The sequence below is a fragment of the Pseudomonas sp. IT-P74 genome (assembly GCF_949768175.1).
In the GTDB taxonomy this organism is placed as follows: Bacteria; Pseudomonadota; Gammaproteobacteria; order Pseudomonadales; family Pseudomonadaceae; genus Aquipseudomonas.
The window spans coordinates 227,082-284,199 of record NZ_CATKQD010000001.1; the positions used below are offsets into that span (position 1 = coordinate 227,082).

At 57.8% G+C, this 57,118-nt stretch carries 51 protein-coding genes and 1 tRNA gene (2 of these 52 only partly in view); 26 read left to right on the plus strand and 26 right to left on the minus strand.

Annotated features, from left to right (window positions below):
- The 6 genes from fdxH to ACM6J5_RS01080 all read left to right on the plus strand — a co-directional run.
- Positions 1-884: the 3' portion of a formate dehydrogenase subunit beta gene (gene fdxH, locus ACM6J5_RS01055; RefSeq protein ID WP_414927607.1), read on the plus strand. 52 nt of this gene lie to the left of the window's left edge; the window shows 884 of its 936 coding nt (coding positions 53-936); the start codon falls outside the window, past its left edge; the stop codon is at positions 882-884.
- Entirely contained in the window at positions 881-1,546 is a 666-nt protein-coding gene (locus ACM6J5_RS01060; protein WP_095942168.1) for a formate dehydrogenase subunit gamma, read from the plus strand. Before fdxH ends, ACM6J5_RS01060 begins: the two co-directional genes overlap by 4 nt.
- 3 nt (positions 1,547-1,549) lie before the next feature.
- Positions 1,550-2,476, plus strand: coding sequence for a formate dehydrogenase accessory protein FdhE (fdhE, locus tag ACM6J5_RS01065; protein WP_414927608.1), 927 nt, complete (start codon positions 1,550-1,552; stop codon positions 2,474-2,476).
- 51 nt (positions 2,477-2,527) lie between these two features.
- Positions 2,528-3,958: an L-seryl-tRNA(Sec) selenium transferase gene (gene selA / locus ACM6J5_RS01070; protein WP_150672495.1), complete on the plus strand. Its 1,431-nt coding sequence runs from the start codon at positions 2,528-2,530 to the stop codon at positions 3,956-3,958.
- Positions 3,955-5,862 (plus strand): selenocysteine-specific translation elongation factor, encoded by a 1,908-nt coding sequence (gene selB, locus ACM6J5_RS01075; RefSeq protein ID WP_414927642.1) that lies wholly within the window; start codon positions 3,955-3,957, stop codon positions 5,860-5,862. The genes selA and selB overlap by 4 nt, the downstream gene beginning before the upstream one ends.
- A gap of 32 nt (positions 5,863-5,894) precedes the next feature.
- Positions 5,895-5,990, plus strand: a tRNA-Sec gene (locus ACM6J5_RS01080).
- Positions 5,991-5,998: 8 nt separating this feature from the next.
- Here ACM6J5_RS01080 and ACM6J5_RS01085 read toward each other — a convergent pair.
- From ACM6J5_RS01085 to ACM6J5_RS01130, 10 genes are all read right to left on the minus strand, one after another.
- Positions 5,999-7,327 (minus strand): OprD family porin, encoded by a 1,329-nt coding sequence (locus ACM6J5_RS01085; RefSeq protein WP_414927609.1) that lies wholly within the window; start codon positions 7,325-7,327, stop codon positions 5,999-6,001.
- Positions 7,328-7,504: 177 nt separating this feature from the next.
- Positions 7,505-8,158, minus strand: coding sequence for a hydrolase (locus ACM6J5_RS01090; RefSeq protein ID WP_150672497.1), 654 nt, complete (start codon positions 8,156-8,158; stop codon positions 7,505-7,507).
- 158 nt (positions 8,159-8,316) lie between these two features.
- Positions 8,317-9,807, minus strand: a complete 1,491-nt coding sequence (locus ACM6J5_RS01095; RefSeq protein WP_095942162.1) for a DUF1254 domain-containing protein — start codon at positions 9,805-9,807, stop codon at positions 8,317-8,319.
- Positions 9,808-9,916: 109 nt separating this feature from the next.
- A complete protein-coding gene (locus ACM6J5_RS01100; protein ID WP_414927610.1) occupies positions 9,917-10,984 on the minus strand; it encodes an alpha/beta fold hydrolase in 1,068 nt (355 codons plus the stop codon).
- 243 nt (positions 10,985-11,227) lie between these two features.
- On the minus strand, positions 11,228-12,379 hold the full coding sequence (locus ACM6J5_RS01105) for an MFS transporter (protein ID WP_095942160.1): 1,152 nt from the start codon (positions 12,377-12,379) through the stop codon (positions 11,228-11,230).
- A gap of 96 nt (positions 12,380-12,475) precedes the next feature.
- Complete coding sequence (locus ACM6J5_RS01110) at positions 12,476-13,510, minus strand: GlxA family transcriptional regulator (protein ID WP_095942159.1); 1,035 nt, start codon at positions 13,508-13,510, stop codon at positions 12,476-12,478.
- A 48-nt stretch (positions 13,511-13,558) separates the two neighbouring features.
- Complete coding sequence (locus tag ACM6J5_RS01115; RefSeq protein ID WP_414927611.1) at positions 13,559-14,908, minus strand: MmgE/PrpD family protein; 1,350 nt, start codon at positions 14,906-14,908, stop codon at positions 13,559-13,561.
- An 87-nt stretch (positions 14,909-14,995) separates the two neighbouring features.
- Positions 14,996-16,039, minus strand: coding sequence for a glycine betaine/L-proline ABC transporter substrate-binding protein ProX (gene proX / locus ACM6J5_RS01120; protein WP_172435297.1), 1,044 nt, complete (start codon positions 16,037-16,039; stop codon positions 14,996-14,998).
- A gap of 68 nt (positions 16,040-16,107) precedes the next feature.
- Positions 16,108-17,073 (minus strand): glycine betaine/L-proline ABC transporter permease ProW, encoded by a 966-nt coding sequence (gene proW / locus ACM6J5_RS01125; protein ID WP_095942157.1) that lies wholly within the window; start codon positions 17,071-17,073, stop codon positions 16,108-16,110.
- Between the two features lie 48 nt (positions 17,074-17,121).
- The gene (locus ACM6J5_RS01130; protein WP_095942156.1) at positions 17,122-18,159 is read right to left on the minus strand and encodes a quaternary amine ABC transporter ATP-binding protein; all 1,038 of its coding nucleotides are present in this window, start codon (positions 18,157-18,159) and stop codon (positions 17,122-17,124) included.
- Between the two features lie 449 nt (positions 18,160-18,608).
- On the opposite strand from ACM6J5_RS01130, the gene ACM6J5_RS01135 reads away from it, so the two are divergent.
- Positions 18,609-19,562, plus strand: a complete 954-nt coding sequence (locus tag ACM6J5_RS01135; protein WP_172435296.1) for a LysR family transcriptional regulator — start codon at positions 18,609-18,611, stop codon at positions 19,560-19,562.
- A 112-nt stretch (positions 19,563-19,674) separates the two neighbouring features.
- Here the strand turns inward: ACM6J5_RS01135 and ACM6J5_RS01140 are convergent, their stop codons facing one another.
- Positions 19,675-20,910 (minus strand): aromatic ring-hydroxylating oxygenase subunit alpha, encoded by a 1,236-nt coding sequence (locus tag ACM6J5_RS01140; RefSeq protein ID WP_095942231.1) that lies wholly within the window; start codon positions 20,908-20,910, stop codon positions 19,675-19,677.
- 483 nt (positions 20,911-21,393) lie between these two features.
- On the opposite strand from ACM6J5_RS01140, the gene ACM6J5_RS01145 reads away from it, so the two are divergent.
- The 5 genes from ACM6J5_RS01145 (at position 21,394) to ACM6J5_RS01165 (ending at position 27,345) form a co-directional block, all read left to right on the plus strand.
- On the plus strand, positions 21,394-22,305 hold the full coding sequence (locus tag ACM6J5_RS01145) for a dihydrodipicolinate synthase family protein (protein WP_414927612.1): 912 nt from the start codon (positions 21,394-21,396) through the stop codon (positions 22,303-22,305).
- Positions 22,298-23,815 carry an aldehyde dehydrogenase gene (locus tag ACM6J5_RS01150; RefSeq protein ID WP_095942154.1) on the plus strand — a complete coding sequence of 506 codons (1,518 nt, stop codon included), beginning with the start codon at positions 22,298-22,300 and terminating at the stop codon, positions 23,813-23,815. Before ACM6J5_RS01145 ends, ACM6J5_RS01150 begins: the two co-directional genes overlap by 8 nt.
- On the plus strand, positions 23,812-25,158 hold the full coding sequence (locus ACM6J5_RS01155) for an NAD(P)/FAD-dependent oxidoreductase (protein ID WP_095942153.1): 1,347 nt from the start codon (positions 23,812-23,814) through the stop codon (positions 25,156-25,158). The genes ACM6J5_RS01150 and ACM6J5_RS01155 overlap by 4 nt, the downstream gene beginning before the upstream one ends.
- 220 nt (positions 25,159-25,378) lie before the next feature.
- Positions 25,379-26,392, plus strand: coding sequence for a GlxA family transcriptional regulator (locus ACM6J5_RS01160; RefSeq protein ID WP_414927613.1), 1,014 nt, complete (start codon positions 25,379-25,381; stop codon positions 26,390-26,392).
- 35 nt (positions 26,393-26,427) lie between these two features.
- The gene (locus ACM6J5_RS01165) at positions 26,428-27,345 is read left to right on the plus strand and encodes a DMT family transporter (protein ID WP_414927614.1); all 918 of its coding nucleotides are present in this window, start codon (positions 26,428-26,430) and stop codon (positions 27,343-27,345) included.
- An 89-nt stretch (positions 27,346-27,434) separates the two neighbouring features.
- Here the strand turns inward: ACM6J5_RS01165 and ACM6J5_RS01170 are convergent, their stop codons facing one another.
- Both ACM6J5_RS01170 and ACM6J5_RS01175 read right to left on the minus strand, forming a co-directional pair.
- On the minus strand, positions 27,435-28,190 hold the full coding sequence (locus tag ACM6J5_RS01170) for an SDR family NAD(P)-dependent oxidoreductase (protein ID WP_095942150.1): 756 nt from the start codon (positions 28,188-28,190) through the stop codon (positions 27,435-27,437).
- Positions 28,191-28,202: 12 nt separating this feature from the next.
- On the minus strand, positions 28,203-28,970 hold the full coding sequence (locus ACM6J5_RS01175) for an SDR family NAD(P)-dependent oxidoreductase (protein WP_095942149.1): 768 nt from the start codon (positions 28,968-28,970) through the stop codon (positions 28,203-28,205).
- A gap of 317 nt (positions 28,971-29,287) precedes the next feature.
- On the opposite strand from ACM6J5_RS01175, the gene ACM6J5_RS01180 reads away from it, so the two are divergent.
- Both ACM6J5_RS01180 and ACM6J5_RS01185 read left to right on the plus strand, forming a co-directional pair.
- Positions 29,288-29,995 (plus strand): TetR/AcrR family transcriptional regulator, encoded by a 708-nt coding sequence (locus tag ACM6J5_RS01180; RefSeq protein ID WP_095942148.1) that lies wholly within the window; start codon positions 29,288-29,290, stop codon positions 29,993-29,995.
- Positions 29,985-30,761 carry a pyrroline-5-carboxylate reductase family protein gene (locus ACM6J5_RS01185; RefSeq protein WP_095942147.1) on the plus strand — a complete coding sequence of 259 codons (777 nt, stop codon included), beginning with the start codon at positions 29,985-29,987 and terminating at the stop codon, positions 30,759-30,761. Before ACM6J5_RS01180 ends, ACM6J5_RS01185 begins: the two co-directional genes overlap by 11 nt.
- Before the next feature lie 105 nt (positions 30,762-30,866).
- Here the strand turns inward: ACM6J5_RS01185 and ACM6J5_RS01190 are convergent, their stop codons facing one another.
- Positions 30,867-32,903: an NADH:flavin oxidoreductase gene (locus ACM6J5_RS01190; protein ID WP_150672559.1), complete on the minus strand. Its 2,037-nt coding sequence runs from the start codon at positions 32,901-32,903 to the stop codon at positions 30,867-30,869.
- Positions 32,904-33,094: 191 nt separating this feature from the next.
- Here ACM6J5_RS01190 and ACM6J5_RS01195 point away from each other — a divergent pair, with 191 nt between their 5' ends.
- The 3 genes from ACM6J5_RS01195 (at position 33,095) to ACM6J5_RS01205 (ending at position 35,691) form a co-directional block, all read left to right on the plus strand.
- Positions 33,095-34,075, plus strand: a complete 981-nt coding sequence (locus tag ACM6J5_RS01195) for an isopenicillin N synthase family dioxygenase (protein ID WP_095942145.1) — start codon at positions 33,095-33,097, stop codon at positions 34,073-34,075.
- Positions 34,076-34,085: 10 nt separating this feature from the next.
- Positions 34,086-35,012, plus strand: a complete 927-nt coding sequence (locus ACM6J5_RS01200) for a 2-hydroxyacid dehydrogenase (RefSeq protein WP_414927615.1) — start codon at positions 34,086-34,088, stop codon at positions 35,010-35,012.
- A gap of 331 nt (positions 35,013-35,343) precedes the next feature.
- Complete coding sequence (locus tag ACM6J5_RS01205; protein WP_414927616.1) at positions 35,344-35,691, plus strand: hypothetical protein; 348 nt, start codon at positions 35,344-35,346, stop codon at positions 35,689-35,691.
- A gap of 184 nt (positions 35,692-35,875) precedes the next feature.
- Here ACM6J5_RS01205 and ACM6J5_RS01210 read toward each other — a convergent pair whose 3' ends face one another.
- From ACM6J5_RS01210 to ACM6J5_RS01225, 4 genes are all read right to left on the minus strand, one after another.
- Entirely contained in the window at positions 35,876-36,550 is a 675-nt protein-coding gene (locus ACM6J5_RS01210) for a dTMP kinase (protein ID WP_414927617.1), read from the minus strand.
- Positions 36,551-36,752: 202 nt separating this feature from the next.
- Positions 36,753-38,024, minus strand: a complete 1,272-nt coding sequence (locus tag ACM6J5_RS01215) for a nucleoside permease (RefSeq protein WP_414927618.1) — start codon at positions 38,022-38,024, stop codon at positions 36,753-36,755.
- 56 nt (positions 38,025-38,080) lie between these two features.
- The gene (locus tag ACM6J5_RS01220; RefSeq protein ID WP_414927619.1) at positions 38,081-39,184 is read right to left on the minus strand and encodes a sugar phosphate isomerase/epimerase family protein; all 1,104 of its coding nucleotides are present in this window, start codon (positions 39,182-39,184) and stop codon (positions 38,081-38,083) included.
- Complete coding sequence (locus ACM6J5_RS01225; protein WP_414927620.1) at positions 39,181-40,347, minus strand: Gfo/Idh/MocA family protein; 1,167 nt, start codon at positions 40,345-40,347, stop codon at positions 39,181-39,183. The genes ACM6J5_RS01220 and ACM6J5_RS01225 overlap by 4 nt, the downstream gene beginning before the upstream one ends.
- 189 nt (positions 40,348-40,536) lie before the next feature.
- On the opposite strand from ACM6J5_RS01225, the gene ACM6J5_RS01230 reads away from it, so the two are divergent.
- Positions 40,537-41,541 (plus strand): LacI family DNA-binding transcriptional regulator, encoded by a 1,005-nt coding sequence (locus tag ACM6J5_RS01230; protein ID WP_414927621.1) that lies wholly within the window; start codon positions 40,537-40,539, stop codon positions 41,539-41,541.
- Positions 41,542-41,654: 113 nt separating this feature from the next.
- Here ACM6J5_RS01230 and ACM6J5_RS01235 read toward each other — a convergent pair whose 3' ends face one another.
- Positions 41,655-43,214, minus strand: coding sequence for a sensor domain-containing diguanylate cyclase (locus ACM6J5_RS01235; protein WP_191628381.1), 1,560 nt, complete (start codon positions 43,212-43,214; stop codon positions 41,655-41,657).
- A gap of 252 nt (positions 43,215-43,466) precedes the next feature.
- Between ACM6J5_RS01235 and ACM6J5_RS01240 the strand changes: the two genes are divergently transcribed.
- The 3 genes from ACM6J5_RS01240 (at position 43,467) to ACM6J5_RS01250 (ending at position 46,112) form a co-directional block, all read left to right on the plus strand.
- Entirely contained in the window at positions 43,467-43,922 is a 456-nt protein-coding gene (locus ACM6J5_RS01240) for a glycine zipper 2TM domain-containing protein (RefSeq protein ID WP_414927622.1), read from the plus strand.
- A gap of 201 nt (positions 43,923-44,123) precedes the next feature.
- On the plus strand, positions 44,124-44,939 hold the full coding sequence (locus tag ACM6J5_RS01245; RefSeq protein WP_414927623.1) for an AraC family transcriptional regulator: 816 nt from the start codon (positions 44,124-44,126) through the stop codon (positions 44,937-44,939).
- 102 nt (positions 44,940-45,041) lie between these two features.
- The gene (locus ACM6J5_RS01250; protein WP_414927624.1) at positions 45,042-46,112 is read left to right on the plus strand and encodes a threonine aldolase family protein; all 1,071 of its coding nucleotides are present in this window, start codon (positions 45,042-45,044) and stop codon (positions 46,110-46,112) included.
- Between the two features lie 78 nt (positions 46,113-46,190).
- Here the strand turns inward: ACM6J5_RS01250 and ACM6J5_RS01255 are convergent, their stop codons facing one another.
- Together ACM6J5_RS01255 and ACM6J5_RS01260 are read right to left on the minus strand one after the other, a co-directional pair.
- Complete coding sequence (locus ACM6J5_RS01255; RefSeq protein ID WP_414927625.1) at positions 46,191-47,114, minus strand: NADP-dependent oxidoreductase; 924 nt, start codon at positions 47,112-47,114, stop codon at positions 46,191-46,193.
- A gap of 76 nt (positions 47,115-47,190) precedes the next feature.
- Positions 47,191-47,631, minus strand: coding sequence for a DoxX family protein (locus tag ACM6J5_RS01260; protein ID WP_414927626.1), 441 nt, complete (start codon positions 47,629-47,631; stop codon positions 47,191-47,193).
- Between the two features lie 196 nt (positions 47,632-47,827).
- Here ACM6J5_RS01260 and ACM6J5_RS01265 point away from each other — a divergent pair, with 196 nt between their 5' ends.
- Together ACM6J5_RS01265 and ACM6J5_RS01270 are read left to right on the plus strand one after the other, a co-directional pair.
- Complete coding sequence (locus ACM6J5_RS01265; RefSeq protein ID WP_095942133.1) at positions 47,828-48,745, plus strand: LysR family transcriptional regulator; 918 nt, start codon at positions 47,828-47,830, stop codon at positions 48,743-48,745.
- 34 nt (positions 48,746-48,779) lie between these two features.
- Entirely contained in the window at positions 48,780-49,238 is a 459-nt protein-coding gene (locus ACM6J5_RS01270) for a metallophosphoesterase family protein (protein WP_414927643.1), read from the plus strand.
- 20 nt (positions 49,239-49,258) lie between these two features.
- On the opposite strand, the gene ACM6J5_RS01275 is transcribed toward ACM6J5_RS01270, so the two are convergent.
- Positions 49,259-49,717, minus strand: a complete 459-nt coding sequence (locus ACM6J5_RS01275; protein ID WP_095942132.1) for a winged helix-turn-helix transcriptional regulator — start codon at positions 49,715-49,717, stop codon at positions 49,259-49,261.
- 134 nt (positions 49,718-49,851) lie between these two features.
- Between ACM6J5_RS01275 and ACM6J5_RS01280 the strand changes: the two genes are divergently transcribed.
- On the plus strand, positions 49,852-51,111 hold the full coding sequence (locus ACM6J5_RS01280) for an MFS transporter (protein ID WP_414927627.1): 1,260 nt from the start codon (positions 49,852-49,854) through the stop codon (positions 51,109-51,111).
- On the opposite strand, the gene ACM6J5_RS01285 is transcribed toward ACM6J5_RS01280, so the two are convergent.
- Positions 51,042-53,948: an EAL domain-containing protein gene (locus ACM6J5_RS01285; protein WP_150672512.1), complete on the minus strand. Its 2,907-nt coding sequence runs from the start codon at positions 53,946-53,948 to the stop codon at positions 51,042-51,044. The genes ACM6J5_RS01280 and ACM6J5_RS01285 overlap by 70 nt on opposite strands.
- A 190-nt stretch (positions 53,949-54,138) precedes the next feature.
- Positions 54,139-54,369: a hypothetical protein gene (locus ACM6J5_RS01290; protein WP_095942129.1), complete on the minus strand. Its 231-nt coding sequence runs from the start codon at positions 54,367-54,369 to the stop codon at positions 54,139-54,141.
- A 292-nt stretch (positions 54,370-54,661) separates the two neighbouring features.
- Here ACM6J5_RS01290 and ACM6J5_RS01295 point away from each other — a divergent pair, with 292 nt between their 5' ends.
- Positions 54,662-55,984, plus strand: coding sequence for a DUF1329 domain-containing protein (locus ACM6J5_RS01295; protein ID WP_095942128.1), 1,323 nt, complete (start codon positions 54,662-54,664; stop codon positions 55,982-55,984).
- Positions 55,985-56,092: 108 nt separating this feature from the next.
- Here ACM6J5_RS01295 and ACM6J5_RS01300 read toward each other — a convergent pair whose 3' ends face one another.
- Positions 56,093-56,254 carry a DUF2986 domain-containing protein gene (locus ACM6J5_RS01300; RefSeq protein ID WP_150672514.1) on the minus strand — a complete coding sequence of 54 codons (162 nt, stop codon included), beginning with the start codon at positions 56,252-56,254 and terminating at the stop codon, positions 56,093-56,095.
- A 48-nt stretch (positions 56,255-56,302) separates the two neighbouring features.
- On the minus strand, positions 56,303-56,878 hold the full coding sequence (locus tag ACM6J5_RS01305; protein WP_414927628.1) for a nucleotidyltransferase family protein: 576 nt from the start codon (positions 56,876-56,878) through the stop codon (positions 56,303-56,305).
- A 229-nt stretch (positions 56,879-57,107) separates the two neighbouring features.
- Here ACM6J5_RS01305 and ACM6J5_RS01310 point away from each other — a divergent pair, with 229 nt between their 5' ends.
- A protein-coding gene (locus tag ACM6J5_RS01310) for an MFS transporter (protein ID WP_095942126.1) crosses the window boundary here: on the plus strand, positions 57,108-57,118 show its beginning. 1,327 nt of this gene lie beyond the right edge of the window; 11 of the gene's 1,338 nt are visible here — the first part of the coding sequence; it begins with the start codon at positions 57,108-57,110; its stop codon lies off the right edge, out of view.

Here is a 57,118-nt window from a genome sequence, read left to right on the forward strand (position 1 = left end):
CGGTGCGCGGCGTGGAGGAAGTCGCCAAGCTGATCGATACCACCAAATGCATCGGCTGCAAGGCCTGCCAGGTCGCCTGTTCGGAATGGAACGAGCTGCGCGATGAAGTCGGTCACAACCATGGCACCTACGACAACCCGCAGGACCTCACCGCAGAAACCTGGACCTTGATGCGTTTCACCGAGCACGAGACTGACGCTGGCAACCTGGAATGGCTGATCCGCAAGGACGGCTGCATGCACTGCGCCGAGCCCGGTTGCCTGGCGGCGTGCCCCAGCCCGGGGGCGATCATCAAGCACGCCAATGGCATCGTCGATTTCGATCAGGATCACTGCATCGGTTGCGGCTATTGCATCACCGGGTGCCCGTTCAACATTCCACGGATCTCGCAGAAGGATCACAAGGCCTACAAATGCACCTTGTGCTCGGACCGGGTGGCGGTAGGGCTGGAACCGGCCTGCGTGAAAACCTGCCCGACGGGTGCCATCATGTTCGGCTCCAAGGACGACATGAAGGAGCATGCGGCCGAGCGCATCGTCGACCTCAAGAGCCGTGGCTTTGAAAACGCCGGTCTGTACGACCCCGAAGGCGTCGGTGGCACCCATGTGATGTACGTGTTGCACCACGCCGATACGCCAAGGCTGTACGCCGGCTTGCCCGATCACCCGGCGATCAGTCCGTTGGTGGGGCTGTGGAAGGGCATCAGCAAACCCCTGGCGCTGCTGGCGATGGGCGCGGCGGTGCTGGCCGGGTTTTTCCACTACGTGCGCGTCGGCCCGCAAATCGTCGAGGAGGATGAGCATCCGCAGCCGCCGGACAACGCCGTGCATGAGGTCGATCCGTCGGTGCATACCTTCGATCCCCGTGGGGAGGGCAGGCCATGAGCGACAAGACGATCCTGCGCTATACCAGCAACCAGCGCACCCATCACTGGTTGGTGGCGATTCTGTTCCTGATGGCCGGGCTGTCCGGGCTGGCGCTGTTCCACCCGGCATTGTTCTGGCTGAGCAACCTGTTCGGCGGCGGGCCATGGACGCGCATCCTGCACCCGTTCATGGGCGTACTGATGTTCGTGCTGTTTCTAGGCCTGGTGTTTCGCTTCTGGCGCGCCAACTACTTCATCGCCAATGATCGCCTGTGGCTAAGGCGCATCGACCGGGTCATGAAGAATGAAGAGGAAGGCGTCCCGCCCATCGGCAAATACAACCCCGGGCAGAAGCTGCTGTTCTGGACTTTACTGCTGTGCATGCTGGTGCTGTTGTTCAGCGGGCTGGTGATCTGGCGTGCCTACTTCAGCGAGTATTTCGGCATCACCGCGATTCGCTGGGCGATGTTGTTGCATGCGTTGGCCGGTTTCGTGCTGATTCTGAGCATCATCGTGCACATCTATGCCGGCATCTGGATCAAGGGCTCGGTCAGCGCCATGTTGCACGGCACGGTCAGCCGCGCCTGGGCCAGGAAACACCACGAACTCTGGTATCGCCAAGTGACTCAAGATGAGACCCGCGACGAAGCGCCTGAGCGACCGATCACCAAAAAGGGCTGACATTTGCCAACTATCCTGGAACCTGGAGAAATCGAAGCGGCGGCCAGTTCGCCGCCGTTTCTGTACCTGCCACCGCATGAGCTTTTCAGCCTGCGTGCCCAGCGCCTGGAAAGCCTGGCCGAAGGGCACCCGCTGGCCGACTACCTGCGCCTGATCGCCGGGTTGTGCCGGGTGCAGCAGCAGGTACTGGACGATCCGCCGCAAAGTGAACCCCTCGACCGACAACGCATCGAATTGTGCCAGCAACACGGCTTGCCGCCGTTCGCGGCCGACAGCCTGGCGCGCGAAGACGATTGGCAGCTTTACCTCGATGCCTTGTTACAGCGCTATAGCGCACCGCCGCAATCCGCCGTGGCCGATGCCGTGGACACCTTGCGCCTGGCCGGCGCCGGGCAACGCCGCGCGTGGGCGGTGGCACTGGTCAGCGGCCAGTATTCACTGGTACCGGCCGCGCTGGTGCCGTTCCTCGGCGCGGCGCTGCAAACAGCCTGGAGCCATTGGCTGTTGAGCACGCCGAACTTGGCGCTGAGCGCAGGCGACAGTCTCAGCCAGTGTCCGGCCTGTGGCTCGCCGGCCATGGCCGGAGTGATCCGCCATCGCGGCAAGCACAACGGTTTGCGTTACCTGGTCTGTTCGTTGTGCGCCTGCGAGTGGCATGTGGTGCGGGTCAAGTGCGTGTATTGCGAGCAGAGCAAGGGCCTGGAATACCTCAGCCTTGAAGATGACCGTCATGCCGCCAACCAGGCACCGTTGCGCGCCGAAGTCTGCCCCGGTTGCAACAGCTATCTGAAGTTGCTCTATCTGGAGAACGATGCGGACGCTGAAGCGTTGTCGGCCGACTTGTCCAGCCTGATGCTCGACATGCGCCTGAGCCAGGACGGTTATCAGCGTCTGGCGCCGAATCTGTTGCTGGCGCCGGGAGACGAATAACCGCAGCGTCTACACTCTGGCGCGAGGGTCATTCGTTTTCAGGAGCGCCAGATGTCTGCTCGCAGTGCCAGCCAACCCCTGCGCCTACCTTCCATCGACAGTCTGTTGCGTCACCCGGCGTGCCGACCGTTGGCCGAGCGCTACGGGCGTGACGCCTTGCTGGGCGCCTTGCGGCTATTGCTGGATGAATTGCGCGAAGGGGTGCGGCAGGGTTTGCTCGAACCTGCAGAAGTCAGCACCGACGTGCTGGCGGGCAGGGTGGGCGAGCGATTGGCTAACGAGCATCGCAGCCATGTGCGCCGGGTGTTCAACCTCACCGGCACGGTCTTGCACACCAACCTCGGTCGGGCGCTGTTGCCCGAGGAAGCGATCGAGGCGGTGCAAATGGCCGCGCGCTATCCGCTCAACCTCGAATTCGACCTGCGTAGCGGCAAGCGTGGAGATCGCGACAACCTGATCGAAGGCTTGATCCGCGAGCTGACCGGTGCCGAAGCGGTGACCGTGGTCAACAACAATGCGGCGGCGGTGCTCTTGACCCTCAACAGCCTGGGCGCGCGCAAGGAAGGGATTATCTCCCGGGGTGAACTGATTGAAATCGGCGGCGCCTTCCGCATCCCCGACATCATGGCCCGCGCCGGGGTGAAGCTGCATGAAGTCGGCACCACCAACCGTACCCATGCCCGTGACTACGAGGCGGCCATCGGTCCACGCAGCGGTTTGATCATGCGCGTGCATGCGAGCAACTACAGCATTCAAGGCTTCACCACGAGCGTGCCGACCGCCGAACTGGCGCAACTGGCCCACCTGCACGGTTTGCCGCTGCTCGAAGACCTTGGCAGCGGCAGCCTGCTGGACCTGACCCGCTGGGGTTTACCGGCAGAGCCAACGGTGCGTCAGGCCCTGCTCGATGGCGCGGACATCGTCACCTTCAGTGGCGACAAACTGCTCGGCGGCCCGCAAGCGGGGTTGATTGTCGGACGCAAGGATTTGATTGCCAGGATCAAGAAAAACCCGCTCAAGCGTGCGCTGCGGGTCGACAAAATGACCCTGGCCGCCCTGGAAGCGGTGTTGGGTTTGTACCGCAACCCTGATCGCCTCGCCGAACGCTTGCCGAGCCTGCGCCTGCTGACCCGGCCACAGGCCGATATTCTCGCCCAGGCCGAGCGTTTGCAGCCGGTGCTGGTCCAAGTGCTGGGTGATGGCTGGAGCGTCAGCGCCATGCCGGCACTGGGCATGATCGGCAGCGGCAGCCAACCGGTGGCGCGGTTGGCCAGCGCAGCATTGTGTCTGCGCCCACTGACCTCCAAGCGCTTGCGCGGGCGCGCCCTGTTGAATCTGGAAGAGGCCTTTCGCGCCTTGCCGATTGCGGTCCTGGGGCGCATCGACGATGACGCCCTGTGGCTGGACCTGCGGCAACTGGACGACGAGCCGGCATGGCTGGCTCAACTGAATCAATTACAGGTGGAGGGCCGGGCAGGGTGATTGTCGGCACCGCGGGGCACATCGACCATGGCAAAACGGCGCTGCTCCAGGCGTTGACCGGTCAGGCGGGTGACCGGCGCCGCGAAGAGCGCGAGCGCGGCATGACCATCGACCTCGGCTATCTGTATGCCGCACTGGAGCCGGATGCGCAGTTGACCGGATTCATCGACGTTCCCGGCCATGAGCGCTTCACCCACAACATGCTGGCCGGAGCGCAGGGCATCGATTTGGTGTTGCTGGTGGTGGCCGCCGATGACGGGGTGATGCCGCAGACCCGCGAGCACCTGGCGATAGTCGAGTTGTTGGGCATCCCCCGGGCACTGGTAGCGATCAGCAAGTGCGATCGGGTCGACAGCGCCCGGGTACAGGACGTGCGCGAGCAGATCCATACCTTGCTGGCGCCCGGTCCCTATGCCGATGCGCCGCTGATTGCACTGTCGAGCGTCACCGGCGAGGGCATCGAAAACCTGCGTCAACAATTGCTGCAAGCCCAGCGTGACGTTCAGCAACGCAGCACCGAAGGTGGTTTTCGCCTGGCGATCGACCGGGCCTTCAGTGTGGCCGGCACCGGTATCGTGGTGACCGGCACGGCGTTGTCCGGCCAGGTCACGGTGGGCGATACCCTGCTGCTGGGGCCACAAGGCAAACCGGTGCGCATCCGTGGCCTGCACGCGCAAAACCAGGCCGCCGAGCATGCCTTTGCCGGCCAGCGCGTGGCGTTGAACCTGAGTGCCGAACGGCTGGCCCTGGAACACATCCATCGCGGCCACTGGCTACTCGCCGAAGGTCTGTATGCGCCCACCCAGCGCCTGGACATCGACATGCAACTGCTGGCCGGCGAACCCCGTGCCTTCGAACACTTTCAACCGGTGCACGTGCACCTCGGCACCCAGGACGTCACCGGGCGCGTCGCCTTGCTGGAAGGCACCAGCCTGGCCCCCGGTGGACGGATGTTTGCGCAGCTGTTGCTCAATACAGCGGTACATGCGGTGAAGGGCGATCCGCTGATCCTGCGTGACCAAAGTGCCCAACGAACCCTGGGTGGTGGCCGAGTGCTCGATCCGTTTGCACCCGCTCGGCAACGCCGCAGCCCTGAACGCCTGGCTCAACTGGGGGCGCTGGCGAACAGTGCCGGGCTGGAAGATGTTTTGCCGGCGTTGCTGACCCATAGCGACACCGGACTCGATCCGCAGCGCCTGGAGCGGCAGTTCAACCGACCGCGCAGCCGTTGGGTGTTGCCCGCTGACGTGCGCCTGATCGAAACCCGCCAAGGCCCATTGCTGTTCAGCGCCAGTCGCTGGGAATCCTTGAAAGCGCCTTTGGTGGAGCAACTCGCGCGTTTCCATGAACTCGAACCGGATCAGATGGGCCCGGACCGGGACCGCCTGCGTCGATTCAGCGGCAACATGCTGGAGCGTTCGACCTTTATCAGCCTGCTCGACGAGTTGTTGGCCAGCAGCGACATCGCCAGCAGCGGACCATGGTTGCATCTGCCCGGGCATCAGGTGCGCTTGAACGAAGAGGATGAAGCCCTGTGGCTACAATTGCAGCCGCTATTCGAACAGGCCGGATTCGACCCGCCCTGGGTGCGCAATCTGGGACATGACGAAGCAACTGTCCGTGCATTGCTGCGCAAAATGGCGCGCCTGGGCTTGATGCACCAGGTGGTGCGCGACCTGTTCTACACCGACAGCATGATTCGCCGATTGGCGGCTATGCTGTTGCAACTGGCGGACGCCAACCCGGTGATCCAGGTGACGGCGTTTCGAGATGCGGTGGGCCTGGGGCGAAAGCGCAGCATCCAGATACTGGAGTACTTCGACCGTATCGGCCTGACCCGGCGTTTTGGTGATCGACGCCAGATTCGCCTGGACAGTGCGTTTGCCCAACGCAATGAGCACTGATTAAAGGGCATGATTCAGAGGCAAGCATTCAAGGAAGGCAATCGCGCCCGGTGGCGCGGCCGGGCTTCAAACCCGGTTGGGGACGGCATCCGTTCCCGGGCAGGTTCGACTCCGGCTGCCTTCCGCCACTTTCCGTTCAGAACGGCCCGAAGTCCAACGGGTACTGAATGACCACGTACACCCGGTCGATGTCGTCGCCGGCCTGGGCGGCGTTGGCCCGGTGCGACACATGGGACAGTTGCAACGACAAGCCCTTGGCCGCTCCGGACTGCACGACGTAATGCAGGTCGATGTCCCGCTCCCAGTGCTTGCCCCCATCACCTTGTTGCGGCACGTAGGTGCCGGTCGCCGGGTCGAACGGGTTGTAGGCTCCGCCTTGTGGTGCATGGGTGCCGTCGATCTGGTCGCCGGTGACGTAGCGGGTCATGAACTTCAGGCCGGGTATCCCGAAGGTGGCCAGGTCCAGGTCATAACGAACCTGCCAGGAGCGTTCGTGGGCGCCGTTGAAGTCGGCGTACTTGATCGAGTTGGCGAGGTAGATGGAGTCGCCACCAACGAAATCGAATGGCGTGTCACCGTTGATTTTCTGATAGGCCAGGGTGAAACCATGGGCGCCGATCGTGTATCTGCCGGACAGGCTATACGCCGTATTGTCGATGGCACCGGCCAGCGCCTGGCCGGTGTCCCGGGTGTGATAGAGGTTGGCGTCGAGGAACACTTCGGACTGCTTGAAGTGCAAGTTGCCGTAGTACTGATGCCAGGTGTCGGTCAGATCCGAGGCATACAGGGCGCCGCCAACCGGGCTTTGGGTAAACAAGTCGGCGCCGACAAACGAAATGCCGCCGGCCTCGGTGTTGGCGCCATAACCGAAAAAGTTGCCCTTGCCTGAAGCACTGTCCTGATTCTTGAATGCCGTGAAGTGGCCGGCTTGCAGGTTCATGCCGTCGATTTCGCGGCTGTCGAGCAGAAAACCGGTGGCGTACTCCGGTTGCAGGCGTTTGTCTGCGGTGTCGAATACTGGGCTTTCGACCTCCATTTCACCAAACGCCAGGGTGGTGTTCGAGGCTTTGAGCTTAATCGCGCCGCCACCGCTGGAGTAGTTGCTTTCGCTACGACCTTCACTGTCCACCGGCAGCAGACCGGTCCCGGAGTGGCCTTTGCCGCCGTCGAGCTTCAGTCCCACAAAGGCATGGGCATTGAGACCGAAACCCACTGTGCCCGGCGTGAAACCGGATTCAAATGAGCTGATGAAACCTTGAGCCCATTCGGCCTTGTAGCTCTTGTCGGTCGGCGAGGGGGATCGATAGTCGCTGTTCAGATAGAAGTTTCGGCTGAGTACGCCAAGGGTCGCTCCGTCGAAAAATCCTTCTGCTCCTTGTGCCGGTTCATCGGCCAGTGAGTGGGTGGCGAACAGGCAGAAGCACAGGGCAATCGTCACCCTGAAGTCTTGCGGGAAGAGGGTCATCAATGGCTCACCACAGGGGGGAGCGACTGCGATGATTCACTGTAGGAGCGAGCTTGCTCGCGATGGTCTCAATAGCGCCGTGTTCAGCCGGTAAACACGCATTATCGTTAACGACCATCGCGAGCAAGCTCGCTCCTACAGGAGTCCGCCTGCAGTCACTGTTTTTTTTTACGGACCTTAATGGCCTTCCGAGGCACCAAACATAGTCTTGGCGTAGATCAGGCCCAGACCGTAGGCACCGCCGTTGGCAATCGAGGTTTTCACCGTTTCGTCATAGGTTTCGCCGCGGGCCCAGTCACGTTGCAGTTCCAGCAGGTATTGCAACGAGGTCATCGGCCGGGCACCGATCTGGATCATGCGCTGCATGGCCATTTCATGGGCTTCGGTGCTGACGTCGCCACAGGCGTCGGCAATCACATACACCTCAAAACCCTGGTCAATCGCCGACAATGCCGGGCCAACGATGCAAACCGAGGTCCACAGACCGGCGAGGACAATCTTCTGTTTGCCGATGGCGTTGACCTCCACGGCGATGCGCTCGTCTTCCCAGGTGTTCATGCTGGTGCGGTCGATCACGTTGTGTTCCGGGAACACGGCTTTGATTTCGTCGAAGATCGGCCCGGAAAAACTCTTCTCGGCAACGGTGGTGAGGATGGTCGAGACTTTGAAGCCGCGGGCTGCCTTGGCTACCAGTGCGGCGTTGTTGCGCAGGGTGACGGCATCGATCGACTTGGTCGCGAAGGACATCTGCGACTGGTGGTCGATCATGATCAGAGTGTGGTCAGTCGGAGTCAGCAGGGTTTTGCCGGGAACTGCTTTTGCAATGGCCATGACAGGGTCCTTACGGGAGTGGAGTGAGGACGTCATGGTTACGTAGATCGAACCGGGAATATTGAATCGGTGTGCTGTCTTTGATGCCTGGTACTCAACACCTCCGTTGATTGTCACACTGCTATCGCGAGCAAGGATTGGGTGTATGCCAATTCCACTCAGTTCATTTTCACCACCGCCGGTGGCGTCCAGTCGCCGTCGAGGGCATCGGCTTGCGGCCAGTAGGCGCGGATGTACAACGAGAACTCGGCGCCTTTGGGTGAGGGCAGCCAGTTGCTTTCCTTGTCCTTGCCCGGTGATTCGCTCTGCACGTAAAGGGTCAGCGAGCCGTCAGGGTTGGTTTGCAGGGATTTGTTCTTGGTGCCGATGGAGTAACGCTTGAGCTCGTTCGGCGAGAAGAAGTGCTGTTCGTTGTACAGCGTCAGCGACCAGAACCCCTTGACTGGCGGCAGCTTGCCTTTGGCGAACGTCACGCTGTAGCCGTACTGACCGTTGAGGCGCAGGCCGTTCTCATCCAGATCCTGGTAGAAGTATTTGGTCTCTTTCTGCTGATTGACGAATATGTTCGAGCGCGCGACGGCGGTACGGGTGAAATAGTCGGTGCCGAACGCGGCACCGTTGCTCACGGTGCTCCAGTGATTCGGCAATTGCAGGCCGTAGTTGCGGAACTGCAACAGCGGGTCGATCACTTCTTTGTCGGCCTTTTTCGCCTCGTCGATCATCGCAGCGCGCAGTTGCGGGTCGGCCTTGGCGATGGCCGCGAGGGTGGCCATTTGCGCGTAGCGGGCCTCTTCGCCCGGCAATGGCTTGGCGTCCTTGAGCAAGGCCGGCAGTTCGTCGAAGAATTTTTCCGGCACCACCCATTTGGTTTCGGCGCTGCTTTCAGAAGCCTGAGCCGGGAATTTCGGCAGCCTGGCCCAGTTGCGCTTTTTCATATTGCCGTCGTACTGCGACAGCGGGTACATGTCGATGCCCGACAATGCCGGCTGCACGGCCAGGCGGTCGGCGGCGGTGTCGTCCTGGAATACCCGAGGGATCACGAACCCGGTGTTCGTGCGTGCCCGGTATACCCGCTTGATGCCGGGCGGCACCTTGCCGTTCCAGTCCGGGCCCACCAGCAAATAGAAACCTGGCTGGGTGTTATACATTTTGCCCAGCTCGGCAAAGCTGTCGGAACGCAGGTCCACCACCTGATACACCCAGAAGCGGCCGTCGAAGTCTGGCACTTGCAGCACCACCGGCTCAAGGTCCAGAGCAATGCTGCCGGCGCCGTACACCACGTCCTGATTCGGACAGGCTACCAGGCGCTCGGCCGGGTCGATGTAGTCGCTGAGCATCGACAGCCGATTGATCGGTGCCACGGGTACGATGCCGCCCATCAAGCCAGGTTCGGGCAGGTTCTTGAACGCCTGGCGACGATTGAAGATGTTGGCCATCGGCCAGGCCCAGAAATACGCCTCGCGCGCCATCATGCGTACGTACGGCTCAGTGACTTTGGTACCGGCGACAGGACCCGAGACAGGGCTGGTGGCCGGTGCGGCGACAGTGGCTTGCGCCGCGTAACCCGGAGTACCCGACAGGGCTGCGGCGGTGAGCGTACTGGCAAAGGTCAAGGCGAAGAGGGCATGGCGCCGGGGCAAACGATTCATAAAGCGTCCTTACTTGTTCGCAGTCACCTGATGCAGGTGATTCATTCTCAAGATAGCTCATCTTTACCCCGGTGCTGCTCAACGCAGGCGTGAGGACGTCAGATCGACCTCAGAGGTGATCGGCATCAATCACCGCCTTGGCGAATGCCTGCGGATCTTCCTGCGGCAGGTTATGGCCGATGCCGCCATTGATCAGCCGGAATTCGTATTTACCGGTGAAGCGCTTGGCATAGTCTTCAGGCGCCGGGTGCGGTGCGCCGTTGGCATCGCCTTCAAGGGTAATGGTCGGCACGCTGATGGACGGCGCCGTGGCCAATTTCTGCTCCAGCGCTTCGTATCGGCTCTCGCCCTGGACCAGGCCCAGGCGCCAGCGGTAGTTGAACACGGTGATGTCGACATGGTCGGGGTTGTCCAGGGCCTTGGCACTGCGGTCGAAGGTGGCGTCATCGAACGCCCATTTCGGCGAAGCCAGTTGCCAGATCAATTTGGCGAAGTCGTGGGTGTTCTTCTCGTAACCGGCGCGACCACGGTCAGTGGCGAAGTAGAACTGATACCACCACTGCAATTCCGCCTTGGGTGGCAGCGGATTCTTGCCGACGGCCTGGTTGCCGATCAGATAGCCGCTGACCGAGACCAGCGCCTTGACCCGCTCCGGCCACAACGCCGAGACAATGTCGGCCGAACGCGCACCCCAGTCATAGCCACCGAGCACCGCTTGCTTGATTTTCAGGGCGTCCATGAAATCGATGACATCACTGGCCAGCGCAGCCGGTTGGCCATTGCGCAGGGTTTTATCGGACAGGAAATGCGTATCGCCATAACCACGGGCATAGGGCATCAGCACCCGATAACCCTTGGCGGCCAGCAAGGGCGCGACTTCGTCATAGCTGTGAATGTCATACGGCCAGCCGTGCAGCAGGATCACCACCGGCCCATCGGCCGGGCCTGTTTCGGCGTACGCCACGTCCAGCAACCCGGCGTTGACATGCTTGAGCGGGCCGAACGGCGAGGGCGCCGCCTGGGTGGTACTGGCAGGGGCCACTGCGGGCTGCGCGGTGACGGCCGTTTGTGCGTGGGCCGCGCCGAACACGCCGTATAGCGACAGTACGAGGATAGAAGGGCCGACCAAGTGGCGGCGAGTCTTGCCGGGCTTTCGATTGCGCAGTGCCATCTTCATGGGATCTCTCCTTTACCAGCCATGGGTCAGGGGTTCCGTGCGAGCCCCTTCATACCTTGCATGCATTGAAGCGTGGCAACGTATCTGGCCTGTGTCCGATCGTCGGCCGGATGAAAGTCTGTGTATCGAGGTGTCGCGCTGACACACTGTGATACACAGCGGATCACCAAGGCCGACTGGTTTTCTGGACGAGGAGTTCGATTCGCAATGGCCAATGCTGAAATCGTGCCGGAAACGATTGGGTCAATTACGAAGAAATCGTGCTGTTGCACTGACAAAAACGAGGAAGACAATCAGGCCGCCCAGAGCGAACGACAAGGTGCTCAGATGGGCGACCGCCCCAATAAACACGGGACCGATCAGAATGCCCGCGTAGCCCATCGAGATGACAGCGGGGATGGCTACCGCCTGTGGCATACGTTGCTGCCGGCCTACAGCGGTAAAGAGCACCGGGACAATGTTCGAGCAGCCAGCCCCGACCAGGGCGTAGCCGATCAAGGACGCGGGCCAGCCATCGATTCCAAGCGACACGATCATGCCCGCGGCTGCGCAAAGCCCGCCAAGCGCAACGACGCGTACGCCGCCCAGTTTGCTGACGATGGCGTCCCCCGTCAGGCGGCCCACCGTCATCGCCGCGGCGAAGGATGCGTAGCCCAAACCGGCGATGCTCGGCTCTAACCCTCGGTTTGAGACAAGGAAGACTGCGCTCCAGTCAAGCATTGCACCTTCGGTGAGGAAGACGATGAAGCAGAGCGTCCCTAAAAGCAGCACGATACCTCTGGGCACCGCGAACAATGGCCCACCCCGTTCAGTGCCATAAGTCAGCAAAGCAGGCGCGGCCTTGTAAAGCGATCCCAAAACGGTGGCAACGATACAGAGCGCCGCAATCAGTGGATCCAGCCCCAAGGTCAATAAAGCGGTCATGGCCCCGGCGCCCACGATGCCTCCGACGCTGTAAAGGCCATGGAAGCCGGACTGAAGCGCCTGCCCGCTGTTTTTCTCGACGATGACGGACTGTATGTTCATGGCGCAATCAAGCATGCCCATACTGGCACCGAAGATAATGACAGCGATGACCAAGCCCGGCAGCCAGGTCACGGTGCTCAACAGCGCAAGAACGGCACACAAGACAATCGTCGCCCAGATTACGACCGGTCGGCATCCATAGTGTGCAGTGAGATAGCCGGCGAAGGGCATGGCCACAATAGATCCACCGCCAAGGCCAAGCAGCAGCAACCCCAGGCCGCCATCGTCCAGGCCGGCGCGTGCCTTGACCAATGGAACCAGAGGCGCCCAAGCGGACATGAGCAAGCCCGCGATGAGGAAGGCAATGCGTGTAGACATCCGCTCGCTGTGGTTAGCCGTGGTTATCAACACCGACGATGGAGCATTCATGATTCTCGGTAATCCTTATCGATGATGTCAGCCACCGGTTACTCGGCTTGGACAGTGCGGGTTTCGTATGTTTTTTTCGTGCCCGGGCTTCGAAACTCAGCGCCTGCGCTCATACGTCGCTCTATAACTGCTTGGCGCTACGCCAAAGAAGTCACGAAAGCGCATATGGAAGTTGGCGAAACTACAGAAGCCGGTCGCAATCGCGATATCGGTGATCGGCCGATTGCTCTGCAGAATAAGCTGTCGTGCTCGAGTCAAGCGCAGCTCAAGGTAGTAGCGTGTGGGCGTGGCGCCCACGAAACGGCAGAAGCGCCGCTCCAATTGTCGTCGGGAAATTTTCACACATTCAGCCAGTTCGTCGATCGATAGTGGCTCTTCGATGTTCTTTTGCATCAGTTCTAAAGCGAGCTTCAGGGTTTGTGGCAAGGTGGGGTCAGTGTCAACGATGACAGTCGATATCCCGGAGACTTCAGCGGTTTGATCGCAACCGAGTATTTCCTCGACAGCGTGGGTCAGCGACACGCCTTGTTTAGCGGTGATGAGCTCCAGCATCATGCGTAACGAACTGCTGGCACCGGCGCATGTGATACGGTTTCTATCCAATACGTGAGTCCGACAAGTGACCAGGACTTTGGGGAAAACATCCTCCATCATCGCTCGCCCATCTGGATGGAAGGCACACTCGACACCGTCCATCAACTGAGCTTCCGCCAGAAAAAACGCACCATTCCACAAACCGCCCATGGTCGCGCCAAGAGAGGCGACGTTACGTAGCTTGCGCCGTAACAGCGGGTCGCTGATCAGCTTCACTCGCAAACCACCCGCGACAATGAGAACGTCGATGCGATCCGGTAGTTGGGATAACTCCAGGTCCGCTGAAATGGCGATTCCCAGATCGCTCATCACAAGACGGTTCTTGATGCCGACCGTCAACACCTCAAACGCCGGCGTCGAGCTAATCAGGTTGGCGGTCACCAGCGCATCGATAGCGCCGGTGAACGACATCATCGAGAAATTGTTCAAAAGCACGAACGCTACACGAGTCACCGCCGGCGGCTTTATTGGTTTCTGCGCCGTACAGGAGTACCCCATGTTCTTGTCTTTAAGCACGCTCTCGAATACGAATGGCATAAGCCCTCTTTGACACCTTTACCAATAGCTACGAAACCGTTGCTCAATCTAGACAGCGGTTTTTGGCGCAGACAGCAACAAGTCAAAGAATGACCGGCAGTCACCGCTCTCAGGCAGTGCTTCAACACTGCTCTTGATCGCGTTGCTGACCGCGGATCCCAGGCTGTCATCCGCCAGCAAATGATATTTAGCCGTGAGTTCGGCACTCGACATAGGGTTGCCGGGGTCGCCCTTGGCCGTCGCGGTTGGGCTCGTCAGACGCGTGCCGTCTTTCAGGGTGACGGTGACGCGGGAGAGGATTTCCTCAGGGAACCTGGCGGACAGGTCGGGCGCCTCATGAAGGGTTATCTTCGCGCTGATATTCAGGATGTCCGGCGCATGAATGGAGTCCCCGGTGACTTCGTCAGGGCCCAGCTTTCCACGAACGATCAAGGCGGCCAGTGGGAATGCCAACGCGTATTGGGCCTCGTCCGCATTCTTCGGAAAATGCCCCTGCAGGCACACAGACTCGTGAAATGTCTCGACATCGATGGTCTCGATCAACTCAGCAGTGATGACAGGATGTGCTCGCATCAGATCGGTCATGGCCGTGAGTGCCGGTTGCGCCCAGCGACATACCGGCCACGGTTTGAAATATTGCTCGTCGATCTCCCAACGGGTTCCGATGTCCTGCCAGAAAGTGGAAATCTCCAAAGGTTCAACGGTGGCGGCTGGAGCGCCAGTGACACCGAGCTGTGCCATCAGTAATGCGTTCAGTCCGGCATACGCCCCGGCGCCGTGGGCATCGCGCAACATCGTCGGAAAGCTCACCAGGCGCATCATCGGGCACCTCGGGCCGAAGTATTCCGCGATACCCAGCGCATGACGGAAAGTCGTTTCATCAAGCTTCAGCAGGCGGGCTCCGGCGCAAACGACCCCGATCCCGGAAAAGGCGCCTGAGGCATGATATTCAGGGGCGGTGGCCATCAATGCCTGGCCCGCCCGCAAGGCAGTCTCGTAACCGATGCACAGTGCGCTGAGGAATTCTTCGCCGCTGATGTCTTTGCCCTGACTGCGATACGCGTCTACCAATGCCACAATGGCCGGGACAACGGTTGCACCCGCATGCCCCTTGGAGGTGAAGTGGCCTTCATGTGCATCCAGGCTATCAACGCAGAAACCGCCGGCATACGCGGCGCCCAGTGGATGTACGGCTCTGCCGTCGAACCAAAGGCGGCTGGACAGCTTGTTGGCAGAGTAGTGAGTGTCAGCGTAGGTTTTGAGCATCACACTGGTTTGATTATTGCGAGCTCCGGCGGCCACGCCAATGATGTCGAGCAGGCAAGTTTTAACCAACTCGCGTGTATGCAGGGGCGCGTCCTTGTAACTGAAATTCTGGACGAATGAATACAACTGCATTTCAATATTCCCGAGTGATGAACGCCGAAACGGATAAAAAAGTTGCCCGGTGAAGGACAACCTTTTACGCAGCTTTATAAGAGGGGACTAGTTCTTTGCGGTGGCGGTATTTGCCGCGGCGCGTGCGTCTGCCAGCCAGCTGTCGTATTTCGCGCGATGAGCCGCGATCCATTCTTTGGCGTGCCGGGTAATGTCAGCTGCACTTTTTTCGCCATCGTGCATTTTGAGATTTTGCGCGCTTTCATCGTCGGTAGTTATCTGCATTTCCGACAGGAACTTCACGGCCGCCGGATTTTTCTCGGCGAACTCTTTGTTGATCACCGCTTTGACACTGTCTACCGCGAAACCAAGGTTTTTACCATTGAAGGTAGTGTTGACATCGTTTTTGCCGCCTGGAAGATCCGTACGCGGCACGGTCAGCCAGACAACATCCTTACCTTCGACCAGCACACCGGAGATCCACTGAGGCACCCAGGTGTAATAGAGAATTGGCTTGCCTTGTTTATAACGAGCGATGGTGTCGGCCATCAGCGCAAAGTAGGAGCCCTGGTTATTGGTTACGCTCTTTTCCAGGCCATAGGCTTTCATGTGGTGGGCAATGATGAGCTCACAGCCCCAACCAGGGTTGCAACCAGTGAGGTCAGCTTTACCGTCACCATTGGCATCGAACAGTTTGGCGATTTCCGGTTTCTGTAAATCTTCTATAGAGGTGATGTGGTGTTCATCAGCCGTTTTCTTGTCAATCATGTAGCCCTGCAACACGCCCGGCATAATGTCGCCGGTTTTCACCATCGTCTCATCGCCGCCGGCCTTCTGGTAGAAAGATTTGTGCAGTTCCTCCCACAGATGTACCGAGAAATCGGCGTCGCCATTGGAAATCGCCACCATCATGGTGGAGTACTCGGTTTCCTTGGGCGTCTCAACGTCGTAGCCCAACTCCTTTAGTCCCGCCATTGCAATTTCTCCGCGGAATCGCTCTTCGGCGATTGACGGGAAAATGGGAGTGATCGACACCCCTTTTCCAGGCAACTGCGCGGTGGCGGCCGATGCGAAAACAGGTGAAACCGCCAGTACTAAAAGCGCCACAGAGTGAATGAATTTCTGTTTTATTCCGACTGTTGTGAAGTTCATTATTGTTTACCTTGGCTGGATTACTAAGTTGGCATTTCTTTTGGTTCACGACGCGCCGCTTAGCGCAGTTAGCTTTCTTTGGGGCTGACTTCCATTTTCGTAACCGTGTTTTTTCTCTTCAGGCGATAGATGACACCCGCCGGGCCGGTCTGGTACCAGTGCTCACCTTTGGTGGCTCTGTTACTGCGCTCGCCCATCGCCTGGGTCAGGCGGTCAAGGAAAATCGCCAGCAATACCAGGCCCAGGCCACCGACGGTTGCCAAGCCCATGTCAAGGCGGCCAATCCCGCGAAGCACCATCATCCCCAGCCCACCAACCGAAATCATCGATGCGATCACCACCATCGACAGTGACAACATCAATGCCTGATTCAAGCCCGCCATGATTGTTGGTGCAGCCAAAGGAAGTTGAACTCGCCTCAGCATCTGGCGTGGGGTACATCCGAAAGCCCGGGCGGCCTCAACCTTGTCTTCCGGCACCTGACGAATTCCCAGATTGGTGAGCCTGACCAGTGGCGCTACCGAAAAGATGATCGTGACCAGGACCCCCGGTACGTTGCCGATGCCAAACAGCATCACCACGGGTACCAGATAAACAAAAGCAGGCAGTGTTTGCATGGCGTCGAGCACTGGCCGCAGAAGCATCTCCAGCCGGTCACTGCGGGCACACAGGACACCCAGCGGTATGCCAATGACGGCACAGAAAAACAGTGAAGTGAGCACCAGCGCGAGGGTGATCATGGCGTCACTCCATACGCCGATCACGCCCAAGAGGGTGAGGGTGACGAGGCAAAGGACTCCGATCTTTTTCCCTCCTACCTGCCAGCCGAAGAGCGTCGCGATAATAATGAATATCGAGGGAGGAATAGCCAACAGTCCGAACTGAATACCATTAAGTACCTGGTCGATTGGCCATCTAATCGAGCGGAATACCTCGCGGAAATTATGAACCAGATAATTCAGGGCAATTTCTACCCATTGGCCCAAAGGGATGTTGATGGATTGAAACGGGTCGAGAAAACTGAATTCGTTCATGCTAATCACCTGAATGTCCGAGCCTGGCAAGCCAGCTAATAGAGACTATTAGTGTCGGCTCATTGTCTGAAGCAGTAGGCTCTTGGAGATCGTGCCTTTGAACACACCCTGGCGATCCAGGACGGCAACTGGATTAACTGCATCGGCGACGATGTGAAAGACGTCCTGCAGGAGTACATCGTCGCGCAGCGTAGGCGTGGATTGATCCACGGCGTACGGATGCTCTGCACAAATCCTGGCAACATCGCCAGCCTTCAGGATCTTCGAGGCATCGAACCCTTTGAAGAAAGCCCTGACGTAATCGTTCACCGGGTTGCAAAGCAGCTCTTGCGGGGTACCGATCTGTACGACCCGGCCACCCTCCATGATCGCTATGCGATGGCCGATGCGAATCGCCTCGTCAATGTCATGGGAGATGAAGATGATGGTGCGATGCTGTTCTGCCTGAAGGCGGATCAGTTCGCCCTGCATTTCGTGGCGAATCAACGGGTCGAGCGCCGAGAAGGCCTCGTCCATCAGCAGGATGGCTGGGTCGTTGGCCAGCGCTCGGGCCAGGCCTACCCGCTGTTGCATACCGCCGGACAGTTGGTGCGGGTAGCTGTAGGCGTGGCCATCGAGCCCCACCTGTTTAAGTGCCTCGAGTGCACGTTTATGCCGTTCGCTTTCCTCGACCCCCGAGATTTCCAGGCCGAAAGCAACGTTGTCGATCACACTCATGTGGGGCATCAGGGCAAACGACTGAAACACCATGCTCATGTCTTTGCGACGAACGCTGAGGAGATCGGCATCCGACAGACCGGTGATTTCCCGGCCGTTGAGATGGATTGTTCCGCAGGTTGGCTCGATCAGTCGATTGAACAAGCGCACCATCGTCGATTTCCCGGAACCGGAAAGCCCCATGATGACAAAAATCTCTCCACGTTTTACGGAGAAACTGGCGTCGAAAACGCCAACGACTTGACCGGTTTTGCTGAAAATCTCACTTTTATCAGCACCGCGCGCCAGCATCTCCATCGCGAGTTTTGGCTGAGCACCAAAGACCTTGTAAATGTTTTTTACCGAGAGTATCTCGTCACCAAGACTCATAATCCCTCCTGCTGCAATTACGACATAAGATCAAGAATTCAGGTGTACGTGTCTTGATCAATTCAGACGGTGCTTGTAGGGGCAGTCAAGCTGGGAGAAAGATTGGGAAATAGTCATAGTGACCATCCTCTTTATTATGTGATGTTTATTATTTTTGTTTTTGTCGGCGCTGAATTAAGCAGTTCCTTGAGAACCAAGTTATTACCTTATAGAGTCAGCGTCTAACAACATTTCTTCCCGCCAATCAATAACGCCATGTTATCAATTATTGAATCGAGTCAATTTGCGACTGCGGCAGTGCTAGTTGCGAAGACGAGTACGCCTGGCCCTGTCTTAGACCCTTTGTTTCAGCTACGCTCCAGCATTGGCTCCAGGTGGAACCTTCCCGCCGATCTCGTCCCTAACGGCCCTTCAAAGGGCCCCGAACCGGATATTCAATACTCTAGGTTATGGTTAAGCACATCGATCCAGACATGACGCTGCTGAAAATGCCGTCTCTGAAAGCAGTGAAGTCATTCGTAGCCGCCGCCAAATATCAGAGCTTTACGCGTGCGGCTGAAGCGCTGTGTGTTACTCAAGCGGCGATCAGCCGTCAGATTCGTGAGCTTGAGGCGTACCTTGGGGTGGATCTCTTCAAGAGGGTGGGGCGAGCTGTCGAGTTGACGGAAGCCGGATCGATCTTTTTTGATGCGGCACAGCTATCTTTCGTCAACATTTCCCAGGCGGCGGAGCGCATTCGCACCAACAATGCAGGCAAGCGCACGTTGACGCTTTGCTGTTCTCCCGCGTTTTCAGCTCTTTGGCTCGCAGCGAAGCTGCCAGGCTTTTTTACCAAGAACGCAGACATCGACCTCAATCTGGTCACCACTCAAAACTTTTTGTCAATGGAACCGGGTGTCACTCCGGACATCTTCATCACCAAAATGGCCAGGATTCAGGATGGCTACCGCAGTTATCCGTTGTTTCATGACGTCATCTATCCTGTGTGCACACCTCGCTACAAAGAGGAGCACCCTGAGCTGTCCAGCCTGGAAGGGTTACGCGACGGGGTTTTGCTCAACCTCAGCCCCTATGGCCGATCCCAGGTAGCGGAGCACGTTGACTGGGGTGTTTGGCTGGCTTATCACGATGTTGATATCGAGAAACGCCCCCACGACAGCCCTCACGTTTTCAACGCGAACGACTACAACCTGGTCATCAGCATGGTGTTGACCCATCAGGGTGTAGCCCTCGGATGGAATCACCTGGTTGCAAACCTGATCGAAAACGGCACGCTGATTCGGCCGATCGAAGAGGAAGTGGTTCTCCATGAAAGTCAGCACTATCTGACATTTCGTGAGGACCGGATCAATGACGACGCGTGTTGTCGGTTACGAGACTGGATTCTCGCCCAGTTTTCCTGAGCTGTCTGGAAGGCAGGAGTGCTGATTGAGCCGTGACTCGGGGTGCGAGGAGGGGAGAAGTTTGGGTATGCCGGTGGTGATCATTCGTGGTTCTCACCACCGGCAGTTTTGCTTAGCCGACAGATCTTAACGGGATCGTGTCATTGAGCTGTTCAAGCATCGTTTTGCAGTACCAATCATCAAACTGACACACACCAATTTCGCTGGCCACCGACAATGGGCCCGGCTCGTAAGCAGGAGAGCTGACGCCGACCTGTGCGCCTTCAACCAAGGTGCGATCCTGGTCATTGGTTGCAAGCCAAACCTTGGTCAGGCGATCGATGTCGTAGTCGACACCTTCCTGCGCGTCCTTCTTGACGATCCATTTTGTAGTGACCAACGTTTCGCCCGGACCGATGGGCAGAACGCGGAAGCTCAGCGCGTGATCGCCCAGAAAGTGGTTCCAGGTCGATGGGTAGTTGAAATACAGCAGCGCACCGATGTTGGCTTCACCGGTTGTGTCCAAGCGACCGGCAACCGCAGGCTTGCCATCCATTGTGTAGCTGACGGCACCGGAAAAAAGGGGGATGCGCGTCATGCGGAAGCGACCGTCTTCGTCCATGACCAATCGGCTGGGCAGGCCTGCCGCTTCGCAACGATCCCAATGCTCTTTGAGTTCAAGATCCTCATCGCCTCCGGCGCCACCCACTGATGGGTTGTCGACGAATGAGTGCATCAATTCCGGGTGAGTAAAATCGCAGTGGTAACACTCGCGGTTGTTCTCGAAAACCAGTTTCCAGTTACCTTTCTCGATGATGTTCGACTCAAACGCGACTTTACAGTCGTCCAGGTTATGAGGCGCAACGAAAGGCGTCAGAGATTTTCTGAATGACGAAAAGTCAGGCGCCACATCAGCGACGCACACATAGATGTACGTTTCGACGACCTCACAATGCACGGACTTCAAGCCATGCTGTGACTTGTCGAAGTCCTCCCCCATGTTTCCGGCGAAAAGCAGTCTGCCATCCAGTTCGAATGTCCATTTGTGGTAAGGGCACACCAGCTTGGCGACCTTGCCGCTCGCTTGCGGGCATACCTTGGAGCCGCGATGACGACAAGCGTTGTGGAATGCACGAATCTGCTTGTCTGCGCCACGGACGATCGCGACAGGGTAATCGCCGATTTGCAGCGACAGGTACTGACCCGACTTCTCCAGCTCAAATGTGTGCCCGGCGAAGATCCAGCTTTTGTGCCAGATCTGTTCCAGATCCTGCCTGTAGACATCTGGGTCGCTATAGAGGGTACCTGGCAGCGCATGGTCAGGCTTGCGCTGCGCAACAAGATTTGAAACTGCCGATTTAGTGCTCACGGTCAACACACTCCAAAATACCAAAGGGACGACAAAAGACCATTGTTTGCATCAATCTCGATATTGGGTAACGTCATTTCGCCGATAAAATATCGCTGTTGTAAAGACTACGTCTGCAATCACACCCCAACAAGAAACTTTTACGCTTATCAATGCATAAACAAATGTTATCGATCGATAGCGTAGCTTTAAGCTGCTGTTCGTAACCAATTGATTTTAAAGGATTAATAATTTTCGACTCTGTGCGCTATATCGCTTTAAAGATGTCTATGCGAGGAAGACACGCTATTGACCACTCTATTGCCCCATGCCAGTCTGGATTCAACAGCTAACGGTACTTAGTCAGTAAAACAACCTCTGGCGATCTCGTGCTTGAGCATTGGGAACTGTCCCGTAAAGCATAGAGATCTTTATCGCGCCTCAAGGCATTAAAGCTGACGCGTTTGTTGATCTTCCACCTAACTCCCATTCGGAGCATTTATCTTGAAATTTGAAGGTATTTATACGCCAGCAGTAACTCCTTATAACTCTGATGGGGAGATTGACTGGGATGTGTACTCCCAAGTTTTGGAGTCGCTGATTGAGGCGAAGGTGCACGGCATTATTATCGGCGGGTCGACCGGCGAGTATTATGCGCAGACGTCGGAAGAACGCACCGAGTTGGCGGCCTACGCCAAAGACGTGATTGGCACGCGGGTGCAACTGATCGTCAGTACCGGGGCGATTCGCACCGAAGATGCGGTTCAGTACGCCAAGGATGCCAAATCGATCAAAGCGGACGCCATTCTTGTCACGTCCCCGCCTTATGCGCTGCCAACCTCACAGGAAAACGCGATTCACGCGCTCACTATCGATCGCGCAGCGAACTTGCCGATCATGCTTTACAACTATCCGGGGCGCATGTGCGTTTCGATGGATGAAGAATACTTCACGCGTGTCAGCCAATCGAAAAACGTCATCGCCATCAAGGAAAGCTCCGGCGACATGGGCCAGGTGCATAGGCTGGCCCGGCAGTTCCCCAATATCGCCTTGTCCTGCGGATGGGACGACCAGGCCCTCGAGTTTTTTGCCTGGGGCGCCCGCAGTTGGGTGTGCGCAGGTTCCAACTTCCTGCCCAGGGAACACGTTGCGCTTTATGAAGCCTGCGTGATCGAAAAGAACTTCGACAAAGGCCGTCAAATCATGTCGGCAATGATGCCGCTGATGAATGCCCTGGACGGTGGCAAGTTCGTGCAGTCGATCAAGTACGGCTGTGAAGTTGCCGGATTGAACGTCGGTAACGTGCGCCTGCCGTTGCAGCCACTTGAAGCGGACGAAAAACAGCGTTTCGCGTCGGTCATTACTGAACTCAAACGTAACGTAGCCAACATTACTTCGGGAGCCAGCCATGGGTGATCTTCTGAGCAAGGCCGAATACGCTGCTCTGGCCAAAGACATTTCGCTGCCATCCAGGGCGTTCATCAATGGCGCGTTCAAGCCCGCGATCTCTGGCAAAACCTTCGCCACGAACAATCCGGCAACCGGTGCCTTTTTGACCGACATCGCAGCTTGTTCGTCCGATGATGTCGACTTCGCGGTGAGCAATGCCAAGGAGGCCTTTGAGGATGGACGCTGGAGATCTGTTTCGCCTCGGGAGCGCAAAGCGGTTCTGTTGAAGTTTGCAAACCTGCTTGAAAGCCATCAACACGAACTGGCCGTTCTCGAAAGTCTCGATAGCGGCAAACCGGTCAGTGAATGTCAGTTGGTCGACATCCCGGACACCATCCACACGATCCGCTGGCACGCAGAACTGATCGACAAGATTTATGACAACACCGCCCCGGTGGGCAGCGACGCGCTGACCATGGTGGTCCGGGAGCCGATCGGCGTGGTGGGCTGCGTATTGCCCTGGAACTTCCCGCTGCTGATGCTGGCCTGGAAAATCGGCCCGGCGCTCGCTGCGGGCTGTTCGGTCATCGTCAAACCTGCCGAACAAACATCACTGACCACGTTGCGCGTTGCTCAGTTGGCGTTTGAAGCCGGTATACCCGCCGGGGTCCTCAACATTGTGACCGGCACGGGCAAAGAGGTCGGCGAGCCCATTGGCTTGCATAACGACGTCGACATGGTGAGCTTTACCGGTTCCACTGCGACCGGCCGCCGCTTCCTGCATTACGCCGCCGATTCGAACCTGAAGCGCATCGTCCTTGAGTGCGGCGGGAAAAACCCGGCCGTGGTGATGGACGATGCGCAAGACCTGGATCTCGTCGCTCAGCATGTCGTCAATGGCGCGTTCTGGAATATGGGCGAGAACTGCTCCGCGACCTCGCGTCTGATCGTCCATGCGTCTGTTAAAGACGAGCTGCTGGAGCGCATGGGCGCCTACATCCGCGAATGGAAGATGGGCGACCCACTTGATCCGGAAAACCGCGTAGGGTCGCTGGTCAGCCCTGAGCATTTCGCAAAAGTGAAGTCGTACCTTGAGCACGCCACCGCCGGAAAGCTTGAAGTGGTTTACGGTGGTGCGACCAAAGACGGTGCCTTCGTAGAGCCGACCGTGATAGACGGTGTCGGTCCAGACAACCGTCTGTTTCAGGAAGAGATCTTCGGCCCGATTCTTTCGGTCACCACCTTCAATACGATCTCGGAAGCGATTGCCCTGGCCAATAACACGGTCTACGGCCTGGCAGCCTCGGTGTACACCGCCAGTCTGCGCCGGGCGATCAGGTTGTCGCGGGAAATTCGCGCGGGCATCGTCACGGTGAACTGCTTTGGTGAGGGCGATGCTTCGACGCCATTCGGCGGCTACAAGGAGTCGGGCTTCGGCGGTCGGGACAAATCCATTTTTGCCCATGACCAGTACACCGAAATCAAAACAATCTGGATCGATGTGTCTGATCGGTCGGATGAAGAGACCGAAAAATGAGCACCCATACCATCAAGCGCCTGCCGGTAGATACCGGGGTTTCGGGTTGGGAGGCGATTTCCGCACGCACTGCGCCTGTCCGCATGCTTGATGGAAACGTGACGGCGGACTGGCTGATTATCGGTGCCGGTTTTGCCGGCTTGTCCGCCGCTCGCAGACTTTCACAGTTACACCCCGGTGACAGCATTGTTGTGGTCGATGCTCATGAAGTCGCCAAGGGGCCGGCAGGCAGGAACTCTGGTTTCATGATCGATGTGCCGCACAGTCTGTCGTCCGGGGAATACTCCGTGGCGAGTGAGTCTGCAACGGCGCTGGAAATCACGCAAAATCGTTTTGCGATTGATTTTGCCGCGCAAGCCGCACGCGAGTACGGCATGTCCACAAACACCTTTGACCCATCAGGGAAGATCAACGCGGCCGCCACTGAGCGGGGATTGAAGCTGAACGTCAATTACGCTCAATCCCTTGAGCGCATCGGCGAGAAGTTCGAGATGTTTGATGCCGCGCAAATGCGCGAAATCACCGGGTCCACCTATTACCACGGTGGGATCTACACGCCCGGTGCAGTGTTGATTCAACCCGCGCAATACATTAGAGACCTGGCAGCAGGGCTGGAAGGGAAAATCACGCTGTTCGAACGCTCTCCGATTATTGAGTTGACCAGGCAGGGAAGCGGTTGGAGCGCTCGATCTCATAACGGGACGGTGCACGCACCCAAGGTCATTTTGGGGGTTAACGGGCACATTGAAGACTTTGGACATTATCAAGGACGCCTGTTGCACGTCTTCACTTACGCCTCCATGACGGCCGCGTACAGTGATGATGCATTCAAGAAAGACGTGCCGGGTAGAGCCAAGTGGGCATTGTTGCCAGCCGATCCAATGGGAGCGACTGTTCGTAAAATCTCTACGGACGGTCTCTCGCGTATCGTCATCCGGACAAAGTTCACCTATGACCCGAGTATCCAGGTCACGCCAGAGCGTGTAGCGGCGGTGGCCAAGGAGCAGCGACACTCCTTGGACGCCCGCTTTCCGGAATTGAAATCCACTGCGTTGGAATTCAGTTGGGCCGGCCGTCTGTGTTTGAGTCGTAACAGCGCCGCTGCATTTGGCGAGATCGAAGAAAACCTGTATTCGGCTTGCTGCGAAAATGGGTTGGGAACGGTCAAGAGCACTCTGGCAGGTGTAATGGCGGCGGAATTGGCTTCGGGTATACGTTCTGATTTTCTGGAAAGTATCAGTCACGCGCCAGGGCCCAGCAGGCTCCCCCCCCAAATAATAACGAAGCTGGGTGTCAGTTCGGTCATTCGCTGGCATGAATTTTGGGCCGGGCGAGAAGGTTAACAAGTTTAAGTTGGCGGCTTTTCCTATATGGAGAGCATTTTTTCGATTCAGATCCGCGTGCGTGAACTGCCAGTGTTTATGTGCCTATCACGGACATCATTGCGATGGGTGCCGAGGTCAAGAATGGCAGGGGAGGAGCCATAAGCTGCACGCAGCGCTCTTGGCCATTTGTTACCCTGTGTACCAAAGAACAGGTCAGGGTAAAGAAGCGAGACGTAAAGTGATCGAACGACGAGATTTCAGCGGGTGTATGAAAGGTAAAAACCTGCGCTATGTGGAAGAGACCCGGAGTGAGCCGACGGCCCATGCCCGGGCAGGATTTTTACTGCTCGAGCACTTCTCGTTGCCTGCATTTACGCAAGCGCTCGATACGATTGTCACTGCCAACCTTTTGCGTCCTGCGTTGTTCTCTTCACGAACCTTCGGGGTGCAGGACGGAGAGGTGACCAGCGACCTTGGCCTGGTCATTCGACCGGATGCGCGTCTGGACGTGGCAGCACTCAAAGACCTTGATTTGCTGGTCATATGCGGCGGTTATCGCACCGAACTCAAAGTCAATCACGAGCTGATCAGCATCCTTAAAACGGCATCGGAACTGGGTATCACCCTGGCCGGGCTGTGGAATGGGGCGTGGTTTTTGGGCGTGTCAGGTTTGCTTGAGGGGTATCGTTGTGCGATTCATCCCGAACACCGACCTGCGCTCGCAGAAATTTCAAAAGTCACGCATGTCACCAGTGAAGCATTTGTCATGGATCGAGACCGGCTGACGGCTTCGAGTCCGGCGGGTGCCTATCATATGGTTCTCGAGTGGATCAAAGGACTGCACGGCAAGGCACTTGTCGAGGGCATCGAAGACATTCTGTCTTTCGAAGAGTCGCGGTATCGGCGTATCAAACCGACACAGAACATCTCGTTGAGCGCTCCCCTCAAAGAGGTGGTCAAGCTGATGGACGCCAACCTGGAAGAACCGTTGCAAATGGACCAACTGGCGGTCTATGCCGGACGCTCCCGTCGACAAATAGAGCGCTTGTTCAAAGAGCAACTGGGTACCACGCCGCAACGGTATTACCTGGAATTGCGCATTACCGAAGCACGGCGATTACTTCAGCACACAGAGCTGTCTCAGGTTGACGTGCTGGTCGCATGCGGCTTTGTTTCACCGAGCCATTTCAGTAAATGCTACAGCTCGTACTTCGGTTACCGGCCTTCGAGAGAAACGCGGTTGGTGAAGTAAAAACCGGGCTGTCGAAAAAATTCAGGGAGGAGGGCATGACCGAGTTGCGATTGAAGTGTGACCGAACAAAAAATGCCGCGCCCACCGTTGCTGCGAGTCCTGGCGTCGCAAGGCCCCAACTCGGGATTTTTTTATGCCTGCTTTCAATGCTTATCTTTGCGAGCCAGGACGGAATAACCAAGTTGCTTGTCAAAGACTTCCCGGTTGCCCAACTGGTCATGGTGCGCTATTGGGTGTTTGTCGTTTTTGCCCTCGGATATGCCGCCTACCAAGGTAGGGGCAAAGAGTCATTTCGCAGTAAGCACCCTTGGCTCCAAATCATTCGAGCGCTGTTAGCCGTGGGTGAAACCATACTGTTTGCAGTGGGGCTACGATATTTGGGCCTGGCCGAAATGCATGCGCTCTATGCCGTATTTCCGCTGATTGCACTGGCATTGGCGGGGGCCGTGCTTGGGGAGTTCATAGGTCTGCGGCGCTGGATTGCCGCCGCCATAGGGTTCACCGGGACACTGATCATCCTTCGACCAGGCGCGGGCGTTTTTGAACTCGCGGCGCTGATTCCCCTGCTGGCTGCTTTAACATTCGCGGTGTTCAACGTACTGACGCGCCGGATTAGCCAGCACGACGCCTTTGCTACGAACATGCTCTTTATGGCAAGTGTGGGTGCCCTGACAGTCACATTTGCGGGGCTACCCGCATGGGTTTCTCCGACTCCGGTCCAGGGCCTCTTGATGGGGATCCTGTCATTGACGGGCGTAGTCGCTCAGATTCTGTTCATTCAAGCACTGAAATACGCAACCGCTTCTACCCTGCAGCCTTTCAACTATGCGCTTCTGGTGTTCGCCACTTTGATTGGTGTGATCGTCTTTGCCGAGCGCCCCGACACATGGGTAGTTGTCGGAGCAACGTTGGTGATTATCGGTGGGCTGTATGCGATTAAAGCCAAGGCGTGAGCACTCAACGCGTGCCCGTCACGAAATTTTGCAGCGCAGGAGAGTCAGTGACTCCCTCCATTGCAAGTCAGGCTGTCAGGCTGATTCGATCAAAACGGCAGTGGCAGTTTCGCTGTGCGCCCCCCATCCACCACGAGCACCTGCCCGGTAATGAAGGCCGATGACTGCGAAGCGAGGAAAACGACTGTCCCGCCGACATCCGCCGGCAACCCGGTGCGTCCGACCGGGTGAAGGCGCTGGAGTGCCTGGCGCGCCGCGTGCGGATCAGCTTGAGCGGCGAGATATGCATCACTCAACTCGGAGTTTATCCACCCTGGAGCAATGGCATTGCAGCGAATGCCGTCCCGTCCGAGATCGACTGCCAAGGCTCGGGTCAGCCCATGGATGCCAGCCTTGGAGGCACAGTACGCGGCATGTTCAGGGTTGGCGCCTATTCCTTCGATCGACCCGATGTTGATGATGCTGCCACCGCCTCGCTGACGCATCTGAGGCACCAACGCCTTGCACAAGAACGCTGGTGCCCGCAGATTGACAGCCATCATGCGATCCCAGTCCTGCTCGGTCATCTCATCAATCGATTTTTCGAACATGAACCCTGCATTATTCACCAGGACATCGACTCCGCCGAGCTGCTCCCGGGCTATTTGCGCGATCAAACCGGGGGACTCCACCGCAGCGAGATCTGCCTCGACGAAATAGACCTGAGGGTGATTTTGCAAGTCGGCGTCCAGTGCCTGACGCTGAGCGATCAACACCGTAGCTCCCGCCACAAGCAATTGTTCGGTGATGCCTCGGCCAATCCCTCTGCCGCCCCCGGTCACCACTACATTTTTACCGTTGAGCATAGCTACTTCTCCTTAGCCGGACACCGGCTTGGCGCCTGTGACTTCTACCGTTTCACCGGCGATGTACCTGGCCTCGTCGGACGCCAGAAATGCGATGACATCCGCAATGTCTTCGGGCTCGGCGATACGGCCTAGCGGCACGCTCTTGTTTAACTCTTGCACGGCTTTGTCCGGATCCAGGCCGCGACGTTCAAAGCCGCTGCGTATCATCGGGGTATTGATTTCGTGCGGGCACACGGCGTTGACACGGATGCCCAAAGGGGCGCAATCGCGGCCCAGATTTTTGGTCAAAGCCGCGACGGCCCCTTTGCTTGTGCAATACGCCACGTGGGCGGGGCCTGGATAAATTCCCCAGACAGATGATGTGTTGACGATTGCGGCGCCCGGGCGATTTTTCATGTGCGGTATCGCGGCACGGCAGATGAAGAACACCGCATTCAGGTTTACGCCCATGGCGTCGAACCACATGTCGTCAGTGGTTTCCTCTATCGTGCCGCGGGGAATGATGCCCGCATTGTTCAATACGATATCGATCCCCGAAAAAACATCGACGGCCGTTTGGACAATCGCTTCGCAATATTCTTTTCGGCGTAAATCGCCTGCCACGTAGTGCACTTCGGCGCCCAGGTCACGAACTTTGGCTGAGATTGATTTGCAACCGGCTTCGTCAAGATCAGATAAAACAAGCTTTGCGCCTTCTCGGGCGAACAATAACGCCAATGCCTGTCCGACACCGCCAGCAGCGCCGGTAATGACCACCACCTTATTATTGAATTTCATAGGGCAACCTAATAGTTTTTGGTGCAGCCATTATTTAATTTCAATGGAATGCAGCGTCCAATAACTTTTTTACAGGGCCAAAGATAACGTGGCGTTATCCTGAAATTTTTGACTCGATAGTTTTTTCTGGTGTCCGCGAAGTCTTGATAAAAGTGTCCGCACTTTTTCAAAAAGTTAATTGATTCGGATCATTGATGACGTGCTCAATTGATTTGGCGATTGATCGTCTCGAAAATGTACGCCCCTGTACATGCCGTGTACGCCACGGATCCTGAGGTGTACAGTGGCGAAGAATTTTCAAATAAAGGTGCACCCGAATGTCACAGACAGGAAGGGCGAAAACCAAAGCGCAGGATGCCGGCTGGCGAGGCTCCGTCGATGTTTGGCTGGACGCCGCCTACGATGCTCTTAAAGAGTCGGGTGTGGATGCTGTGCGGGTGATGCCGCTGGCCAAACGCTTGAATTTGTCCCGTACCAGCTTTTACTGGTTCTATGAAGATCGCGAACAGCTGCTCGCGGCACTCCTGGCTCGATGGCGGGACAAGAACACCGGCGGTATGGTCAGCCAATGCGAGAGTTACGCAGAAAGTATTTCCGAAGCGATTCTAAATGTCTTCGAATGCTGGGTGAACCCTGAACTGTTCGACTCGCAGTTCGAATTTGCCGTGCGCAGTTGGGCGCTGCAATCGGACGAGGTCACTGCTGAAATCGCTCTGGCCGATGAAACCCGGATGAATGCCCTGGCCGCGATGTTTCGACGGTTTGGCTACGACGGCGAGGGGGCCGATGTTCGGGCCAGGACGATCTACCTCACGCAGATCGGCTACATCTCCATGAAAACCAATGAAGATATCGTCGTACGATTTCGACGGATTCCTCAGTACGTGAGTGTGTTTACCGGCAAAGTACCCAAGCGGCGCGAGCTGGACCGCTTTTATGGAAAGTTCGGCTACGCGGAAAAAGAGCCCGGCGTTTTCGTTCCCTTGGTCGATACATTCGAGGAGTCGACTGCCGATGGAGAATAGAACTCTGGGCATCATCGGGGGCACCGGCTGGCTCGGCCGCGCTATCGCCCAGGCGCTGCTCGATAGCGGGTTCATCGGGCCTGACCGTTTGCTGATCTCGAACCGCTCCGGCGTCAGTACCTTCGAGCCAGGCGTGAGACTGCAGGCCGACAACCAGCAGTTGGTGGACCTCAGCGATATTGTCGTGCTGTCCATTCGGCCGGAGCAGTTTCGTGAACTGCGGATCAACGTTCGCGGCAAGCTGGTGATTTCCCTGATGGCCGGAGTTCCGGCGGCAACCATCAGCGCGGCCACCGGTGCGGATGCAGTGGTGCGGGCCATGCCGAATGCGGCCGTGGACATCAGGCAGTCGTTCACGCCCTGGCACTGTACCGGAAACCTTGTTGAACGCGATCGCCAGTGGGTGCAACGACTGTTCGAGTGCGTGGGTTCAGCGGACGAAGTGCCTGATGAAGACTGTATCGATTACCTCAGCGCGCTGTCCGGGACTGGGCCGGCCTTTCCGGCAATGTTGCAAATGGCACTGACTAATCAGGCGGTGGCTGCGGGAATTCCCCTTGCCATCGCCCAGCGCGCTGCACAAGGCGTGGTGGTGGGGGGCGGCCAGATGCTTGCCAGCCGCGATCCGCGGCAAATGATTGAGTCGTTGATGGCTTACCGTGGTGTGACGGCAGCAGCGCTGCAGTCGATGGCCGATCAGGATATCGAATCCATTGTGGGGCGGGCAGTCAATGCAGGCGCTGAGGTTGCGCGGCGGGGAATGTAGCCGGGGCAGGGGATATACAGTGAAGGCCCGCTGAAGGGCCTTCACTGCAGAAGGCGTCATGGGACGCTCCGTGCGGCCCTTGACCGCGCCAGACGTGCCAGGGATTCAGATTTCTTTCACCAGGCGCAAAGCGTCGTAGATGGCCGCGTGGGTGTTGCGAGCAGACACGGCGTCGCCGATCCGGAACAGCTGGAAGCGTCCTTCGGGATGGGTGACGATGTTCTGTGCCGTGCCGGCGATCAGGTCATGCTGCTCTACTGCGCCGCCATTGGTGGAGAGAGGACGCAGGTCGAAGTACAAATCGTCCAGCGGAAGGGTGCCGTGGTTGACGACCACCTGATCGACCACGCGCTGCTTGTGAACCTGTCCGTAATCGCTGCCAAAGGTTGCAACGAGCCCGCCATCACGTTTTTCCACGGTATCGACCCGGTAGGTCACGGTGAAGGTGACGTCCAGGTCCTGCAGGCTGCGCATGTAGGGCACCAGGTTCATGGCCATGACTTCAGGTGCGAACGAGCGATCAGGGGTGACGATTTCGACGCTCGCACCGCTTTGCGCGATGACCTCGGCAGCCTGCAGGGCAGCATGATCCCCCGCATCGTCGAAGATCAGTACGTTGCGACCGGGCTTGATGTCGCCGGAAATGATGTCCCAGGTTGAAACCACGAGTTCGTTGCCTTTGCTGAGCACCTCGGTATCCGGCAGGCCGCCGGTCGCGACGATAACCACGTCAGGCTCGAAGGCTTGCACAGTGTCGGCTTCGGCCCAGGTATTGAAGTGAAACTTCACCCCCAGCCGTTCGCATTGCGCCATCCGCCAATCAATGATGCTGATCATCTCGCGACGACGCTCGCTCAGCGCGGTCAGACGAATTTGCCCACCGGGTTGGTCAGCGGCCTCAAGCACCGTCACGTCATGACCGCGCTCACCGGCGACCCGCGCCGCTTCCAGCCCGGCAGGGCCGGTACCGACCACGAGCACCTTGCGCTTGACGGCGGCTTTGGGAATGTCATGAGGCATGGTGGTTTCCCGCCCCGTCGCTGCATTGTGGATGCAGTAGGCCGCGCCGCCCTGGTAGATGCGATCCAGGCAATAGTTGGCGCCCACGCAGGGGCGAATGTCTTCTTCGCGCTTCTCGATGATTTTGCGCACGATGTGCGGATCGGTCATGTGCGCGCGGGTCATGCCCACCATGTCCACTTTGCCCGAGGCGATCGCGTAGCGCGCGGTGGCGACATCGGGAATCTTCGCCGCGTGGAAGGTCGGAAAGCCTGTCGACGAGCGGATCTCGCCAGCGAAATCGAGATGGGGCGAGTTGCGCATACCCTGAATCGGGATGACATCGGTCAGCCCTGCATCCGTATCGATGTGACCGCGCACGACGTTCAGGAAGTCGACCAGTCCGCTGTCCTTGAGCATGTGAGAAACCTGCATGCCCTCGCTGGCAGTGAAGCCGCCAGGCAGTTCTTCATCACCGGTGTAACGAACGCCCAGCAGAAAATCTTCGCCTACACGCTGGCGGATGCCACGCAGGATGTCGAAGGTAAAGCGCATGCGGTTTTCCAGCGACCCGCCGTAAGGGCCGTCGAGATCATTGGTCAACGGCGACCAGAACTGGTCCATCAAATGCCCGTAAGCCTGAAGCTCCAGGCCATCGAGACCTGCCGCCTTCATGCGTTCCGCGGCGTCTACATAGTCCTTGATGATCCGCTCGATGTCCCATTCCTCCATTTTCTTCGGGAAGGAGCGGTGCGACGCCTCGCGGCGGTGTGACGGCGACACCACCGGTAACCAGTCGGCCTTGTCCCAGCGGGTGCGACGGCCCAGGTGAGTCAACTGGATCATTACTGCCGCGCCATGTTCGTGGCATTCATCGGTCAGGTCCTTCAACCAACCAACTACTTCGTCCTTGTAGGCGAGCACATTGTTGAACACCGGCGGGCTGTCTCGGGATACGGCAGCGGAACCGGCAGTCATGGTCAGGGCGACACCGGCTTTGGCGCGCTCCACGTGGTAGGCGCGATAGAGATCCTTGGGCATGCCGTCCACAGGGTAGGCCGGTTCATGGGAGGTGGTCATGATCCGGTTTCTGAGGGTCAGATTCTTGATTTTATAAGGTTGCAGCAAGGGATCGCTGGACATCGTGGTGCGCTCCAAAGTGGGCTTCATCAGGCTCGGTGACTTAAAATTAGGATAAATGTACACCTGTGTCAACGTTCGATGACACAGGTGTACATTTTGCTTGCGTGCCGAAAAAACCTGGATTAACATCCGCCCAAACAAGGACGAATGTAGCTCGTCCGCGTCTGTCATCCATTTAGAAGGAGAGAAGCGTGACTGAGTTATTTGATATTCGTTTGGCCAGCAAACAAACTGCCTTCACTGAAATCCCGGTCATAGATATTTCGCCACTCATAAACGGCGAAAATCCGCTGCGGGTGGCAAGCCAGATAGGCGAAGCGTGCGAAAAGGTGGGTTTTTTTTATATAAAAAACCATGGCGTTTCGCAGCAACTGATAGACGAGATGTACAGGCTCACCAAACTTTTTTTCAAGCTTCCATCCGAAGAGAAGAACACACTTAATATCGTGAACTCCGGGCTAACGCTACGTGGTTACATCCCGATGTATGCGGAAAACGTAGATCCTGCCAATACGCGCGACTTCAAAGAGTGCTTTGATTACGGCGCCCATTACGATGAAGTTTCTCCGTTTTTTGGCCCTAATCAAATGCCGTCCGGACTGCCGCAATTCGAAACGGTTGCCGAGGCTTATCATTCAGCTGTATTGGCGCTTGCGAGAACGCTCATCGGCGGCATCGCGCTGAGTCTGGATTTGCCGCACAATTATTTTGAACAACGCCAACGCAAGCCCATCACTATTCAGCGCGTTTTGCGTTATCCGCCTCAGACAGGAAAGGTCTCCCTGGAAGAGATCGGTATTGGTGCACACACGGATTACGGCTTCCTGACAGTCCTGTCTCAAGACACAGTTGGCGGTTTACAAGTCAAGAACCGAGCAGGGGAGTGGGTTACTGCCCCACCCGTTGAAGGCACTTTTATCGTCAACATTGGTGATCTGGTTCAAACCCTCACCAACGATCGCTACACCTCGACAATGCATCGCGTCATCAATACGAGCGGTCTAGAGCGCTATTCAATACCTTTCTTTATTGATTTGGACTTCGATGCGGTTGTTGAGCCTGTGCCAACCTGCGTGAGTGAGGCTCTACCCGCGAAGTATGAAGCGTACACTTGTGGTAAACACAAATTTAAGCGTTTCGTTGATAGCTATGCGCATCTGAAAGTCGAATAGGGCGTTTTCTATGTGCATCCTGTATATGGCCGACCCCGCCGATGTGCAGAAATGGCGAGATTGCCTGTCAACGCTCGCCCCCGAACTAGAGTTCCGCCAATGGCCTGATATCGGTAACCCGGCAGAGGTGCACTACATCCTGGCTTGGGTGCCTCTTGCCGACATTGCGGAGCAGTTTGGTAATCTTCGACTCCTCTACGCTGCCGGGGCTGGAGTTGATCAGTTCGATCTGGCTCGTTTGCCTGCTAACGTGTCGCTGATACGGCTGGTAGATAGCTCGATGGCTGACATTATGGCCGAGTATGTTCTGTTTGGTGTTCTTGCCTTGCATCGAGACATCCTCGCTTACCAAGTGGATCAGCGCAGTGGTCGCTGGCAACCTCGACCAATCGTGCATGCTTCACAGCGGCGTGTTGGTGTCATGGGGGTTGGCAATCTCGGACGCGCCGCGCTTGATCGCCTTCAGCCATTGGGATTTCAGCTCAGTGGCTGGAATCGCTCTTTGAAGGAAGTGCCCGGTGGTCACTGTTACGTCGGCCCGGACGAACTGGAGGCGTTTTTAGGGCAGTGCGACATCCTAGTGAACATGTTGCCACTGACCCCCGAAACAGATGGGATACTCAATGCCGCGAGGCTCGATTGCCTGCCTCATGGAGCTGGACTGATTAACGTGGGACGTGGCGCCCACGTTATAGAAACGGCTTTGCTTTCCGCGTTGGATGAAGGCCGTTTGGGAGGAGCCGTACTGGATGTACTGGTACAAGAGCCTCCTTCTCAAGACAACCCACTTTGGAAACACCCTCGAGTGCTCCTGACCCCTCATGTTGCAAGCGATGTGCAGATTGAAGGTGGTGTGGCAGTGATAGTTGAGAATCTTCGAAGAGAGCGTGAAGGAATGCCTCTGTTGAATGTGGTTGATCGGTCTAAAGGCTATTAGTTAGGAAGAGGAAGAGTGGAAGCTCCAGTCGAATACCATCGAGACTGACCTATAACTTAGCTCAACTAAATGGTTGTTTAGTTTAGTTATAATTTCTGGTTATTAATGAAGGAGGGGAGTTGACCAGATGATCCAGAGGTAACTCATCCTTATTCGCTATCTTCCAAATATGTGCGATATCTTCAAAGCACAGGTGTAATCGATAACAAGCCCCGTAAATAAATGGCTCCAGCCATCCACGGCGGCCATTCAAAGGAGTATGCAATGGATCATTTTCCTAGCTGGATGCTTCAACGCGCTCACAATTACCTGAAAGCCGCTGAGGTTCTGAATGCGCAAAACCTACCGCACGTTGTCCAGGTCAATGCGGAGATTGGCATGGAAATCCTGCTCAAGAGCTTTATTTCCGTACCAGCATCAAGGTACATCCGGCGAGACCTACAAACTCGACGCCGTAGCGTTGGCCGAAGCTCACCAGCATCTGCAAAGCGCCGACAAAGCCAGCCGTAAAACCCCTGATAAGCACGATCTGTTGACGTTGTTCCATGCGATGCTCGAAGCGATTCGGAGCAGCTTGGCCCTGGACAGCCAGGAAGGTTCCTTTGAGAGATTCCGCGACGTGTTCACCAACAGCCGGTATCGGTATGAGTCGAGCAGCGGAAATTTTGTGGCCCGGTAGTGATCGAGGCCTGGGCGTGCTTCAAATCTGGCCACCAGATGCTCCCACATCCGTATTGGACGTTACGCATAATGTATATTATGTTAAATCCTGTATTGAGGCAGATCCCCGCTTCACGTTCAGAGGTCCACATTCTCAAAAAATTGTGGCTTTCGATAAAAAAGGAATGCCCTTTCCCGAAGCGTTACAAAACATCAGCCGGCAACCCTAAGGCGACAAGACCGGCGCAGCGAACTTCGCCTACGGGGCATCGAAGGACTCTATAGATCTCAGAAACCACCTGCATCGTTGCGTCTTCGATCGTTCCTTCATTACGGCATAAAACCCAGCCGTGATCTGCAATCGCTCGCTCGAACGCCTTGGTACAAGCGACATGTTCTTCCAGCTTATGGATCACGGTACTACTCAGCCCACGCCGTCGTGCCGCGGCCCTGGCCCATGAAATTTCAGGCGTGGTGACAACCCCGACATGCAGGTCTGGCACTCGCACGTTTCGATCGATGTTCAGCTGTAGAATCTCTGCAAACGGGACTATCCGGCGAAACGCGGCATCAGACGGGTACCAGCGATCGATCAAGATGATGCTGTCTGGTGGCTGTTTAGCCAGCACGTGCCGGGAAATCCAGGTACGGCTATCGGCAAAGCGCTCACAAACCTCCAACTCCAAATCCCGGGTGGGATTTCTCACGAGTTTGTTCACGAGGGCCATTGTTTCACCCCTATAGGGATCGCTTTTTTGCTCGCAAAGTCGGATCACCTTTTTGTTGTCTGCCCTCAGTACTTTCGTAACGGCCTCCAACAGTGTGGTTTTGCCGGCGCCTTTGGGCCCATCTAGAGAAACAAACAGCGGACGATTCATTCTTCACATAACGATTGATATACGGTTTTTTTCCATCTGGTCGGCCGTGACAACTGGCGGCCAACAATGGGAGATTTGCAGCGGATCAGCGTGAGAGACGAGTACGTCGAGCACTATCTCATGAGCTATCGCCACATCCAACAGCTCTCTCCCCTGCCCTCACCAGTCAGTTTTTTATACTCAGAACGAACATTCCGAGACGCTAGGGTTTGTGCAGCGGCACCCTACTGGTTCTTCCGTCTGCGCGCGAAGTACCTGGCGTCTCAACGTTTTGTCCCTTGAACGCCAGCGAAAAACAGAAAAAAATCGCTAAGGCAAAACCCGCCGGAAACAACCAGATGCTTTTCCAGTCATGGCTGTCCGCCAACGCGTAGTGATCGGTCACTTGCCCGGCGACCCAGAAGCCGATCAGCATGCCCAGACCATAGGTCGCCAGGGTAATCAGGCCTTGGGCAGAGCTTCTGAAGTGTTCCGAGGCTTTGGCATCGGTGTAGATCTGGCCCGAAACGAAGAAGAAGTCGTAGCAGATGCCGTGCAGGGCGATGCCGGTGAACAGCATAAAGGCCAAGTCGCCATTGTTTCCGTAGGCGAACAACAGGTAGCGCAAGGCCCACGCCAGCATCCCCACCAAAAGCGCGATTTTGATGCCGAAGCGCTGAATGAACAGCGGCAGGAGCAGCATGAACAGCACTTCCGAGACCTGACCGATGGCCATTTTCGCCGTGGGGTTGGTCATGCCGATGTCCGCCAGAAACGGATTGGCATTCTGGTAATAAAACGCCAGCGGAATGCAGATCAAAATGGAGGCGATGAAGAACACCAGGTAGCTGCGGTCTTGGAGCAAGCCCAAGGCGTCCAGCCCGAGCATTTGCTTGAAGCCACCGCTGCCCGACGCTGGCTTCAGGGGGGCGGTGCGCGGCAGGGTGAAGCTGTAAAGGCCCAGAACCAGAGAAGCAACCGCCGACATCAGAAAGGTATTGCGTAATCCGCCTGATGAAATTGCGCCTTGAGAGTCCCACGCAAACACAAAGCTGATGACCACACCGGCCACAATCCAACCGAGGGTGCCCCACACGCGAATACGGGAAAATTCCAGGGCCGGGTCGCTCATCTGCCGGAACGCGACCGAATTGACCAATGCCAGGGTCGGCATGTAGGTCATCATGTAGGCCAGTACGAACGGATAAAACGTGCTGAAATCTGGCGCTCGATAAAGCTGATACAGCAACACGGCGCCCACCAGGTGCAGCACGGCGAGGATGCGCTCGGCATTGAAGAAACGGTCGGCGATCAAGCCGATCACAAACGGCGCGAGGATCGCGCCCCAGGATTGTGTCGAGAATGCCATGCCGATCTGCCCGCCGCTTGCGCCCAGATTACTGGCGAGGAATGTACCGAGGGTGACGAACCATCCGCCCCAGATAAAGAACTGCAGGAACATCATGGCGCTTAATCGCGCGGTCATCATGGTCATAACAATCACCGTCTTATTGTTTTTCTTTTTGGAGAGAGGAACGAGCAACGTTTTATTCAGGCATCGGGTAAACCCAGCAGTCGACGATTGAAACCTTCGTCGGACGTCACGCTGGCGAAGTCGTCGAACGCCTTTTGTGTCTTGGTGATCATGTGCTGCTCAATGAACGCCGCTCCTTGCGCGGCACCCTGTGTCGAATCCTTCAAACAACACTCCCACTCCAGCACGGCCCAACCGGTAAAGTCGTATTGGGTCAGTTTGCTGAAGATCGATTTGAAGTCGATCTGGCCATCGCCCAGAGAACGGAAGCGGCCCGGTCGATCGACCCATACCTGATACCCGCCGTAGACACCCGAGCGGGCATCGGGCCGGAACTCGGCGTCCTTGACGTGGAACATGCGGATGCGGTCGTGGTAGCGATCGATGAACCCCAGGTAGTCCATTTGCTGGAGCAGCAGATGACTCGGGTCATACAGAATGGCGGCGCGTGGATGATGGTCGACAGCCGCTAGAAAACGCTCGAACGAGGCGCCGTCGTGCAGGTCTTCGCCGGGGTGGATCTCGTAGCACAGGTCGACGCCGGCCTCTTCGAAACACTCGAGGATCGGCAACCAGCGCTTGGCCAATTCTGCAAAACCCTGTTCGACCAAACCGCTCGGCCGCTGCGGCCAAGGGTAGAGATATGGCCAGAGCAGCGCGCCGGAAAAGGTCGCATGAGCCTTCAACCCCAACCGCTGACTGGCTCGGGCCGCCAGCTTCAATTGGTCGATGGCCCATTCGGTCCGCGCCTGCGGCTGACCACGTAAGTGCGCCGGCGCAAAGTCATCGAACAAGGCATCGAACGCCGGATGCACCGCTACCAGTTGGCCTTGCAGGTGCGTCGACAACTCACTGATTTCGACGCCCGCTTGAGCACAGATGGCTTTCAATTCGTCGCAATAATCCTGACTGTCGGCGGCGCGCGCCAGGTCGATGTATTGCGTGCCCGACGTGGGTAACTGAATGGCCTTGTACCCTTGGGACGCCGCCCAACGAGCAATATTGGCCAGTGTATCGAATGGCGCTTCAGCGGACATGAACTGCGCCAGGAAAATACCTGGCCCGCGCAAGCCTGTCGGGGGTTGGGGCGTAGGGTTCACGGGGGGACTCTCCGGGTTCATGGATGGCAGACCAGTTCGGTCCACTTGGTGTCGCCACGATGGTTGGCGATCACTGCTTCGATGAAGGCCATGCCGCGCAGTCCAACTTCGATGCCTGGTACGCCGGGGGCATCGTTGCCTTCGACGTTGCTGCGGATTGCGCTGGCGAAGTCGCCGTAGAGGTTGGCCATGGCCTCCAGATAGCCTTCGGGATGTCCGGCGGGCAGACGCATGCGTCGGGTCGCGGCTTCGCACAACCAGGGTTGACCGACACCCGAACGCAGGATGCGCAAGGGTTGATCAATAGAGCGATGAATCAGGCTCGACGGGTCTTCCTGACGCCATTCCAGCCCGCCCTTGTCGCCGTAGATGCGGATCTTCAACGGGTTCTCTTCGCCAGCGCAGACCTGGCTGGCGATCAATACACCGCTCGCGCCGTCGGCCATCTTGAACAGCATCGCGGCGTCGTCGTCCAGTTGCCGGCTTGCAAGGTGCGTATTCAACATCGCACACAGTTGCTTGATGGGTTGGTCTGCCACGAATTCGGCCAATGAAAAGGCATGGGTACCGATATCGCCAATGCAGCCTCCCAACCCCGACTGTTCGGGTTGATCGCGCCAGCCCGCCTGCTTGTTGCCCTGCCCGGCCACATCCTGACTCAACCAGCCCTGGGGATACTCGACGATGACCTTGCGCACCGTGCCGATCACACCGTCGCGAACCATTTCCCGAGCCTGCCAGACCATCGGATAACCGAGGTAGGTGTGGGCCAATCCATAGAGGCGGTCGCTGCTCTCCAGCAGCTTTTTGAGGGGTAACAGCTCAGACAGATTCAGCGCCGCGGGTTTCTCGCTGAACACATGAAACCCTGCACGCAGCGCCTGGCTGGCAATCGGCGCATGCAAGTGATTGGGGGTGACAATGACCAGCAGTTCCATGCGTTGATCAGCGGGTAGCGCGCGCTCGGCATTGAGCATCAGTTGCCAGTCGCTGTAGCAGCGGGAAGCGGGCAATCCCAGCGCCGCGCCCGTGTCCTGGTTGTTGCGGACGTCTCGGCTAAACGCACCGCACACCAGTTCAAAGCGACTGTCGAGCGCGGCGGCCTGACGATGGGCTTTGCCAATGAAGGCGCCCTCGCCGCCACCGACAAACCCCATTCTTATTTTTGGCACTGGAACATTCATCGCGACTTTTCTCTGTTTGAGGCGGTGTCAGGCTTATCTTTCGCCATGATGTAACCGGTTACATCGTGGCGAGAATTTAGGCGCAGTTGTGCGAGGTGTCAAATACCCGGATTAAAATCCACGAACATTTCAGGGCTCGGCCGACCTGCGCTAAGCTCGCCAACCGCACAGTTCGATAATGAGGTGGTCTTGTCCAATATCCGTGAAGTAGCCCGGCTTGCCGGCGTCTCGGTGGCCACAGTATCCAGAACACTGAAGTCGCCTGAGCGCGTGCTCCCCGACACTCGGGACAAGGTCAACGCCGCCGTGGAAAAGGCCGGTTATCGACCGAACCTGATGGCGGTGCAGTTTCGCTCGCGCAGAACCGGCAATCTGGTGATTCTGGTGCCGACCATCGCCAATACCTTTTTCGCCCGGGTGATCAGCGGTGCCCAACAGGCTGCCCAGGCCGCCGGGTACCGACTGCTGCTGTGCGACACCCAGGGCCGCGAGGAAGTAGAACGGGAATTCGCCGAGCTGGTGTACGCCCATCAGGCCGACGGCGTGATTCAGTTGCGCGCCTACGACCCTTTTGAAGCCCCCTTCCCCAGCGCTGAGCTACCACCTATCGTCAACGCCTGTGAGGTGATTCAAGGCGGCCGCCATCCGACGATCAGCCTCGATAACCGCGCGGCCGCCAAGGCCATGACCGAGCATCTGATCGAACTGGGCCACCGGCGGATCGGTCTGATCAAAGGCCCGAAAAGCAGCCCGCTGACCCGCGACCGTGTGGCCGGCTATCAGGATGCATTGCGCCAAGCCGGCATCGCGTCCGATCCCGCCCTGATCTGCCACGGTGATTTCAGTTTGAAGGCGGGTCATGACGGTGCTGCAGCGATGCTGGAGCTGTCTGATCGTCCCACCGCGCTGTTTTGCGAAAACGATGAAATGGCCATCGGTGCGTTGAAGCGAATCAAGCAACAGGGCTTGCGGGTACCGGAGGATATTTCATTGGTGGGTTTCGACGACATCCCCTTCGCGGCGTACTGCGATCCGCCTCTGACGACCATCGCGCAACCCGCCGAAGTCTTCGGCCAGAAAGCCGTCGATATGCTGATCTCTCTGATTGAGAAGAAAACGATTGCACAGCGTCATGTGGTATTGCCGTTTGAGTTGACGTTGCGCAATAGCACAGCTGTGGTCAACGAGCGCTGACCACATCCATTTCAGGAGATTTTCTGATCAGGCAAACGCAATCCAGCAGAACCGACAGATCGTCAGGCGTTGCCGGGCGGACGATCATCGCACTTGTTCCTGGGCTGAAGAGATCAGGCCTCTAGCGTTTCCGTCATTGCAATGCCTTTGCGACCCAATTGCTTGACGCCATACATGGACTGATCCGCCGCCTTGAGCAACGTGTCGAGACTCTGGCCGTGAACAGGAAATAGCGAAACCCCGATACTGCACGAGAGCGATCGTTCTCCAGCGGTTGTCATGACTGGCTGCGCGATGGCTTCAAACAACCTCCCCGCCTTTTTTTCAGCACTCTCAGCGCTGGTAATGTCCGTAAGCAGAATGACAAATTCATCCCCGCCATAGCGTGCGACGGTGTCACGCGAGCGAGTTGCCTGAAGCATGCGACTTGCGACTGTTTGAAGCACTTGATCGCCGACTTCATGGCCGCATTCGTCGTTGATTTCCTTGAAGTGATCCAGGTCGATCAACAACACGGCAAACTGTGTCCCATCCATTTTCCAGCTGTCGATGGCCTGCTCAAAACGATCGGCAAAGAGGTAGCGGTTGGGCAATTGCGTGAGTACGTCATGGGTTGCCAGGTACGTTGCTCGTTCGTGCTCGACTTCAGCCCTTTCTATCGCCTTGAAATGCCGAATCAACACAAGCGGCATGAGGACAAGCGCCCCGGCCAACACGGCAAGGATCACCAACGTTTCGGCAGTCAGAACATCCCCAAACCGCAGCTGACGCTCAAACAGCAACGTCATGGGTTGTGAAGCGTTTTTAATGTCGACCCGATCGGTCAGGCGCGGCAGGAAAAGTTGATCCAGGAAACCAGCCTGTTCTGTGTCCGTAGAAAACACGTTGTTTTCTGAACCGGCACCGGTTTTCAGAACAGCGCTGATATGGACGAAAGGATCAACGTTCGCATCGTTCACGGCTTCCAATAACGAGTCCGTTCTGATCAACAGTAAGGACAACATCGTGCTGCCGAAAAAATTGGGGCGCGTGCTCTCTCTTGCGTCCTCGGTTCGACGGACAGACTGCATAAGAATGTAGGCATTACCACCTTCGAACATCGAGAAAACGGGTGATACGACGGGTTTCTGGTGACTACGGGCTCGAGCCAGTGCAGATGAAAGATGCCCAACGGTTTCCAGCCTGACACCATAGATTGAACTGGACTCCGGGAGTGGCGGGTACATGAACAGCACGGGCCAGGTCTCATTGAGATGGACCTGGTGCTGGGCGGGTTGCCGAGCGAGGCTCGGGAAATCCTTGAGTGCAAAGTCCGGGCGCCAGGTGCGTCTCAACAGCTCTTCAAATGCAGTCTGCTCGGCAATGGGTACCGCCCTCGCCGCCTCGAGCATGTAAATATGAGGGTACGCGGATAAAACCGCTGCAGCATAACGAACGGCTGCTTCCGTATCGCTCTGGTCGACGGCCTGGAGAAATGCTGAAAAACCCGCCAATACCGCTTCATTGGTATCCAGCTGGTTGCGCACGATGCCAGAGATGTTCTGTACGTATTCTGAAAAACGCGTTTCCCGGCGTTCCGTCTCGGATGTAAGCAGTAGCAGGGTCGAAAAACCAACCAGTCCGACCGCCAAAAGAATGAACCCCACCAGCGAACTGCGTCGCTTGGTAAACATCATTCGGGCTTCTCAATGCGCAGTGCGTGCAGGGTGCCGATGGGAATAAGTAAAGCGAAGGCAAAGGCTATGGTTTTCAAACGAGGTGCAATCCATGCAGAAAAAGGGAAGTCCGAAGTCTTACGCTGCCATTATCTCACTAAACCTCGCGGTAGACGTAGAGCCCACTTGAATCGCACCGATTCTCCATTTTCGTCTAACGTCATTGGATGCAATTGCATGATCCACTTCCTCTGAAAATGGAGTTCGACGATGAAAACAATCGCTTCCTGGCTGACAATTACGCTTTTTGGCCTGGTGCTTGGCGGCTGTGCCGCGGTGGGTGCCGGGAGCGGGGGCGCTGGCGAGATGGAAATTCGCTCGGGGAAAATCGAGCAGATTACACAGACCCAGATGCAGACCAATCACGATAGCGGTGTCGGTGCCATAATGGGCGGTATTGGCGGTCTGGCCCTGGGTAGCCTGATCGGCGGGGGCACCGGCCGGGATGTGGCGATGGTCGCCGGTGCCCTCGCGGGTGCGGCAGGCGGCAACTACGTCGAAAAGAAAAAATATGATCAGCCCGTGGACGCACAGCAAATCATCGTTCGCACCCAGAGCGGCGTACTGGTTCAGGTGACCCAGCCGATCAATCCGGCGCTGAGAAAAGGCATGAGCGTGTATGTCGAGGGTGCCGGAAACGAAGCGCGGGTGGTGCCACAAGGCTAGGGGGCGGCTACAGGATGTTGCGCAGCGGACAAGTGGCCGTAGTCACTTGCTGCGCAACATCATCATGTCGAGCAAGTTCGGTTGACACTCAATCAGTCATGCATGAACTCATGCCAGTTGCTGGCAACCCTTGGATCTATGTGTCCTGTGGACCTAAACTTTGTGGTCCCTGCCCTCCTCGCCGATTATTGAACGGATTTCATGACTGAGCATGCCAAGTACCATCACGTGTCCGAAGTACCAGGCCTGGTGCTGGGGTCCGCACGTTTTGCGAATGTCGGCTTCGATCGCCATTACCACCTCGACTTCCACATCGGTTTTGTCACCGAAGGCATCCAGCGTCATCGTTCGAAGGGCGAGTCGTTTCTTTTGGGTCCGGGAAATGTTGCCCTGATGCCTCCGGGTGAAATCCACGATGGCGTGTCCGAGGGCGGCGGCGCTTATACGCTCAAGACATTCCGTCTGTCCCAGGCGCTGGTCGCGAGCCTGACCGAGGAGATCAGCGGTCAACCGAAAGAGCTTGAATTGGCCGGTGTGCTGCTCGAAGACACCGGGCTTGTCGGTAACCTGCGGGGGTTTCACGAAGCGATGCAGCAGGTCGTCGGCCCCGGCACCCTTGCGGTGCAGACGCAATGGTTCACCCTGCTTGAACACCTGTTGAACCAGTCACGGGCGATCAGGCCCGAAACGGTTACAGGGACGCTATCGCCGCTGCAATGGTCTCGCGTCAGGGACTATTGTTTCAGCCACATCGATCAGCGAATCACCCTCGATGATCTCGCTGGCCTGTGCGGGCTGGGCCGCTTCCCCTTCCTCAAGCAGTTCAAGCGGACCATCGGCATGACGCCACACGCCTGGCTGCTTCGATTGCGTCTCGAACGGGCCTGTAGCCTGCTGTCTGGCAGCGAGCAACCGATCATCGATGTCGCCAACGCCGTCGGCTTCTACGATCAAAGCCATTTCAACCGTGCCTTTCGGCAGGCATTCGGCGTCGCGCCATCGCGTTACAGGACTTAGTCCGTCGGCCGTCAATTTTTTACAAGCGCAACAACCTTCCCTCTCCATAGGATGCGCCAATCCGGGCGAAACACCTTCGCCTGCGCAGCCGAGAACTGGAAGATGAACGGTGAAACAAACAGACCGCCCGCGCTGGGTTTTTCAAGTGACAACATCGCCGGCGCATCACCGGAGGTGGTACAAGCCCTCGTCAAACACAGCACGGGCCAGGCGAGCCCCTATGGCACCGACGAGTTGACGGCACAGGTCCGGCGCAAGTTCTGCGAGATTTTCGAACGCGACGTGGAGGTCTTTCTCGTGCCCACCGGCACCGCCGCCAACGCCCTGTGCCTGAGCGCGATGACGCCACCCTGGGGCAACATCTACTGCCATCCGGCCAGCCATATCAACAACGATGAATGCGGCGCGCCGGAGTTCTTTTCCAACGGTGCCAAGCTGATGACCGTCGACGGCCCGGCGGCCAAACTGGATATCGTTCGACTGCGCGAGCGCACTCGCGACAAAGTCGGCGACGTGCACACGACTCAACCCGCCTGCGTCAGCATCACCCAGGCCACCGAAGTCGGCAGCATCTACACCCTGGATGAAATCGCAGCCATTGGTGACGTCTGCAAGTCCTCTTCCCTGGGATTGCATATGGATGGGTCGCGTTTTGCCAACGCCCTGGTGTCGCTTGGCTGCTCCCCGGCGGAGATGACATGGAAGGCCGGCGTGGATGCCCTGTCGTTCGGTGCCACCAAGAACGGCGTGCTGGCGGCGGAAGCCATCGTCCTGTTCAACACCTCCCTGGCCGCCGAGATGAGTTATCGGCGCAAGCGCGCAGGCCATCTGTCTTCCAAGATGCGATTTCTGTCGGCGCAGATCGATGCGTACCTGACCGACGATCTCTGGCTACGCAACGCATGCAAGGCCAACGCTGCCGCCCAGCGCCTGGCGCAAGGGCTTGCTGGCCTGAGCGGCGTTGAGGTGCTCGGCGGTACCGAGGCGAACATCCTGTTCTGTCGGCTGGACTCGGCAATGATCGATGCGCTGCTAAAGGCCGGCTTCGGGTTCTATCACGATCGTTGGGGGCCGAACGTCGTTCGCTTTGTCACCTCGTTCGCCACCACCGCCGAGGATGTCGATCACCTGTTGAACCAGGTGAGGCAAACTATAGATCGGGAACGCGAGTAACACTCGCCACCCAGCACTGGGATTGGTGGGCGTCTCCAGTATCGACGCCCAACTCCAGGAACTACCACTGGCAACCACTTACTTCGCGGTATCGAGAACAAGCCTGCCACGTAAGTGACGACCCATGCTTTTCTCGATCGCGACTTTCGCCTCGCTCAAGGGGTAAGTCTCTACATTGACCGTGAGGTGTCCCTTATCGAACAGTTCGGCGATGAGCGAAAGCTGCCGGCCATCCGAGCGGGTGGCGAAGTTCACGGGGGTTACGCCGTAGTCATTGGCCAGCGACATGTTTGGGGCGCTCACCGGCGATACCAGTACACCGTGCTTTTTCAGTACCGCAAACGAACGGGTTTGTGTTTCGCCACCCACCAGATCCAGTACCACATCGAGGCCGGATGCCAGTTCCTCGAAAGCCTGGGTGGTGTAGTCGATGGTGTAGTCCGCTCCGATTTTCTTCAGGTAGGCATGATGATGTGCCGAGGCCGTTGCGTAGACTTCAGCGCCCAGGTACTTGGCAATCTGCACGGCCATGCTGCCCACGCCACCGGCCGCGGCATGGATCAACACTTTCTGGCGACGTTGCACGCCAGCGTGTTCGGTCAGCGCCTGCCAGGCCGTCAGGGCCGTTGCCGGGACAGCGCCAGCCTGCAAGGCACTGAGTGATTTTGGTTTGAGCGCCAGTTTGGAAACCTGGGCAACGGCTTTGGTCGCGTAACCGCCGACGATGTTGATGAAGCCGAACACTTCATCACCGATGTTGAATTCAGTGACGCCCTCCCCCAGCGCGACGACAGTGCCGGCCACTTCAACGCCCGGGGTAAAAGGCAGCGGCAACGGGATGAACGCTTTCATGGCGCCGGACAGGATCTTCCAGTCAATCGGGTTGACCCCGGCGGCGGCGACATCGATCAGCACTTCACCGACACCGACGACAGGCTCTGCAATCTCTTCCAGGTGTAAAACTTCAGGACTGCCGTATTCGTACACGCGTAGGGCTTTCATGGAGGCCTCGATAATCGAAAAGAAGGGAGAAAACATTGGCGCTGCGAGGGCGCGTGCCGTGCGCAGCGCGGGGGGATCAACCACGGCGGGCGTCGAGGCTGAAGCGACCGGCACCGAAGGCCACGACCTGCAACAGGCCACCGGCCATGGCGATGTTCTTGAAGAAGTGGATGAACTGGTTCTGATCGCCCAGTGCGTTATGGAACGCCAGCGCAGTGAACACGCTGAACACGGCCAGTACGGCGGCGACCGTGCGGGTGCGGTATCCGGCAATCAGTGCCAGGCCACCGCCGACCTCTACAATGATCGCCACCGCCAGTGCCAGTTGAGGAAACGGAAGCCCGACCGAACCGATGTAGCCGACCATCATTGCCGGAGCGGCGAGTTTCGAAAAACCGGAAAGGATGAAGATTGCGCTGAGCAGTACGCGGCCGATCAACGAGGCCGAGGCTTGGGTGACGTCGGAGCGGCTCTGTTCAGACGTGGTTGTTTGAGCGATGTTTGCAGAAGTCGTCATGGGGTATTTCCTTCAGTTGGGTGCGATTCAACAGGAACCGCCTTAGTGAGGAAATGTTGCGCTGCATCAGCTAATCTGAATAGCTGACTAATTTAGATCATTAAGTTCGATTTATTAGAAAAGAACACCCGCTCAACCGGTAAGGAGAGATCAATCGTGCAATTTTCCGAGCGACGTCTGGATCAAGGAAACAGGCATGATCTCTGATCCGGGAACACCGACACTGGACCAACTGCGAGTGTTCCTGACGGTCGTGGAAGTCGGCAGTTTCGCGGCGGCCGCCCGAAAACTGCACCGCGCCACTTCGGTTGTCAGCTACTCGATCGCCAACCTGGAAATGCAGCTCGGTGTGTCGCTGTTCGACCGCCAGACAACCCGTAAACCCCAGCTCACCGATGCCGGTCGCACCGTACTGGCCGAAGCCCGGACCATCGCCAACGGGGTTCATGGACTACGTGCCAAAGTGAAGGGCCTGCTTCAGGGGCTCGAAGCCGAAGTGCACGTGGTGCTCGATGTCATGCTGCCCCCCGAGCGTGTGGTCGACGCACTCAAATCCTTTCGCGAAGAGTTTCCGACCGTTGCCCTGCACTTGCACATGGAAGCCCTCGGCGCCGTCACTGAGCGTGTGGTCAACCGTGGTGCGATCATCGGTGTCAGCGGCCCCATGAACGAGGGCATCGACGGTATCGAGAGAATGGGGGTCGGCAGTGTCGAGTTGATTCCCGTGGCGGCCCCGAATCATCCGCTGGCTTCAAACGACGCGAATGTTCCGGGTGCCGGGCGAGAGCACACGCAACTGGTGCTGTCCGATCGCTCGCTTTTGACCAAGGACAAGGATTTCGCCGTGCTCAGCAACCGCACCTGGCGCCTGGCGGACCTGGGCGCCAAGCACATGCTGCTGCGTGAAGGCATCGGTTGGGGGAACATGCCAGCCCCGATGGTCCGGGAAGACCTGGAGAGCGGCCGACTCGTTCAGTTGAACATACCGGAATACAAAAGCGGAATTTACCCCTTCGACGTGATCTACCGCACGGATTTGCCGCCGGGGCCGGCTGCGAGGTGGTTGATTGAGCGCTTCGGTCAACAAAGCTCCGCGCAGGAGACATCCCTTTGAACCTGGAAACAGAATGCCGCTCGAGCCGCCCGCGATGAAAATCGGCGTCATTTCCGACACTCACGGCTTGCTCCGCCCCGAGGCCATTGCCGCCCTGCAAGGCTGTGATCGCATCCTTCACGCAGGCGACATCGGCAGCGCGATGATCCTCGAACAATTGGCCGCAATCGCGCCGGTGGACGCGGTGCGTGGCAACAATGACCTGGACGCCATCTGGGCCAGGGAGTTACCCGATTGTCTGCGCCTGGAGCTCAATGGCTGGGCGGTTCTGCTGGTGCATGACATCGCCGACGTGGCGCTCAATCTTGATGACGGGATCAAGCTGGTGATCACCGGTCACTCGCACAAACCCTGCATCGACTGGCGCGGTGAACGGCTGTTCCTGAATCCAGGCAGCGCCGGGCGCCGACGTTTCAAATTGCCTGTCACTCTGGCGGTGCTGGAAGTGGTTGCCCAGTCAATCGAACCGCGGCTGGTGTCGCTGCTCGACTGATTCGCCTTCAACCGTTCGATTCACGACTCGTCGGCAACCACCCTCACTCTGTGGCAGTCGGACGGTCCAAGTTTTTGGCCGCTCGCGGAGCGAACTTCCATCGGCATCAGGGACTGGCCGTACGCATTGTCCAGCAACACCGAACGCGTCTCTTCCCGCGTGAACTGAAACCGTTCTCCCCACTGCCTCATACTGACCACCACAGGAAAGATCTCCCGTCCTTTCTCTGTAAGGACGTATTCCTTGTAGGCACTTCCATCCGACGCAGGTTGAACGTCGAACACACCGACCTCAACCAGCGTCTTCAGGCGTGATGCCAGAATGTTCTTGGCCACCCCCAGGCTTTTCTGAAATTCGCTGAATCGGCGAATGCCGTCGAATGCGTCGCGAATGATCATGAGCGACCAACGATCCCCAATGGCTTCCAGTGTTCGTGCCACCGGGCATTCGCTGTTTTGCGAGGTAGGGTCTACGACCATCGTGTTTACCTTTCGGATAAGGACTGCCAGGTCTGTCACCTGGCCTTGAGCAATGTGGTTGCAATATGAAACCTGATTCGATAACAATGAATCAAGTTGCTAATTGAAACCAGCTTAGCGCCACGGAGGCTCACGTGAAAGCAGATACCGATTCAGCCACCCATCCTTTCGTCGCGCAGGCTTCGGGGCTTTCTGCGCAGCTCACGTTTCTGTTTTCGGTCACCTGCGCGCTCGCCGTCGCCAACGTCTACTTCGCCCAACCCTTGCTCGACTCAATGGCCCGGAGCCTGGATGTTGCCCCATCCATGATCGGGTTTGTGGTGACGGCGACTCAAGCCGGTTACGCGCTGGGTTTGCTGTTCATCGTCCCTCTGGGCGACTTGTTGAACCGTAAAGGGCTGATTCTGACGCAAATGCTGCTGTCTGCGATTGCGCTGGCGGGAGTCGGTGCCGCGCAGCAATGGCTGACCCTGTTGGGCGCCATGATTGCTGTGGGTTTGCTGGCCGTGATGGTTCAAGTGCTGGTGGCCTGCACCGCCGCGCTGGCAACGCCGTCACAACGTGGCCAGGCCGTGGGGACCGTCACCAGCGGCATTGTCCTGGGCATTCTTCTGGCGCGGTTCACCTCCGGGCTGATCGCCGATCTGGCGGGCTGGCGCGCCGTGTATTTCGTTTCTTCGGGATTGATGCTGACCCTCGCGGCGGTGTTCTGGAAAGTCTTGCCTCCCGCAGTGACGCCATGCAGTCGATACACCTACCCTGCACTCATCCGCTCGCTCTTCACGTTGTTCATGACCGAGCCGGTGTTGCGAACCAGAGGGCTGCTGGCCTTGCTGATCTTTGCCGCTTTTTCCGTGCTGTGGACATCCATGGTGCTGCCGTTGAGCGCCCCACCGCTGTCGCTTTCACACACGGTCATCGGCCTGTTCGGCCTGGCTGGCATCGCCGGCGCGCTTGCTGCCAGAAGATCCGGACGCTGGGCCGACCAGGGGCTGGGGCAACGGGTCACCGGCATTTCGCTGGCGATCCTGACGCTGTCCTGGCTGCCTATCGCCTTTGCACCGTCGTCACTGATCGCGCTGGTTGGCGGAGTGGTCTTGCTCGACTTCGCGGTGCAAGCCGTACACGTCACCAACCAGAGCCTGATTTTTGCGGCGCGACCCGACGCCCAAAGTCGCATGGTCGGCGCCTACATGTGCTTTTACTCGGCGGGCAGCGCACTGGGTGCCGCCGCCGCGACCCAGGTGTATGCGTTATGGGGCTGGGTTGCCGTCAGCCTGTTGGGTGCCTTGATCAGTGCAGCGGCCTTCGTGCTGTGGTTTTGTCAGCAACCCCGGGGACCGAGCAGTGAACTGGCCAACAGTGCCTTCAAGGCCATCGGCTTGGCAAAATGATAACCTTGGGCCTGCCCTGCCCCTATTTCACGCAGCAACTCCAGCGTCGCTTGATCCTCGACGCCTTCGGCCACCACACTCAGGTCCAGCGATTCGGCCATCCGTACTATGGCCCGGACGATCGCGCGACTGCGGGGGCTGGTAGTCAGTTCGAAGATGAATGACTTGTCGATTTTCAAGCCGCTGAAACGGTACTGATGCACATAGCTCAAGGATGAAAACCCTGCGCCGAAGTCATCGAGCACCACCGTCATGCCGTTGTCGGCCAGTTGCTGCATGGTCTGGCGGGCAATCGCCGGTTCGGCTACCAGTGCCCCTTCGGTCAGCTCCAGGCAGATTCGCGATGGCGAGACCCGGTGCTGCGCCAACAGTGCCAGCACCTCGGCGGCAAAATCCGGACGCGTCATGCTGTAGCTCGAGCAATTGACGTGCACCGGCGGCCAGTCGGCGTGTTCGGGCTGTGCGAGGATCGTGGCAATGCTGGTGAGCATGTACAGGTCCAGTCGACCGATCAGGCGCAAACCCTCGACATCCGGCAGGAACTCGCCCGGTGCGATCACCCGGCCGCCCGGCTGGTGCCAGCGGATCAGCGCTTCAAGGGCCAACAGTTCGCCGGTTTCGACGCTGACGATCGGCTGGAAATACGGCAGCAGTTCGTCGGTGCGTTTGAGTGCATTGCGCAAGGCCCCTTCTCGCTCGACCTGGTCCGAGACTTCACGGCGCACTTCCTGGTTGAACACCGCGTAGCTGTCGCGTCCGGCACTCTTGACCCGGTACATCGCCGCATCGGCATCGCGCAGCAAGTCGGCGGGTTCGTGATGAAACTGACTGTCGGCGCTGACGATACCGATACTGCAGGACGAAAAAACTTCATGGCCATTGATGAAGAACGGCAGATCGAATGCCACCAGGATCCGTTCGGCGATTTCTATCACCACCTCCAGCGACGCCTCGGGAGCCAGCACCGAAAACTCATCGCCTCCCAGGCGCGCCAGCATGTCGGTGCCGCGCAGGCAACCGCGCAAACGGTGGGCGGCCTGCATCAACAGCAGATCGCCAAAATGGTGGCCGAGGCTGTCGTTGACCATCTTGAAACGGTCGAGGTCGATGAACATCACCGCCAGGTGCCCGCCTTCTCTGCCGAACCGTGACCAGGCCAGGTTGAGGCGCTGCTGCAGATAGGTGCGATTGGGCAGCCCGGTCAGCGCATCGTGGGAGTTTTCGTGCTGCAACTTGGCATTGGCATGATCGAGTTCGCGGGTGCGGCTCTGCACCCGGGCTTCGAGCTTGAGGTTGGCGACGTGGATCGCTTCGGCGGCCGTGCGTCGCGATAGCGCGGTGTCTATGTGCCGTGACACGAATGTCAGCAGTTCCTGGTCACGCAGGGTATAGCGCACCTGCGAGGTATAGCTCTGCACCGCCAGCACACCACGTACCGCGTCGTCTTCGAACAAGGGTATGCCCAGCCAGGAGAAGGAACGCACGGACTCCTGGGCAATTTCGATTTCACCCTGCGCGGACAATCGCTCAGCTTCACCGACGTCAATCAGGCAAGGGCGGCGCTGACGGATGACGTACTCGGTCAAGCCCCGGCGCCCTCGGCGTGCCGCCGGGCAGGTCGTCTGCCGTTCATCCACGTAATAGGGAAACGTCACTTCGCCGGTCGAGACGTCAAAGAGCGCAATGTAGAAGTTCTGCGCGAACAGCAGATCACCGACGATGCCATGCAGGGTCTGGAACAACTCGGTCATGTCACCCGGCTGGCTCGACAGTTCGGCAATCTGGAACAGCGCGCTTTGCAGATGTTCGGCGCGCTCCCGGTCTGCGACCTCCTGGCGCAATGCGTCGTTGACTGCCGAAAGCTCCAGGGTGCGACGCAACACCGTTTCTTCCAGGTCCTCCCGGTGCAGAATCCGGTCCAGCGCCATGGCCACGTGGCGGGCGACCACCAGGAACAGCGCGCGGTCTTCAGCGCTGTAGATGCGAGACACGTCGTAGACCTGCATCGCCAGCATGCCAAACACCTCGTCCGAGGCATTTTTCAACGGCGCGCCCATCCAGTACTCGGGACGATCACCCACGCAGTGGAAACGGTCCTCGGCCTGGGCCGCGAGAATACCGGCGGCATCGATCAGCAACGGCTGGCCGGAGGTCAACACCTGGCCCGTCAGCGACAGACGCGAAGGATCAAGGTATTCGTAGTTTTCGGATTCCAGGGCATCAACGTCGATGATGTCGACGTAATACGGGTAGTCGATCTTGCCAGTGTGCGGGTTATACAACGCGAGATAGAAGTTCTCGGCGTCGATCAGACTGGCCAGCAGCCGGTGAGCCCCCACCAGAAACTCTGACCGGTCACGGGTCGAGCTGGCCAGATAGGTGATTTCATACAGCACACGCTGAGTGATCTGCGCACGGGCCAGGGTATTGGTCTGTAGCTCAATGCCCAGGCGCTGGGCAAGTTCAGCAAGCGCCGGTTCCGCGGCATCGGCGGCTGGCGCGAGCAGCCAACCCAGCTCACTTTCGCCCCTGCCGGTGGGCCAGCGGTGCAGGTTCGAAGCCAGGCAAAAGGCTTCAAACTCATCATTCGCAACGCTTGAAGGCCAATGTACCCGTGGGTCTCCCTGGCCAACCCGATGCAACTGTTCACCGGCGCGGTAAAACGCCCAAGCGGTGGTATGGGCCCAGTTGCGCGCCGAGTCCAGCAGTTGTCCGATCCTGTCGTCGTTGCCGGCGCAAACCCTGCCGACAGTATCCGGCTTCCCTGGGGAGTGAAATGCGGCAACTGCGTCATTGCTCGATTGCCGCGGGGAGCCGGTCAGTGTACGAAAACTCATCAGCGCTCCCTGAGCCAAAACTGCTGAAACTCACTGGCTGATTGCTTGCAATGTGCCATTTGGCTTTCCGTTTAAAGCTTATGGCGGTTTTTTTCAATGATTTTGTTCACTTTAGTGCCAGGTATGAGACGGGCTGCAAATTATTCGCTGTGTTGTCCAGACCTGGCGTCTATCACTCGAAGCTAACGTATCAGTCGTCGTTGTCATCGCGATCACGGTAGCGACGGTGGTCGCGATCATAGTCACGACGATCATAGTCACGGTCATAACCTCGATCATCGTCCCCTCTCTGGTCGTAACCACGTCGATGGTCATGATCGTGATATCGGCCGTACCGTTCTCCGTCATCCCAATGCGGGCCGCAGCCTCCCAACAAGACGGCGCTGGAAATGGCCACGATCAAGATTGCTGCGCGATTCATAAGAACGTCCTAAACGTCGGAAGTATGGAAGGGTCATGGCTATGACCATTCAGTAACCCGATGATTCCTTTGAGAAATACAATCAAGTGATGGTCGCTCTCCCCATCGGGTGCGCGCCGAGGCAACTCAGGCCTGTCATCAATAGCCAAGGGGCTGTCGTCAAATGAAAAGCGCCCCTGATACGGGGGCTATCTAATGGCAGAACTGAAAAGGTCTCTGGCGATGAGTCGACGTAAGCGACGCTGCGCCTGAGTCACGAGTTGCCTGGTACGCCAGGCAGGAGAATAACAATATGAAATTCGTGAAAAGTCTTCTGGCTGCTGTCCCCCTCATGGCGCTGGCCATCGATGCCCAAGCCTATGTATCGAACCAGGAAGCCACCCGGCTGGGCACCAGCCTGACGTGGGTGGGAGCCGAAAAGGCCGGTAATGCCGATGGTTCCATACCGCCCTACAACGGCGGCCTGACCACGGCCCCCTCCAGCTTCAAGACCGGCGACAGCATGCGGCCGGACCCCTTTGCGGGCGAAAAACCGTTGCTGGTGATCAACGGCAGGAACGTCGACGCGTACAAAAGCATGCTGACCGCCACCACGGTGGCATTAGCCAAGCGCTACCCCGACTTTCGCATCGACGTCTACCCGACCCACCGCACGGCATCGCTGCCACAGGCGATACTGGACAACAGCCGCAAAAATGCCACCAATGCCAGGTCCCTCAACGGCGGGATCGCCATCGACAATGTGATGCCCGGGGTGCCTTTCCCGATCCCGCAGTCCGGCGCCGAAGCGATGTGGAATTTCCTGCTGCGCTACCAGGGCGTCAACATCCATTCCAAGTACGACTCCTGGAGCGTCGACACGGCGGGCGTACCGAGCCTGGCGGTCACCGGCGAAGCATTCATCTCCTTCCCGATCTACGAGAACCTGTCGAAGCCGTTCAACAGCTCCGACATCTACTATCAGTTGAAACTGTCCTATACCGGACCTGCGCGCCGAGCCGGCGAGTCGATCATGCTCAAGAACGCCACCAACCCGACGCAGTTCCCTGGCCGCGCCTGGCAGTACATGCCTGCCCAGCGCCGCGTCAAACAGATCTCGATCCTGGCCTACGACACCCCCAACCCCGGTACTGCCCGTGCGCTGGAACTGTATGACTGGACACTGGTGGGCAAGCAGGAAATGATCGTGCCCTACAACACGTACAAACTCACCTACGCCCGCGCCGCCAAGTCGCTGACCACGCCCAACTTCGTTGCCCCGGACTTCGTACGCTGGGAAAAGCACCGGGTCTACGTCGTGGAGGGCAACCTCAAGCCCGGGGCGAAGCACATCTACCAGAAGCGGCGCTTTTACCTGGATGAAGACACTTGGGCCGCGGTGGCCTCCGATCAGTACGACACCCGTGGCCAGCTGTACCGTGGCTCCTTCGCGTTCTTCAGCCAGAGCTACGACCAGCAGGTCCCGGACGCCACCCCTTTCATGACTTACGACCTGTCCAAAGGCACCTACAACATCAACGGCGTGGTGGGCCCGCATGGCGGCATCCGCTACATCGAGCCGCTATCGACGGCGCAGTGGGTGCCGGAGTCCATGGCGGGTGCCGGTATCCGCTAGGTCTGCCGTGATGCAACGCATCGATGATGCATGACCGATACAAGACAAAGCCCCGGGTTCTAAAGAACCAGGGGCTTGAGTTTTCGAGTGGTGCGCGAGCTACAAAGATCAGCTCTCAGCGCAAATGACTGGGTCATGACTGGATTCAGTCGCCAGCTTCAATCGGTCGGCTTTACAAATGTATTTAGGTTTGCTTTTCGGTGCCAGTTTGGCACTGGCCTTTTTGGCCTTAGCCTTGAACAGCTGCTTCAGTTTTTTTTGACGGTTCATGTTGTTCTACTCAGCCAGTAATTCTTGAATGATATCAGCTTGAGAAATTTAGCCGTTCCAACTTTGCGGCTCCATGATCCTGAGCCAAGGCCAGCGAGCCTGGTAGCTTTTCGCTTTCCGATCGAACAGGACTGGCTCGGAGCACTTTGGATTGATTCGAAGCAGCCCGCGCTCTATGTCGGCCAGGCCGTTGGGCGCATAGACCTCGCCAGTTTCGATATCCAGGCCTATGCAGGTGCCAGCAACCAGGTAGCGGTCAATCCCGTCTTTTGCCGACTGTAGCCTTGGATAATCCCCGCCAAAGCGCTGGCCGTACCACAGGTGGACGCGAGCCTGATTCTTGAACTCAATGTTCACGTCGAGGTCGCGGAACAGACGCTGACCTGATTGGATGACCTCATTTTCGGCTTCCCACGACAGGTCATCATCGAAGTAAAAGACGTCGTAATCCTTCACGCCCCACTCCGGCGGGCGCTGTGCCTGATGATTCCAGACGGCCTGGAACAGGCAACCGGCCGTGAGCATGCACTGGTTCAAACCGAGCTCAGGCAAGCGAGCGGAAATTTCTGCGTTTACCGGATTGGCCATTGCGATCCTGAGCAGGCTTTCGGCAGTCAATGTCATCTTCATCCCTTCTGATTGATCTGATCCCTGCGACCGACAATACCCTCAACGCTTTTCAAATTTACTAAAAAAATTGCCCTTTTCTCTCCCTCGGCCAATCTGGCGCGAATCCTGCCTGACTCAACGGCATGAAGTCGGTACTGACTATGTGGATGACACTTTTGAAGTGAGCCACCTCAGGGCCAGCCCCGATAATCGATAGCTTACTGACGAACTGTCGAGGTCAAGCATGACGAGCGC

Bases quoted from the DNA above. Each gene is read 5' to 3' on its own strand.
- ACM6J5_RS01060 (WP_095942168.1), top strand. From the start codon at position 881: ATGAGCGACAAGACGATCCTGCGCTATACCAGCAACCAGCGCACCCAT.
- selA (WP_150672495.1), top strand. From the start codon at position 2,528: ATGTCTGCTCGCAGTGCCAGCCAACCCCTGCGCCTACCTTCCATCGAC.
- ACM6J5_RS01085 (WP_414927609.1), bottom strand. From the start codon at position 7,327: ATGACCCTCTTCCCGCAAGACTTCAGGGTGACGATTGCCCTGTGCTTC.
- ACM6J5_RS01090 (WP_150672497.1), bottom strand. From the start codon at position 8,158: ATGGCCATTGCAAAAGCAGTTCCCGGCAAAACCCTGCTGACTCCGACT.
- ACM6J5_RS01095 (WP_095942162.1), bottom strand. From the start codon at position 9,807: ATGAATCGTTTGCCCCGGCGCCATGCCCTCTTCGCCTTGACCTTTGCC.
- ACM6J5_RS01100 (WP_414927610.1), bottom strand. From the start codon at position 10,984: ATGAAGATGGCACTGCGCAATCGAAAGCCCGGCAAGACTCGCCGCCAC.
- ACM6J5_RS01105 (WP_095942160.1), bottom strand. From the start codon at position 12,379: ATGAATGCTCCATCGTCGGTGTTGATAACCACGGCTAACCACAGCGAG.
- ACM6J5_RS01110 (WP_095942159.1), bottom strand. From the start codon at position 13,510: ATGCCATTCGTATTCGAGAGCGTGCTTAAAGACAAGAACATGGGGTAC.
- ACM6J5_RS01115 (WP_414927611.1), bottom strand. From the start codon at position 14,908: ATGCAGTTGTATTCATTCGTCCAGAATTTCAGTTACAAGGACGCGCCC.
- proX (WP_172435297.1), bottom strand. From the start codon at position 16,039: ATGAACTTCACAACAGTCGGAATAAAACAGAAATTCATTCACTCTGTG.
- proW (WP_095942157.1), bottom strand. From the start codon at position 17,073: ATGAACGAATTCAGTTTTCTCGACCCGTTTCAATCCATCAACATCCCT.
- ACM6J5_RS01130 (WP_095942156.1), bottom strand. From the start codon at position 18,159: ATGAGTCTTGGTGACGAGATACTCTCGGTAAAAAACATTTACAAGGTC.
- ACM6J5_RS01135 (WP_172435296.1), top strand. From the start codon at position 18,609: ATGGTTAAGCACATCGATCCAGACATGACGCTGCTGAAAATGCCGTCT.
- ACM6J5_RS01150 (WP_095942154.1), top strand. From the start codon at position 22,298: ATGGGTGATCTTCTGAGCAAGGCCGAATACGCTGCTCTGGCCAAAGAC.
- ACM6J5_RS01155 (WP_095942153.1), top strand. From the start codon at position 23,812: ATGAGCACCCATACCATCAAGCGCCTGCCGGTAGATACCGGGGTTTCG.
- ACM6J5_RS01165 (WP_414927614.1), top strand. From the start codon at position 26,428: ATGACCGAGTTGCGATTGAAGTGTGACCGAACAAAAAATGCCGCGCCC.
- ACM6J5_RS01170 (WP_095942150.1), bottom strand. From the start codon at position 28,190: ATGCTCAACGGTAAAAATGTAGTGGTGACCGGGGGCGGCAGAGGGATT.
- ACM6J5_RS01175 (WP_095942149.1), bottom strand. From the start codon at position 28,970: ATGAAATTCAATAATAAGGTGGTGGTCATTACCGGCGCTGCTGGCGGT.
- ACM6J5_RS01180 (WP_095942148.1), top strand. From the start codon at position 29,288: ATGTCACAGACAGGAAGGGCGAAAACCAAAGCGCAGGATGCCGGCTGG.
- ACM6J5_RS01185 (WP_095942147.1), top strand. From the start codon at position 29,985: ATGGAGAATAGAACTCTGGGCATCATCGGGGGCACCGGCTGGCTCGGC.
- ACM6J5_RS01190 (WP_150672559.1), bottom strand. From the start codon at position 32,903: ATGTCCAGCGATCCCTTGCTGCAACCTTATAAAATCAAGAATCTGACC.
- ACM6J5_RS01200 (WP_414927615.1), top strand. From the start codon at position 34,086: ATGTGCATCCTGTATATGGCCGACCCCGCCGATGTGCAGAAATGGCGA.
- ACM6J5_RS01205 (WP_414927616.1), top strand. From the start codon at position 35,344: ATGCGCAAAACCTACCGCACGTTGTCCAGGTCAATGCGGAGATTGGCA.
- ACM6J5_RS01210 (WP_414927617.1), bottom strand. From the start codon at position 36,550: ATGAATCGTCCGCTGTTTGTTTCTCTAGATGGGCCCAAAGGCGCCGGC.
- ACM6J5_RS01215 (WP_414927618.1), bottom strand. From the start codon at position 38,024: ATGACCATGATGACCGCGCGATTAAGCGCCATGATGTTCCTGCAGTTC.
- ACM6J5_RS01220 (WP_414927619.1), bottom strand. From the start codon at position 39,184: ATGAACCCGGAGAGTCCCCCCGTGAACCCTACGCCCCAACCCCCGACA.
- ACM6J5_RS01225 (WP_414927620.1), bottom strand. From the start codon at position 40,347: ATGAATGTTCCAGTGCCAAAAATAAGAATGGGGTTTGTCGGTGGCGGC.
- ACM6J5_RS01235 (WP_191628381.1), bottom strand. From the start codon at position 43,214: ATGTTTACCAAGCGACGCAGTTCGCTGGTGGGGTTCATTCTTTTGGCG.
- ACM6J5_RS01240 (WP_414927622.1), top strand. From the start codon at position 43,467: ATGAAAACAATCGCTTCCTGGCTGACAATTACGCTTTTTGGCCTGGTG.
- ACM6J5_RS01245 (WP_414927623.1), top strand. From the start codon at position 44,124: ATGACTGAGCATGCCAAGTACCATCACGTGTCCGAAGTACCAGGCCTG.
- ACM6J5_RS01250 (WP_414927624.1), top strand. From the start codon at position 45,042: ATGAACGGTGAAACAAACAGACCGCCCGCGCTGGGTTTTTCAAGTGAC.
- ACM6J5_RS01255 (WP_414927625.1), bottom strand. From the start codon at position 47,114: ATGAAAGCCCTACGCGTGTACGAATACGGCAGTCCTGAAGTTTTACAC.
- ACM6J5_RS01260 (WP_414927626.1), bottom strand. From the start codon at position 47,631: ATGACGACTTCTGCAAACATCGCTCAAACAACCACGTCTGAACAGAGC.
- ACM6J5_RS01265 (WP_095942133.1), top strand. From the start codon at position 47,828: ATGATCTCTGATCCGGGAACACCGACACTGGACCAACTGCGAGTGTTC.
- ACM6J5_RS01270 (WP_414927643.1), top strand. From the start codon at position 48,780: ATGAAAATCGGCGTCATTTCCGACACTCACGGCTTGCTCCGCCCCGAG.
- ACM6J5_RS01275 (WP_095942132.1), bottom strand. From the start codon at position 49,717: ATGGTCGTAGACCCTACCTCGCAAAACAGCGAATGCCCGGTGGCACGA.
- ACM6J5_RS01285 (WP_150672512.1), bottom strand. From the start codon at position 53,948: ATGAGTTTTCGTACACTGACCGGCTCCCCGCGGCAATCGAGCAATGAC.
- ACM6J5_RS01290 (WP_095942129.1), bottom strand. From the start codon at position 54,369: ATGAATCGCGCAGCAATCTTGATCGTGGCCATTTCCAGCGCCGTCTTG.
- ACM6J5_RS01295 (WP_095942128.1), top strand. From the start codon at position 54,662: ATGAAATTCGTGAAAAGTCTTCTGGCTGCTGTCCCCCTCATGGCGCTG.
- ACM6J5_RS01300 (WP_150672514.1), bottom strand. From the start codon at position 56,254: ATGAACCGTCAAAAAAAACTGAAGCAGCTGTTCAAGGCTAAGGCCAAA.
- ACM6J5_RS01305 (WP_414927628.1), bottom strand. From the start codon at position 56,878: ATGACATTGACTGCCGAAAGCCTGCTCAGGATCGCAATGGCCAATCCG.